General features: G+C 38.5%; 61 protein-coding genes and 15 pseudogenes (2 of these 76 running past the window's edge). 25 read left to right on the top strand and 51 right to left on the bottom strand.

Features of this window, described 5'->3' with window-relative positions:
* Together plsY and AC4CV5_RS10270 are read left to right on the top strand one after the other, a co-directional pair.
* Positions 1–263, top strand: partial view of a glycerol-3-phosphate 1-O-acyltransferase PlsY gene (plsY, locus tag AC4CV5_RS10275; protein ID WP_166852458.1) — the final stretch only. Its footprint begins 319 nt before the window's first position; 263 of the gene's 582 nt are visible here — the last part of the coding sequence; the start codon falls outside the window, past its left edge; its stop codon occupies positions 261–263.
* 79 nt (positions 264–342) lie between these two features.
* A complete protein-coding gene (locus AC4CV5_RS10270) occupies positions 343–630 on the top strand; it encodes a HesB/YadR/YfhF family protein (RefSeq protein ID WP_222142907.1) in 288 nt (95 codons plus the stop codon).
* Positions 631–661: 31 nt separating this feature from the next.
* Here the strand turns inward: AC4CV5_RS10270 and AC4CV5_RS10265 are convergent, their stop codons facing one another.
* The 7 genes from AC4CV5_RS10265 to acnA all read right to left on the bottom strand — a co-directional run bounded on the left by AC4CV5_RS10265 (position 662) and on the right by acnA (position 5,497).
* A complete protein-coding gene (locus AC4CV5_RS10265) occupies positions 662–961 on the bottom strand; it encodes a hypothetical protein (RefSeq protein ID WP_222142906.1) in 300 nt (99 codons plus the stop codon).
* Positions 962–976: 15 nt separating this feature from the next.
* Positions 977–1,393 carry a YbgC/FadM family acyl-CoA thioesterase gene (locus AC4CV5_RS10260; RefSeq protein WP_490922672.1) on the bottom strand — a complete coding sequence of 139 codons (417 nt, stop codon included), beginning with the start codon at positions 1,391–1,393 and terminating at the stop codon, positions 977–979.
* Between the two features lie 83 nt (positions 1,394–1,476).
* Positions 1,477–1,728 carry a small acid-soluble spore protein Tlp gene (gene tlp / locus AC4CV5_RS10255; protein ID WP_166852466.1) on the bottom strand — a complete coding sequence of 84 codons (252 nt, stop codon included), beginning with the start codon at positions 1,726–1,728 and terminating at the stop codon, positions 1,477–1,479.
* A gap of 39 nt (positions 1,729–1,767) precedes the next feature.
* Positions 1,768–1,914 carry an acid-soluble spore protein SspN gene (gene sspN / locus AC4CV5_RS10250; protein WP_003221249.1) on the bottom strand — a complete coding sequence of 49 codons (147 nt, stop codon included), beginning with the start codon at positions 1,912–1,914 and terminating at the stop codon, positions 1,768–1,770.
* A gap of 64 nt (positions 1,915–1,978) precedes the next feature.
* Entirely contained in the window at positions 1,979–2,104 is a 126-nt protein-coding gene (locus AC4CV5_RS10245) for an FbpB family small basic protein (RefSeq protein ID WP_003244964.1), read from the bottom strand.
* A 79-nt stretch (positions 2,105–2,183) separates the two neighbouring features.
* A complete protein-coding gene (locus AC4CV5_RS10240; RefSeq protein WP_166852468.1) occupies positions 2,184–2,696 on the bottom strand; it encodes a redoxin domain-containing protein in 513 nt (170 codons plus the stop codon).
* A 71-nt stretch (positions 2,697–2,767) separates the two neighbouring features.
* Positions 2,768–5,497 carry an aconitate hydratase AcnA gene (gene acnA, locus AC4CV5_RS10235; RefSeq protein ID WP_166852471.1) on the bottom strand — a complete coding sequence of 910 codons (2,730 nt, stop codon included), beginning with the start codon at positions 5,495–5,497 and terminating at the stop codon, positions 2,768–2,770.
* Between the two features lie 225 nt (positions 5,498–5,722).
* Between acnA and sspO the strand changes: the two genes are divergently transcribed.
* The 4 genes from sspO (at position 5,723) to AC4CV5_RS10215 (ending at position 7,180) form a co-directional block, all read left to right on the top strand.
* A complete protein-coding gene (gene sspO, locus AC4CV5_RS10230; protein ID WP_003221239.1) occupies positions 5,723–5,869 on the top strand; it encodes a small acid-soluble spore protein SspO in 147 nt (48 codons plus the stop codon).
* Between the two features lie 29 nt (positions 5,870–5,898).
* The gene (locus AC4CV5_RS10225) at positions 5,899–6,045 is read left to right on the top strand and encodes a small acid-soluble spore protein P (RefSeq protein ID WP_003221237.1); all 147 of its coding nucleotides are present in this window, start codon (positions 5,899–5,901) and stop codon (positions 6,043–6,045) included.
* Between the two features lie 82 nt (positions 6,046–6,127).
* The gene (gene cotM, locus AC4CV5_RS10220) at positions 6,128–6,520 is read left to right on the top strand and encodes an outer spore coat protein CotM (protein ID WP_079287803.1); all 393 of its coding nucleotides are present in this window, start codon (positions 6,128–6,130) and stop codon (positions 6,518–6,520) included.
* Positions 6,521–6,751: 231 nt separating this feature from the next.
* Positions 6,752–7,180, top strand: coding sequence for a DUF2621 domain-containing protein (locus AC4CV5_RS10215; protein ID WP_490922670.1), 429 nt, complete (start codon positions 6,752–6,754; stop codon positions 7,178–7,180).
* A 30-nt stretch (positions 7,181–7,210) separates the two neighbouring features.
* On the opposite strand, the gene AC4CV5_RS10210 is transcribed toward AC4CV5_RS10215, so the two are convergent.
* The 3 genes from AC4CV5_RS10210 to ccdA all read right to left on the bottom strand — a co-directional run bounded on the left by AC4CV5_RS10210 (position 7,211) and on the right by ccdA (position 8,939).
* Positions 7,211–7,702, bottom strand: a complete 492-nt coding sequence (locus tag AC4CV5_RS10210) for a CcdC family protein (RefSeq protein WP_072566335.1) — start codon at positions 7,700–7,702, stop codon at positions 7,211–7,213.
* A gap of 78 nt (positions 7,703–7,780) precedes the next feature.
* Positions 7,781–8,143, bottom strand: coding sequence for a response regulator (locus tag AC4CV5_RS10205; RefSeq protein WP_166852478.1), 363 nt, complete (start codon positions 8,141–8,143; stop codon positions 7,781–7,783).
* An 88-nt stretch (positions 8,144–8,231) separates the two neighbouring features.
* Positions 8,232–8,939: a cytochrome c-type biogenesis protein CcdA gene (ccdA, locus tag AC4CV5_RS10200; RefSeq protein ID WP_148961714.1), complete on the bottom strand. Its 708-nt coding sequence runs from the start codon at positions 8,937–8,939 to the stop codon at positions 8,232–8,234.
* A gap of 219 nt (positions 8,940–9,158) precedes the next feature.
* Here ccdA and ynzD point away from each other — a divergent pair, with 219 nt between their 5' ends.
* Complete coding sequence (gene ynzD / locus AC4CV5_RS10195; protein WP_024121579.1) at positions 9,159–9,332, top strand: aspartyl-phosphate phosphatase YnzD; 174 nt, start codon at positions 9,159–9,161, stop codon at positions 9,330–9,332.
* A 73-nt stretch (positions 9,333–9,405) separates the two neighbouring features.
* Here ynzD and AC4CV5_RS10190 read toward each other — a convergent pair whose 3' ends face one another.
* The 6 genes from AC4CV5_RS10190 to yneA form a co-directional block, all read right to left on the bottom strand.
* Positions 9,406–9,624 carry a YneF family protein gene (locus tag AC4CV5_RS10190; RefSeq protein ID WP_003221221.1) on the bottom strand — a complete coding sequence of 73 codons (219 nt, stop codon included), beginning with the start codon at positions 9,622–9,624 and terminating at the stop codon, positions 9,406–9,408.
* An 85-nt stretch (positions 9,625–9,709) separates the two neighbouring features.
* Complete coding sequence (sirA, locus tag AC4CV5_RS10185; protein ID WP_248602720.1) at positions 9,710–10,156, bottom strand: sporulation inhibitor of replication protein SirA; 447 nt, start codon at positions 10,154–10,156, stop codon at positions 9,710–9,712.
* A 154-nt stretch (positions 10,157–10,310) separates the two neighbouring features.
* Positions 10,311–12,314: a transketolase gene (tkt, locus tag AC4CV5_RS10180; protein ID WP_166852485.1), complete on the bottom strand. Its 2,004-nt coding sequence runs from the start codon at positions 12,312–12,314 to the stop codon at positions 10,311–10,313.
* 168 nt (positions 12,315–12,482) lie between these two features.
* Complete coding sequence (locus tag AC4CV5_RS10175; RefSeq protein ID WP_222142899.1) at positions 12,483–12,716, bottom strand: DUF896 domain-containing protein; 234 nt, start codon at positions 12,714–12,716, stop codon at positions 12,483–12,485.
* A gap of 63 nt (positions 12,717–12,779) precedes the next feature.
* Complete coding sequence (locus AC4CV5_RS10170; protein WP_490922669.1) at positions 12,780–13,433, bottom strand: YneB family resolvase-like protein; 654 nt, start codon at positions 13,431–13,433, stop codon at positions 12,780–12,782.
* 18 nt (positions 13,434–13,451) lie between these two features.
* Entirely contained in the window at positions 13,452–13,769 is a 318-nt protein-coding gene (yneA, locus tag AC4CV5_RS10165) for a cell division suppressor protein YneA (RefSeq protein WP_166852493.1), read from the bottom strand.
* 150 nt (positions 13,770–13,919) lie between these two features.
* On the opposite strand from yneA, the gene lexA reads away from it, so the two are divergent.
* Entirely contained in the window at positions 13,920–14,537 is a 618-nt protein-coding gene (lexA, locus tag AC4CV5_RS10160; protein WP_166852495.1) for a transcriptional repressor LexA, read from the top strand.
* Between the two features lie 395 nt (positions 14,538–14,932).
* Here the strand turns inward: lexA and AC4CV5_RS10155 are convergent, their stop codons facing one another.
* Complete coding sequence (locus AC4CV5_RS10155; RefSeq protein WP_490922668.1) at positions 14,933–15,325, bottom strand: hypothetical protein; 393 nt, start codon at positions 15,323–15,325, stop codon at positions 14,933–14,935.
* A gap of 110 nt (positions 15,326–15,435) precedes the next feature.
* The gene (fosM, locus tag AC4CV5_RS10150) at positions 15,436–15,858 is read right to left on the bottom strand and encodes a FosM family fosfomycin resistance protein (RefSeq protein WP_166852497.1); all 423 of its coding nucleotides are present in this window, start codon (positions 15,856–15,858) and stop codon (positions 15,436–15,438) included.
* A 205-nt stretch (positions 15,859–16,063) separates the two neighbouring features.
* Here fosM and AC4CV5_RS10145 point away from each other — a divergent pair, with 205 nt between their 5' ends.
* Entirely contained in the window at positions 16,064–16,516 is a 453-nt protein-coding gene (locus AC4CV5_RS10145; protein ID WP_490922667.1) for a YndM family protein, read from the top strand.
* A gap of 22 nt (positions 16,517–16,538) precedes the next feature.
* Here the strand turns inward: AC4CV5_RS10145 and pghL are convergent, their stop codons facing one another.
* The 11 genes and pseudogenes from pghL to AC4CV5_RS10090 all read right to left on the bottom strand — a co-directional run bounded on the left by pghL (position 16,539) and on the right by AC4CV5_RS10090 (position 27,094).
* Positions 16,539–17,297, bottom strand: coding sequence for a gamma-polyglutamate hydrolase PghL (gene pghL, locus AC4CV5_RS10140; protein WP_490922666.1), 759 nt, complete (start codon positions 17,295–17,297; stop codon positions 16,539–16,541).
* A gap of 231 nt (positions 17,298–17,528) precedes the next feature.
* Positions 17,529–17,843, bottom strand: coding sequence for a hypothetical protein (locus AC4CV5_RS10135; protein WP_166852504.1), 315 nt, complete (start codon positions 17,841–17,843; stop codon positions 17,529–17,531).
* 92 nt (positions 17,844–17,935) lie between these two features.
* Positions 17,936–19,574: pseudogene (locus AC4CV5_RS10130) on the bottom strand (YndJ family protein).
* Positions 19,571–20,191 (bottom strand): DUF4166 domain-containing protein, encoded by a 621-nt coding sequence (locus AC4CV5_RS10125; RefSeq protein ID WP_490922665.1) that lies wholly within the window; start codon positions 20,189–20,191, stop codon positions 19,571–19,573. The pseudogene AC4CV5_RS10130 and the gene AC4CV5_RS10125 overlap by 4 nt, the downstream one beginning before the upstream one ends.
* Positions 20,192–20,195: 4 nt before the next feature.
* Positions 20,196–21,002: a hypothetical protein gene (locus AC4CV5_RS10120; RefSeq protein ID WP_222142894.1), complete on the bottom strand. Its 807-nt coding sequence runs from the start codon at positions 21,000–21,002 to the stop codon at positions 20,196–20,198.
* A gap of 155 nt (positions 21,003–21,157) precedes the next feature.
* Positions 21,158–22,318: a Ger(x)C family spore germination protein gene (locus AC4CV5_RS10115; protein ID WP_217501552.1), complete on the bottom strand. Its 1,161-nt coding sequence runs from the start codon at positions 22,316–22,318 to the stop codon at positions 21,158–21,160.
* 43 nt (positions 22,319–22,361) lie between these two features.
* Positions 22,362–23,453: a spore germination protein gene (locus AC4CV5_RS10110; protein ID WP_166852514.1), complete on the bottom strand. Its 1,092-nt coding sequence runs from the start codon at positions 23,451–23,453 to the stop codon at positions 22,362–22,364.
* Positions 23,454–23,482: 29 nt separating this feature from the next.
* On the bottom strand, positions 23,483–25,048 hold the full coding sequence (locus AC4CV5_RS10105) for a spore germination protein (protein WP_166854667.1): 1,566 nt from the start codon (positions 25,046–25,048) through the stop codon (positions 23,483–23,485).
* A gap of 241 nt (positions 25,049–25,289) precedes the next feature.
* Positions 25,290–26,480: a chromate efflux transporter gene (gene chrA, locus AC4CV5_RS10100; RefSeq protein WP_166852517.1), complete on the bottom strand. Its 1,191-nt coding sequence runs from the start codon at positions 26,478–26,480 to the stop codon at positions 25,290–25,292.
* Between the two features lie 162 nt (positions 26,481–26,642).
* On the bottom strand, positions 26,643–26,831 hold the full coding sequence (locus AC4CV5_RS10095; protein ID WP_148961729.1) for a hypothetical protein: 189 nt from the start codon (positions 26,829–26,831) through the stop codon (positions 26,643–26,645).
* Between the two features lie 15 nt (positions 26,832–26,846).
* Positions 26,847–27,094 (bottom strand): annotated as a pseudogene (locus tag AC4CV5_RS10090) (hypothetical protein).
* Positions 27,095–27,244: 150 nt separating this feature from the next.
* On the opposite strand from AC4CV5_RS10090, the gene AC4CV5_RS10085 reads away from it, so the two are divergent.
* Positions 27,245–27,679: an SRPBCC family protein gene (locus tag AC4CV5_RS10085; RefSeq protein ID WP_490922663.1), complete on the top strand. Its 435-nt coding sequence runs from the start codon at positions 27,245–27,247 to the stop codon at positions 27,677–27,679.
* Between the two features lie 48 nt (positions 27,680–27,727).
* On the opposite strand, the gene AC4CV5_RS10080 is transcribed toward AC4CV5_RS10085, so the two are convergent.
* A complete protein-coding gene (locus AC4CV5_RS10080; RefSeq protein ID WP_456521008.1) occupies positions 27,728–28,126 on the bottom strand; it encodes a hypothetical protein in 399 nt (132 codons plus the stop codon).
* Between the two features lie 161 nt (positions 28,127–28,287).
* A complete protein-coding gene (locus AC4CV5_RS10075; protein WP_376768341.1) occupies positions 28,288–28,413 on the bottom strand; it encodes a hypothetical protein in 126 nt (41 codons plus the stop codon).
* A gap of 71 nt (positions 28,414–28,484) precedes the next feature.
* On the opposite strand from AC4CV5_RS10075, the pseudogene AC4CV5_RS10070 reads away from it, so the two are divergent.
* The 5 genes and pseudogenes from AC4CV5_RS10070 to AC4CV5_RS10050 form a co-directional block, all read left to right on the top strand.
* A pseudogene (locus AC4CV5_RS10070) lies at positions 28,485–28,613 on the top strand (twin-arginine translocase TatA/TatE family subunit); the annotation flags it as partial.
* Between the two features lie 235 nt (positions 28,614–28,848).
* On the top strand, positions 28,849–29,070 hold the full coding sequence (gene cotC, locus AC4CV5_RS10065) for a spore coat protein CotC (protein WP_166852527.1): 222 nt from the start codon (positions 28,849–28,851) through the stop codon (positions 29,068–29,070).
* A 227-nt stretch (positions 29,071–29,297) separates the two neighbouring features.
* Complete coding sequence (locus tag AC4CV5_RS10060) at positions 29,298–29,663, top strand: YoqO family protein (RefSeq protein WP_376768340.1); 366 nt, start codon at positions 29,298–29,300, stop codon at positions 29,661–29,663.
* Positions 29,664–29,845: 182 nt separating this feature from the next.
* Positions 29,846–30,568, top strand: coding sequence for a YrpD family protein (locus tag AC4CV5_RS10055; RefSeq protein WP_166852530.1), 723 nt, complete (start codon positions 29,846–29,848; stop codon positions 30,566–30,568).
* Positions 30,569–30,728: 160 nt separating this feature from the next.
* Positions 30,729–30,941: pseudogene (locus AC4CV5_RS10050) on the top strand (hypothetical protein); the annotation flags it as partial.
* 155 nt (positions 30,942–31,096) lie between these two features.
* On the opposite strand, the gene AC4CV5_RS10045 reads toward AC4CV5_RS10050, so the two are convergent.
* Together AC4CV5_RS10045 and AC4CV5_RS10040 are read right to left on the bottom strand one after the other, a co-directional pair.
* A complete protein-coding gene (locus AC4CV5_RS10045) occupies positions 31,097–31,936 on the bottom strand; it encodes a thymidylate synthase (protein WP_222142890.1) in 840 nt (279 codons plus the stop codon).
* A 272-nt stretch (positions 31,937–32,208) separates the two neighbouring features.
* Positions 32,209–32,321: pseudogene (locus tag AC4CV5_RS10040) on the bottom strand (hypothetical protein).
* Positions 32,322–32,718: 397 nt separating this feature from the next.
* Between AC4CV5_RS10040 and cotU the strand changes: the two are divergent.
* Positions 32,719–33,003, top strand: coding sequence for a spore coat protein CotU (gene cotU / locus AC4CV5_RS10035; protein WP_166852539.1), 285 nt, complete (start codon positions 32,719–32,721; stop codon positions 33,001–33,003).
* A gap of 647 nt (positions 33,004–33,650) precedes the next feature.
* On the opposite strand, the gene dutA is transcribed toward cotU, so the two are convergent.
* Positions 33,651–34,085 (bottom strand): dUTP diphosphatase DutA, encoded by a 435-nt coding sequence (gene dutA / locus AC4CV5_RS10030; protein ID WP_166852542.1) that lies wholly within the window; start codon positions 34,083–34,085, stop codon positions 33,651–33,653.
* Positions 34,086–34,115: 30 nt separating this feature from the next.
* Positions 34,116–34,577 carry a DUF2691 family protein gene (locus tag AC4CV5_RS10025; protein WP_166852545.1) on the bottom strand — a complete coding sequence of 154 codons (462 nt, stop codon included), beginning with the start codon at positions 34,575–34,577 and terminating at the stop codon, positions 34,116–34,118.
* 484 nt (positions 34,578–35,061) lie between these two features.
* Between AC4CV5_RS10025 and alr the strand changes: the two genes are divergently transcribed.
* The gene (gene alr / locus AC4CV5_RS10020) at positions 35,062–36,246 is read left to right on the top strand and encodes an alanine racemase (RefSeq protein ID WP_166852548.1); all 1,185 of its coding nucleotides are present in this window, start codon (positions 35,062–35,064) and stop codon (positions 36,244–36,246) included.
* A 156-nt stretch (positions 36,247–36,402) separates the two neighbouring features.
* On the opposite strand, the pseudogene AC4CV5_RS10015 reads toward alr, so the two are convergent.
* A pseudogene (locus AC4CV5_RS10015) lies at positions 36,403–37,502 on the bottom strand (sugar porter family MFS transporter); the annotation flags it as partial.
* Positions 37,503–37,805: 303 nt separating this feature from the next.
* On the opposite strand from AC4CV5_RS10015, the gene AC4CV5_RS10010 reads away from it, so the two are divergent.
* Entirely contained in the window at positions 37,806–38,450 is a 645-nt protein-coding gene (locus AC4CV5_RS10010; protein ID WP_166852551.1) for a thermonuclease family protein, read from the top strand.
* Positions 38,451–38,744: 294 nt separating this feature from the next.
* On the opposite strand, the pseudogene AC4CV5_RS10005 reads toward AC4CV5_RS10010, so the two are convergent.
* The 3 genes and pseudogenes from AC4CV5_RS10005 to xylA all read right to left on the bottom strand — a co-directional run.
* Positions 38,745–38,897 (bottom strand): annotated as a pseudogene (locus tag AC4CV5_RS10005) (glycoside hydrolase family 11 protein); the annotation flags it as partial.
* Positions 38,898–39,039: 142 nt separating this feature from the next.
* Positions 39,040–40,539: a xylulokinase gene (xylB, locus tag AC4CV5_RS10000; RefSeq protein WP_490922661.1), complete on the bottom strand. Its 1,500-nt coding sequence runs from the start codon at positions 40,537–40,539 to the stop codon at positions 39,040–39,042.
* A gap of 141 nt (positions 40,540–40,680) precedes the next feature.
* Positions 40,681–42,018, bottom strand: a complete 1,338-nt coding sequence (gene xylA / locus AC4CV5_RS09995) for a xylose isomerase (protein WP_166852557.1) — start codon at positions 42,016–42,018, stop codon at positions 40,681–40,683.
* 259 nt (positions 42,019–42,277) lie between these two features.
* Here xylA and xylR point away from each other — a divergent pair, with 259 nt between their 5' ends.
* Positions 42,278–43,432 carry a transcriptional repressor XylR gene (gene xylR, locus AC4CV5_RS09990; protein WP_166852560.1) on the top strand — a complete coding sequence of 385 codons (1,155 nt, stop codon included), beginning with the start codon at positions 42,278–42,280 and terminating at the stop codon, positions 43,430–43,432.
* A 123-nt stretch (positions 43,433–43,555) separates the two neighbouring features.
* Here xylR and xynB read toward each other — a convergent pair whose 3' ends face one another.
* The 4 genes and pseudogenes from xynB to xynA form a co-directional block, all read right to left on the bottom strand.
* Entirely contained in the window at positions 43,556–45,157 is a 1,602-nt protein-coding gene (gene xynB / locus AC4CV5_RS09985) for a xylan 1,4-beta-xylosidase (RefSeq protein ID WP_490922659.1), read from the bottom strand.
* A gap of 30 nt (positions 45,158–45,187) precedes the next feature.
* Positions 45,188–46,579 carry an MFS transporter gene (locus AC4CV5_RS09980; protein WP_248602715.1) on the bottom strand — a complete coding sequence of 464 codons (1,392 nt, stop codon included), beginning with the start codon at positions 46,577–46,579 and terminating at the stop codon, positions 45,188–45,190.
* Positions 46,580–47,152: 573 nt separating this feature from the next.
* A pseudogene (locus AC4CV5_RS09975) lies at positions 47,153–47,333 on the bottom strand (hypothetical protein); the annotation flags it as partial.
* Positions 47,334–47,576: 243 nt separating this feature from the next.
* A complete protein-coding gene (gene xynA, locus AC4CV5_RS09970; RefSeq protein ID WP_490922658.1) occupies positions 47,577–48,218 on the bottom strand; it encodes an endo-1,4-beta-xylanase XynA in 642 nt (213 codons plus the stop codon).
* A 317-nt stretch (positions 48,219–48,535) separates the two neighbouring features.
* On the opposite strand from xynA, the pseudogene AC4CV5_RS09965 reads away from it, so the two are divergent.
* The 3 genes and pseudogenes from AC4CV5_RS09965 to AC4CV5_RS09955 form a co-directional block, all read left to right on the top strand.
* Positions 48,536–48,787 (top strand): annotated as a pseudogene (locus tag AC4CV5_RS09965) (ATP-dependent DNA ligase); the annotation flags it as partial.
* Between the two features lie 278 nt (positions 48,788–49,065).
* Positions 49,066–49,317 (top strand): YoqO family protein, encoded by a 252-nt coding sequence (locus tag AC4CV5_RS09960; RefSeq protein ID WP_490922657.1) that lies wholly within the window; start codon positions 49,066–49,068, stop codon positions 49,315–49,317.
* A gap of 80 nt (positions 49,318–49,397) precedes the next feature.
* Positions 49,398–49,682 (top strand): aspartate phosphatase, encoded by a 285-nt coding sequence (locus AC4CV5_RS09955; RefSeq protein ID WP_246303106.1) that lies wholly within the window; start codon positions 49,398–49,400, stop codon positions 49,680–49,682.
* Between the two features lie 41 nt (positions 49,683–49,723).
* Here AC4CV5_RS09955 and AC4CV5_RS09950 read toward each other — a convergent pair.
* Positions 49,724–49,900, bottom strand: a pseudogene (locus AC4CV5_RS09950) (DNA polymerase); the annotation flags it as partial.
* Between the two features lie 89 nt (positions 49,901–49,989).
* Here AC4CV5_RS09950 and bglS point away from each other — a divergent pair.
* The gene (bglS, locus tag AC4CV5_RS09945; protein WP_490922656.1) at positions 49,990–50,709 is read left to right on the top strand and encodes a beta-glucanase; all 720 of its coding nucleotides are present in this window, start codon (positions 49,990–49,992) and stop codon (positions 50,707–50,709) included.
* A 187-nt stretch (positions 50,710–50,896) separates the two neighbouring features.
* Here bglS and AC4CV5_RS09940 read toward each other — a convergent pair.
* Both AC4CV5_RS09940 and AC4CV5_RS09935 read right to left on the bottom strand, forming a co-directional pair.
* Positions 50,897–51,151 (bottom strand): annotated as a pseudogene (locus AC4CV5_RS09940) (DNA polymerase); the annotation flags it as partial.
* A gap of 592 nt (positions 51,152–51,743) precedes the next feature.
* Positions 51,744–52,229, bottom strand: a complete 486-nt coding sequence (locus AC4CV5_RS09935; RefSeq protein WP_222142881.1) for a hypothetical protein — start codon at positions 52,227–52,229, stop codon at positions 51,744–51,746.
* A gap of 160 nt (positions 52,230–52,389) precedes the next feature.
* On the opposite strand from AC4CV5_RS09935, the pseudogene AC4CV5_RS09930 reads away from it, so the two are divergent.
* Positions 52,390–52,464 (top strand): annotated as a pseudogene (locus AC4CV5_RS09930) (hypothetical protein); the annotation flags it as partial.
* A 108-nt stretch (positions 52,465–52,572) separates the two neighbouring features.
* Here AC4CV5_RS09930 and AC4CV5_RS09925 read toward each other — a convergent pair.
* Both AC4CV5_RS09925 and AC4CV5_RS09920 read right to left on the bottom strand, forming a co-directional pair.
* Positions 52,573–53,043 carry a hypothetical protein gene (locus AC4CV5_RS09925; RefSeq protein WP_166852578.1) on the bottom strand — a complete coding sequence of 157 codons (471 nt, stop codon included), beginning with the start codon at positions 53,041–53,043 and terminating at the stop codon, positions 52,573–52,575.
* Between the two features lie 632 nt (positions 53,044–53,675).
* Positions 53,676–53,915: a YqcI/YcgG family protein gene (locus AC4CV5_RS09920; RefSeq protein ID WP_373923677.1), complete on the bottom strand. Its 240-nt coding sequence runs from the start codon at positions 53,913–53,915 to the stop codon at positions 53,676–53,678.
* Between the two features lie 174 nt (positions 53,916–54,089).
* Here AC4CV5_RS09920 and AC4CV5_RS09915 point away from each other — a divergent pair.
* Positions 54,090–54,302, top strand: a pseudogene (locus AC4CV5_RS09915) (hypothetical protein); the annotation flags it as partial.
* Positions 54,303–54,315: 13 nt separating this feature from the next.
* Here the strand turns inward: AC4CV5_RS09915 and AC4CV5_RS09910 are convergent.
* The 3 genes and pseudogenes from AC4CV5_RS09910 to AC4CV5_RS09900 form a co-directional block, all read right to left on the bottom strand.
* Positions 54,316–55,369 (bottom strand): annotated as a pseudogene (locus AC4CV5_RS09910) (Y-family DNA polymerase); the annotation flags it as partial.
* Positions 55,362–55,517: pseudogene (locus AC4CV5_RS09905) on the bottom strand (YolD-like family protein); the annotation flags it as partial. The pseudogenes AC4CV5_RS09910 and AC4CV5_RS09905, both read right to left, overlap by 8 nt.
* Before the next feature lie 122 nt (positions 55,518–55,639).
* On the bottom strand, positions 55,640–56,575 hold the 3' portion of the coding sequence (locus tag AC4CV5_RS09900) for a Na+/H+ antiporter NhaC family protein (RefSeq protein WP_490922655.1). Its footprint extends 354 nt past the window's final position; the window shows 936 of its 1,290 coding nt (coding positions 355–1,290); the start codon falls outside the window, past its right edge; it ends in the stop codon at positions 55,640–55,642.

The following is a 56,575-nucleotide window of genomic DNA, read 5'->3' as shown; positions in this document are numbered from 1 at the left end:
CGTCCGGAGGCGTTTTGCTATTTTACGCACCTTTGTTATTTATCACGATGGTCGCGGTATTTTTCATCTTTTTATACTTGACTAAATTTGTTTCTCTGTCATCGATGTTAACAGGGATCTATACTGTTATATATAGTCTCTTTGTCCATGATAAGTATTTATTGGTTGTCGTTACCCTGCTCACTATTTTTGTGATATACAGACACCGGGCGAACATTAAACGAATTATCAATAAAACAGAACCTAAAGTGAAATGGTTATAAACCTTCTCTTTTGACACAGAATAGCCTAATACGTTTATAATAGAGAAAATTCAAATGAAGAACAAAGGGGTGTTCTGTTATGAATATGACAATTAACAAAGACGCACTGAACTGGTATAAGGAAGAGCTCGATTTAGAAAGCGGAGACCAGGTTCGCTTTTTCGTCCGCTACGGCGGCTGCAGCAACGTTCAAAAGGGATTTTCCCTCGGAGTGGCGAAAGACGCCCCGCAAGAGGCTGGAGCCACTACAGAAGCCGGCGGCATCACCTTCTTTATTGAAGAAAGTGATCTATGGTACTTCGATAACCACGACCTTCTAGTCAGCTATTCAGCAGACGCTGATGAACCGGTTTTTGAATACCAATAAAAAAAGAACGCACGTTATGTGCGTTCTTTTTTTATAGATGAAATCGGGCAAGATGATCTGTCAGGTTTTCTTGTTCCAAAATATATTTTTGCGTCTCACCCAGCAGATCAAAGTGAGGAAATTCACTTTTTTTATGTATCCATTCTTTTTTTAAACCATACGCCGCTCCCCACTGAATCAGCTTATCAATATCTGCACAGCCTGCTTTTGTCACAGTTTTTGCTTCCGGAAACCGGTCATCCAGCCAGTAATGTGTTAAAAATGCGATTTCTCCTCTTTTTACTGCTTGTTTCCACCGGTTGAGTTCCTCACGTTTCACTCCAAACGCCATATCTCGTTCACTTCCCTATTTTTTGGCCTTTTCATATGCTGCGTGCCAATCAGGGAAAGCTTTACGGAACTGTATAGGCTTAAAGCTTTCTTTATCTACACAAATATGAGATGAGGTAGCTTCGATGGAAAGCTCACCGGCCGGATTATAAATGTGATAACCATAGACGGTTTTAAAGCCGTTGTATTGCTCTATCCATGTGTGCACAACCGCAGTTTCTCCGTAATGAAGCGGCTTTTTATAGGAAATATTGATATCAACGACTGGAGACAGAACGCCTTTCTTTTCCATATCACTGTATAAAAAGCCTAAGTCCTTAATGAGGGCGGTTCTGCCGACCTCCATCCACACAAGATAATTTGCGTGATAGACAATCCCCATTTGATCTGTTTCTGCATAACGCACTTCTATTTCTGTTTTTGATATATGCAAGATTACTCTGCTCCCTTAACGTCAATTTAGCCCCATTTTACCATAATCAAATCAGAAAGAAAAAAACCAGGTTTCCCTGGTTTTTATGAACGGTATCCGTTTTGTCTCGCTGCGGATTCGTCTTGAATTTCATTGCGAAACGCTTCGATACTCTGTTCGCGTCTTTCATTTTTTTCTTTGATACGCTGTTTATCTTCTCCTGAAGCAAACTCCATTGATGCTTCTGCTTCTTCTATGTTTTCAATTGTATTTTGAACCATATCCTGCAATTTTTCTACGTTATCAGAACGATCATCAGGATTAGGCTGTTGATATTGATTTTGATTCTTTGTCATTCGGATGTACCTCCTAGAAAAAATAAACTCGATTCGGCGTTACTCGCCTTTTGTCTGCATGATGATTGGCTGCTGTCCGGAAGTATCATGCATTTTTTCCCCTTTATTGGCTTTATATTTTACAGGCTTAGTACCCAAGTGGCTTGGAGCATATTGAGGCTGACCGTTTTTCTTGTTGTTTCCCATGTTTATCCCTCCTCAACAGATAGGATTCTCAAAAGGAGGGGTAAACATGAATACAAATTAAAGGTTATTTTTGCTTAAATCGCTGTTCAAGCTTTTCCTCAAGCTGATTTAAATACTCCGTATTGGTCATCAGCTCTTTTTTGTTTTCCATGACAAGCTCATGAAAAGAACGCTTTCTCATCTTCTTCACTCTTCTCACCTCCGCATATTCTTTTATTTTCTCCAATTCTGAAAACTTGTAAGCATATCTGAACATAAAAAAACTGAATCTAATCAAGATCCAGTTTTTGTTCCATTTCTTTTTTTGTCATGGTGCCAATGTGTATGTCTTGTATGACGCCTTTTTCATCTAAGATATACGTCGTTGGGTATGACAACACATTATAGTCAGCATTAATCCCTTTTTTATCAATCAGGATGGGAAACGTTAAGTCATACGTATCAGCAAACGCCTGAACCTGTTTTTCGCTTTTCTCTGCTGAAGTGAAATTAACCGCAACAACCGCAAGTTCGTCAGCGTGCTCTTTTTGCAGCTGTTCCATCGCAGGCATTTCCTGACGGCACGGTTTACACCAAGTTGCCCAAAAATTGAGCAGCACTTTTTTGCCTTTTGTGTCTTGTAAGGAACGTTCCTCTCTTGATAGCGTTTTCAAAGAAAAATCAGGTGCTTGCTGTCCCTCTTCAATCCCGATTTCTTTTTTGCTGTATGTTTGATACAAATTCCATCCCATATAACCGGCAAGCATGATAAGCAGGATCCCTGCGAGCCATTTTTTCAGCATATGCCACCTCCGCAGCACACTTTGTCATAAAAAGAAGAGAAAGCTTAATGCCTTCTCTTCCTATTGATTCATCAGGACTGCTTCATTTTATCGCGAAGCACCATTTGCAGGATGCCGCCATGGCGGTAGTAATCAATTTCAACTTCACTATCAAAGCGGACAAGTGCTTCAAATGTTTTTGCATTTCCGTCTTCATCAATTGCTCTTACTGTAACGATATCACGAGGGCGTACGCTTTCATCAACATCTACCTCGATGACTTCTTTACCAGTTAAGCCGAGTGTTTCCGCATTTTCACCTTGTTTAAATTGAAGCGGCAGCACACCCATGAATACAAGGTTGCTTCTGTGAATTCTTTCAAAGCTCTCAGCAATTACCGTTCTGATGCCAAGAAGGTTTGTTCCTTTTGCAGCCCAGTCACGTGAAGAACCCATACCATAGTCTTTTCCAGCTAATACGACAAGGCCTGTTTTATCTTCTTTGTATCTCATGCACGCATCATAGATGGACGTTACTTCACCAGTCGGCCAGTACGTTGTAAATCCGCCTTCTGTACCCGGTGCAATTTGGTTTTTGATGCGGATGTTTGCAAATGTTCCTCTCATCATAACTTCATGGTTTCCGCGGCGGGAACCGTAGGAGTTAAAGTCACGAGGAGAAACACCTTTCTCTTGCAAATACTTTCCGGCAGGCGTATCTTTCCCGATTGCTCCCGCAGGAGAAATATGGTCAGTTGTGACTGAATCGCCGAATTTACCGACAACACGCAGACCTTTTAACGGCTCAACCTTACCTGGCTCAACGGACATTTCTTCGAAGAATGGCGGGTTTTGAATGTAAGTTGACTCGTTATCCCATTTATATAACGCTTCGTCTGTTGTTTCAATCTCGTTCCAACGCTTGTTGTCATCAAATACTGTTTCATACTCTTTGCGGAAGAGCTCAGGCGTAACAGTTTGCTTAACAAGTGAATTGATTTCGTCCATTGAAGGCCAAATATCGTTAAAGTATACGTTTTTACCATCTTTGCCCACACCGATCGGATCGGTTTTCAGGTTAATGTTTACCGTTCCAGCCAGCGCATATGCCACAACTAGCGGCGGAGAAGCAAGATAGTTGCCCTTAACAAGCGGGTGAATACGCCCTTCAAAGTTACGGTTTCCGGAGAGAACAGACGTAATCAGAAGATCATTTTTTGCAACCGCTTCTTCGATTTCTGGGGAAAGCGGACCTGAGTTTCCGATACATGTTGTACATCCGTACCCAACGAGGTTAAAACCAAGTTCTTTCATGTATGGAAGAAGGCCTGAATTCACAAGATACCCTGTAACGACTTTAGAACCCGGTGCAAGTGACGTTTTTACGTAATTAGGCACTTTAAGCCCTAACTCAACCGCTTTTTTCGCTACAAGTCCGGCGCCGATCAGAACGTACGGGTTGGAAGTATTCGTACAGCTTGTAATCGCAGCAATGGCGATCGCACCCGTTTTCATAACTGTTTCTTCGCCGTTAAGGAGTTTAAACTTAATTTCTTTTTCTTCTTCATCAGCATTTAAACCGAATCCTTGGTTACCCGCAGGGCTGACCAAATGCTTTTTAAACGTTTCCTGCATAGCAGAAAGCGGAATCAAATCCTGAGGGCGTTTTGGACCTGATAAGTTTGCTTCAATTTGAGACAGGTCAATTTCAACCACATCAGTAAATTGAGGGTCTTCCGCATCTGGTGTGTAGAACAAGCCGTTGCTTCTGCAGTATGCTTCTACTACATCAATATGTTCAGGATCACGACCTGTCAGGCGCAGGTAGTTTAGCGCTTCTTCATCTACTGGGAAGAACCCGCATGTAGCACCGTATTCCGGAGCCATGTTCGCAATTGTTGCGCGATCTGCAAGCGGCAGTTCAGCAATTCCCGGTCCAAAGAACTCAACAAACTTGCCGACAACACCTTTTTCACGAAGCACCTGTGTCACTTTTAACGCCAAGTCAGTAGCGGTTGTTCCGTTTGGAAGCTTTCCGACAAGTTTCGCGCCGATTACCTCAGGAACCGGGAAGTAAGATGGCTGTCCAAGCATTCCCGCCTCAGCTTCAATTCCGCCGACACCCCAGCCGAGAACGCCAATACCGTTAATCATTGTGGTATGTGAGTCTGTTCCGACAAGCGTATCAGGATATGTTACAAGTTCGCCGTCTTCTTCAATGGCATGAACGACGCTCGCCAGGAACTCTAGGTTTACCTGGTGTACGATACCTGTTGCAGGCGGCACTGCCTGATAGTTATTAAACGCTTTCTTTGCCCAGCTTAAAAATTTGTAGCGCTCTGCATTTCTTTCGAATTCCAAGTCCATATTAATAGCTAACGCATCTTCTGTGCCCGCTTTATCAACCTGTACAGAGTGGTCGATAACGAGATCAACAGGAATTTCAGGGTTAATTTTATCAGGATCTCCGCCGACAGCTGCCATCGCTTTACGCAGTGAAGCAAGGTCTACTACTGCCGGAACCCCTGTGAAGTCTTGTAAAATAACACGAGACGGTTTAAATGGAACGTCGATTTCCTTTAATTCGGCAGTTCCCCATTTTGCCAAATTTTCCACGTGTTCTTTTTTGATAACGAATCCGTCAACTTGACGCAATACTGATTCTAAAAGAACTTTGATGGAATAAGGAAGTTTCGAAACCTTTCCGATACCTGAATCTTCTAACGCCTTTAAAGAGTAGTAATGATATGTTTTCCCATTAGTAGTAAACGTTTTTCTTGCTTGGAAAACGTCTTTTGCTGCAGTTTTTTGCTCGTTTGCCATTCTCCAAAATCCCCCTTCAGATCAGATCATTCTCAGATGAAGTAAATTCCATCACAATTTTCTCACAATTTCATATTAAAACAAAATCATACATAAGTAAATATCAATGTTTTTATTAAATACAATAAGTTCGGCTTATCGGACAAATGTACCGGTAATTATTACTGTTTAAGCTCTCTCATATAACGCAACAAAAGGAGCCATATTATGATTGAGGTGATAATGATGGTCAAAAGAAAAGCAAATCACGTAATTAACGGGATGAATGACGCGAAAAGCCAAGGCAAAGGCGCTGGCTACGTCGAAAACGACCAGCTTGTACTGACTGAAGCTGAACGCCAAAATAATAAAAAAAGAAAAACCAATCAATAACCGGACTCTTTTAAGGAGGTTCTCATTTTATGACCAATAAAAATACAAGTAAAGATATGCATAAAAACGCCCCTAAAGGACACAATCCGGGTCAGCCGGAGCCTCTCAGCGGAAGCAAAAAAGTGAAAAACCGAAACCACACAAGACAGAAGCACAACTCAAGCCATGATATGTAAAAAAAAAGCAGACCTTAGTGTCTGTTTTTTTATGCGTTCACCCATTTCTGATATTCCGCATATGATGTAAAGCAAGGTTGATATGTGGAGGAATGCTTCCATGACCCATTCAAAACGTAATGATGCTAATGATTTCGATAGTATGGATGAATGGCTTCGGCAATTTTTTGAAGACCCCTTCGCCTGGTACGACGAAACATTGCCTATTGATTTATATGAAACAAGTCAGCAGTATATTATAGAAGCAGATCTGACTTTTTTACAGCCGACACAAGTAACGGTTACCCTGTCTGGATGCGAGTTCATTTTAACAGTCAAATCGTCAGGGCAGACTTTTGAAAAACAAATGATGCTTCCTTTTTATTTTAATGACAAAACCATTCAAACCGAATGCGAAAATCAAATACTCACAGTTGCAGTAAATAAAGAAACAGAGGATGGTTCTTCTTTTTCTCTTCAATTCCCTCTTAGCTAACATAAAAAGTCACTTTCATCCCCTATTATGAAAGTGACTTTTTTTCCGTCCATTTATCGTCAAATACCCTCTAGTGACTCTCCCATGGCCAAATAGCAGATTCACTATACAATAGAATATGATCTACTATCTCTTTTGACTAGACGTCTATCACTTTTTCTATTCTTTTTTTACTGTGTTCTTCTAATCTTTCTTCGTATACAATATGGTTAGAATAAGGGGGAATGATTGATGCTGGAAGGCTGGTTTTTGTGGTTTATTCTGTTTTGGGTAATCATGATGGTTGTCTTATTATCAATCGGCGGTTTTTTTATGTTTCGAAAGTTTTTAAAGCGTTTACCGAAAGAAGACGGCAAGTCAGAGCTTGATTGGCAGGATTACTATATTGAAAACAGCAGGCATTTGTGGAGCAATGAAAACAAACAATTTCTTAATGAATTGGTATCGCCGGTTCCGGAGCTGTTCAGAGATGCAGCAAAAGCGAAAATCGCAGGCAAAATCGGTGAGCTTGCATTAGAAGAAAAGGTATCAAAGATTGATCAGCAACTGATGATCAGAGGCTACATTCTCGCAACTCCTAAAAGAGACCACACCTTCTTAAAAAGACATCTGCGGGACAAAAAAATTGATCTCGAGCCTTATCAGACTCTTCTTAAATAAAAAACCTTTCCTGATAGGAGGAAAGGTTTTTTAATTCATTTGAATATTAGCTGACTGCAGCTCGTTATGAAGTTTTCGATATGATAAATACATGGCGATTCTCCACGGGACGATCATACCGAATGCCAGAATCCAAAACATTCCACTCAGTGCGCCGTAGTCAATTGATGTGCTCAATATCGATTTCATCGCGATTCTGATCACCAAAAGGCCGACTAATATAAATACGAATGCTTTAGAGCGTTTCATGTAAATTTCATTATTTTTAATTTCAAACTTAGAAGTTTTGATGAGAAAAATTGAGAAAATCACGCCTAAAGTGATTGATTCTAAAAACTCTGCACCAGTGACCCAAAATACCGGAAATAAAAACATTAACGCTCCCGTACTCATAAAAATCGGCGGAAGAATGATTTTTTTCGGTGAAACGGGCTTGTCAGAGGACTTTATTCTGACCACCATCACAGCTACAGCCATTAACACAGCAATAATCGATGAAACTATAATCATCATACTTATCATTCCTTTGTTTCTAGGAGTGTTGATACTATATACTATACTCCAAAACAATAAAAAAAACCATTTTGAAAAGAAATGACGTTAATATCCCATAACGCGGCTGACAGCTTCCAACACTTTTGTTTCCTCGAACGGCTTGACAATAAAGTCCTTTGCCCCCAGCTCAATCGCTTCCGTTACAATTCTTTGCTGGCGCATGGCGGTGCACATGATGACCTTCGCTTTAGGATCAAAGGTTAAGATATCACGTAGCGCCTTAATGCCGTTTTTCACTGGCATTGTAATATCCATTGTCACGATGTCTGGCCGCAGTTTTTTATACAGTTCCGCTGCTTGCTCACCGTCTGCCGCTTCGCCTGCGATTATGTAATTTGCCTCTTCCAAGATCTCTCTGATTTTCACCCTCATGAACTTGGCGTCGTCTACAACTAAAACTCTTGTCATATTCCCCTCCAACAATCGATTTCCACATATAATAGTCTTATTGTACCAAAAACAAAAGGACTAATAGTAGTACGAAAGTAATTTACCGTCAAAAACCAGTAAATCCTCCAAAAAGATCTGACAGCAAAATAATAATCAGGCTCATCCAATTAAAGAATAACAACACACCGATCACAATCATCAAAACGCCGCCTGCTTTCATGATCAAAAGCTGGTTCTTTCTTATCCACTTCAGCTTTGTGATGAAGAAAGACAATAATAGAAACGGGACAGCAAAACCAAGTACATATAACATCATGTACGGCACCGCTGAGCCTGGATTTGTGCTTGCAAGTGTGATCACAGCAGCCAATATCGGACCTGTACATGGCGTCCATCCCGCCGCAAATGCCATTCCGATTAAGACGGAGCCTAAAAATCCGCTTGGTTTATGTTTAAAATGGATTCTCCGCTCTTTCATCATGGCCTCAGGCCGGAACACACCAAGCGTAATGAAACCGAACAAAATAATAAGCAATGCGCCAATTTGCCGAATCGCATCGTGATAATCCCTAAACAGGCTGCCAATAAAAGATGTTCCATAGCCTAAAGCGATAAAAATGACTGAAAAGCCAAGCAAAAAACATAAAGTATGAAACAAGCTTCTTTTCTGCAGCAACAGCTTTTCTGTTTTCACATCATCCATACTGACTCCTGTAATATATGACAAGAAAGCTGGGTAGAGCGGCAGGCAGCAAGGCGAAATAAAGGATAAAAATCCCGCCCCGAATGTCAAAAAGTAATTCACGTCTCCCATGTCATCATCCCTTCATGATTTGACATTCCTTCAAGTTATGACAAAATCATTTCATTTTTTTAACACTTTCACTTGAAGGATTTCTATTTTCAAAAAAAACTTATATAATTTAATTTGACATTGAGATATTGTACTCCTTCTCATTTGAAAATTAGTATAAATATGGATATAATATAAACATTCACTTTGAAGATCTAATGTATGAAAGGATACATCCCTGTGATTAGAGAGCATCTATTAAATGAAATTGAAAAAAAAAGAGCAGAGCTGCTGCAAATTGTCATGGCGAACGGAATGACATCTCATATTACGATAGAGCTCAGTCAGGAGCTTGACCATCTTCTCATACAATATCAAAAGCAGCGCCTTCGAGCAGTAGCGGGTGATGAATGATTGCAAAATAAAAAACCCGTATAAGGGTTTTTTATTTTATAACCATGTTTCTCTATATCATAATCTTTACGTATTATTTCGTTTGATTATTCATGGCTTTCATCATTTGATTGATTTTCTTTTGAGAAGGTTTCATTCCCATTTGCATCATCATCATGCGTAACATTTGTTCATTAATAGGCGGATTCTTTTTAAGATAGCTCATCATATATTTACGAGCAATAAAAAACCCGAGTGCAACACCTATGAGCAATGCAACAACGCCCACTAGGATGCCAACCCATAAAGTCATTTTATTTCCTCCTTCATGTTGTCTAGTTTAAAGTGTACTAAACCAAAAGCTATTATACAACATTTACATCTCTTTTTCTTCGGTTTTAGACAAAATTTCTTTCTTTCACCGGATTTAGCCATCCATAACGCTTCGAATTGAAATCCATAGCCAGAAAGCAAGGGCTTACTTTTCTCAATACTTCAAAGAAAATCGTTTCTGCCTCGTAATCCCCCGAAGCCACTATTTCTATCATATGCTCCTTCATCATAAGCGTAGCGTGGCCTTTTGCTTTCGGCAAAGCTAATCTATAAATATAATCCAGTTGTCTGTAATCCGTATTGTTTAAATTCATTTTTAATCGCTGATGCATATGTAAAATCGGGATTGGCTGTGTAATATATTGAATCTGTTTCTCTGTCATTTGATACTGCTGCTTTGTCAGGCTTGTCCAATGATAGTCTTGAAACAGCTCAAACATAACCGATTCCCGCCCGAAATAGTGATTAGCAAACTCCTCTTTTATCAGGTGCGTATAGTAGTGACGTTCCATCTTTTCATCCCCTTTTCCAGCAGCATTTCATTTGCTCTCTATTATACAAAAGAAGAAAAGAAAGAATTGTCTATTACTGTTAAACAGCCAATACTATTTTTGTCGGATAAACAAGAAAAAGAGGATGATTTGACTCATCCTCTTTAAAAGACTCTTACTTATTGATTAATGCTTTAACTCGGTTCACTACGTTTGGAACTGAGAAGCCGTATTCATTGATGACGGTTTCACCAGGAGCAGATGCACCGAATCGGTCTATGCCGAGCACGTCTCCTTCAAGCCCTGTGTATTTGCCCCATCCAAATGATGCGCCCATCTCAATCGCAAGACGTTTTTTCACCTCTGCAGGAAGAACAGAGTTTTTGTATTCATCAGATTGTTTATCGAAACGGTCCATTGAAGGCATGCTGACAACAGAAACATCAATATTTTCTTTAGCCAATTCAGCCTGTGCTTCAATCGCAAGACCTACTTCAGAGCCAGAAGCGATAAGAAGAGCGTCAGGTGTTTCGTTTTTAGATTTAGAAACGACATATGCACCTTTTTCTACTCCTGCCAATGCTTCTTCAGCTGTTTGATCGATCGTAGGAAGGTTTTGGCGTGTCAATACTAACGCTGTTGGCTGATCAGTGCTTTGCACTGCAAGCTTCCATGCTGCCGCTGTCTCATTGCCGTCTGCAGGACGCATCAAGGAAAGATTAGGCATCGCACGGAGTGAAGCAAGCTGCTCAACAGGCTCGTGAGTCGGGCCGTCTTCACCTACAGCAATACTGTCATGTGTGAAGACATAAGTGACAGGAAGACCCATTAATGCTGCAAGGCGAATCGCCGGACGCAGGTAATCAGAGAAGACAAAGAAAGTTCCGCCGAATACACGAAGTCCGCCATGAAGCGCCATACCATTTAAGGCTGCACCCATTGCAAATTCACGAACACCAAACCAGAAGTTTTTGCCTGAGTAATCAACCGCTGTAAAATCACCGGCATTTTTAATTGTCGTTTTGTTTGATCCCGCTAGGTCAGCAGATCCTCCGACAAAGAAAGGAATTTTTTTCGCAAGGCCGTTGAGAACTTCACCAGAAGATGCACGTGATGCCAGGCTGCTTCCTTTTTCATAAACAGGAACCTCTTGATCCCAGTCCTTCGGAAGCTCTCCTTTGATTGCAAGCTCAAGCTGTTCAGCAAGTTCAGGATAAACTTCTTTATATTTAGCGAATTGGGCTTTCCATTCCTGTTCCTTTTTCTCGCCTGATTCTTTAACCGCTGAAGCGAAATGCTCATATACTTCTGACGGAACGTAGAAATCTTCTTCATACGTCCACGCGTAAGCTTCTTTTGTTAACTTGCTTTCCTCTTTACCAAGCGGAGCACCGTGAACACCAGATGTGCCGGCACGGTTAGGTGAACCGAATCCGATTGTCGTTTTCACTTCAATTAATGTAGGTTTCTTTTCATTTTGGCGTGCTTTTTCGATAGCCGCTGTTAATTCTTCAATATTGTTTCCATCCTCAACATAAAGAACTTCCCAATTCATTGCTTCAAATCGCTGTTTCACGTTTTCAGAGAATGAACGGTCGAGATCTCCATCGAGAGAGATGTCATTAGAATCGTATAATACGATCAGACGGCCAAGCTGAAGATGGCCTGCGAGTGAAGCGGCTTCAGAAGAAATACCTTCCATTAAATCACCATCACCGCAAATACTGTATGTATAATGATCGACTACGTTAAATGAATCACGGTTGTAAGTTTCAGCTAAATGGCGTTCAGCGATAGCCATTCCGACTGCCATGGCAATTCCTTGGCCAAGCGGACCTGTTGTCGCATCAACACCGGCAGTATGTCCGAATTCCGGATGTCCAGGTGTTTTGCTGCCCCACTGGCGGAATCCCTTAAGATCTTCGATGCTAAGATCAAACCCGCTTAAATGAAGCATGCTGTATAAAAGTGCTGATCCGTGTCCAGCAGATAAAACAAAACGGTCACGGTTAAACCAGCCAGGGTTTGCTGGACTTACGTTCATAAATTTTGTCCACAGCGTGTATGCCATTGGAGCGGCCCCCATTGGCATCCCTGGGTGACCAGAATTTGCTTTTTCAATAGCGTCTATTGACAGTGTGCGAATGGTAGCAACTGATTTCTTTTCAATTGTATCCATAAAAATCCCCTTCCTTATGTGTTGTACCCTTACATCATAAATGTCTGACGACTTTTTCTCAACTGTTTCAGCTTAAATTTGAGAGAAACTTGTTGAATTTTGTCACATAAGAGTTTTGCTTATAGTATATGCAAAAGAGGAATACGATATTTCCGTATTCCTCTTATATTAGTGAAGTTTGTTATTTCTTTGTTCTTTTTTTAGCTTTTCTGGTGTTACATCATTGCCTTCAGGGTCAATGATTTTCACACTTTTTAATGTGTTTTTCATAGAAGAGCGAAAACCTTTCAGGTACTCTTGACGAAGCTTTTGCTGTTCGGCTTTTTCTTCTTCAGTCATAACGCCAGCTTTAGCTTTCGCAGCAAGTTCATTAATTCTGGCAATTTTTGCGTTTGAAATCATGTTAAACTCCTTTATTGCATTTTGTCTATATAGTACTAGATCAAAAAGAGTTTTACAACTGATTCACTCGGCTGTCTCGTCATTCTCTATGTATTCCTGAAACCGCCGGTGGACGGTCGCTTTAGACACATCATAGCCAAACCCTCTTAGCGTAGCCGCGATTTCTGCGAACGTCAGTTTATTCGCTCTTAGACGGACGATCTCTGAGATTGGGACCTCTATTCTATCCTTTCCGCTGTTTTCATGTTGATTTTTCAGGTTTTTTTGCGGTTTAAAACCATTTTTTACTGCACGCTTCATTCCCCGCTTGATTTTCATGTTGTGAATTTTCCGCTGGTATTCCTCCACAATGCTGACGATCTCCAGCACCATCGAGTCAGCCTCCGATAGCTCCAGCTCACCTCTGTGAGCCGTTGTATAGACCTTCACACCTTCTCTGTAGATACAATGAAGCAATGCGATTTTTGCATTTCCCCGCCCGAGCCTTGTCTCATCCTGAACCAAAATGACATCAATTCCAGAATTTTTGATCTCATCAAGCAGTTCAAATACACCGTCCCGATCCATTTCGTATCCGCTGGCTTTTTCAGAAATCACTTTGAGGACTTCCATGCCGTTCTCGGCTGCAATGGCCGTAAGCTCCTCCTCCTGCCGCTTTAATGAAGTCTCCTGCTGTTCTTTATTTGTGCTTACGCGGGCATAAATGAGTGCTTTCATTTTTTCTATCTTTCCTCTCTATCTTACAGTTGCCAATTCATATGCATCCTGATGCTTCTTTTTCAACGGAATCACCAACTCATCTCCCGGCTGGATATCAGACGTCTGAAGATGATTGTTATCAGCTACCCATTCAATAAAATCATTTTTGTTTATCTTTTTTGTATCTGCTACCTGATCAGCAATTGACCAAAGTGTGTCGCCCTGCTGGACTTCTATTTTAACATACTGATTAAGCTCCTGACCGCTGCTTGTATATGATAGCAAAAGGATAACCGCGCTCAAAATCACTGTGAACAGACCGACAAAAATAATAGATTCTTTACTCATGATCATAACCTCCAACAGGAATGTTTGTTCGCTTTTTTATAATTTCAGTATATACGAACAAATGTTTCTGTCAATTGTTTTTTTCGAACCTATGTTTGTACTGTAAGGAAAATCATGCTATAATCTACTTAAAATCGACGTTTTGAGGTGCGAAAAATGACGAAGCTATCAAAAAGGCAACTTGATATCCTCCGTTTTATTAAAGCAGAGGTTAAATCAAAAGGATATCCGCCTTCCGTGAGAGAAATCGGAGAGGCTGTCGGGCTTGCGTCCAGCTCAACTGTACACGGCCATTTGGCCCGTTTGGAAACAAAAGGGCTGATCAGACGGGATCCGACAAAACCTAGAGCAATAGAAATACTTGATGAAGAAGTAGACATTCCGCAAAGCCAGGTCGTAAATGTACCAGTCATTGGGAAAGTCACGGCGGGATCTCCTATTACAGCAGTAGAAAATATTGAAGAATATTTTCCTCTTCCTGACCGTATGGTTCCTCCTGACGAGCACGTGTTTATGCTGGAGATTATGGGAGACAGTATGATTGAAGCTGGTATTTTCGATAAGGATTATGTCATCGTTAAACAGCAAAATACAGCGAACAACGGGGAAATTGTAGTGGCGATGACAGAAGATGATGAAGCTACGGTAAAACGTTTCTATAAAGAGGATACTCACATTCGCTTACAGCCTGAAAACCCAACGATGGAACCTATCATCTTGCAGAATGTCAGCATTCTAGGGAAAGTGATTGGCGTGTTCAGAACCGTCCATTAACCTATTGATCTATCAGATGCATGAAAAACCCCCTCTTCCTTTACGGAGAGGGGGTTTATTGTACGAAAAAAGCAGGCTCGCCCTGACTTTTGGGTGCGAGCCTGAATAGGAGGAAAAAGAACATCATGTTTACACCATAATTATCCACTAAATAATTGTTGAAGTCAAGAAATTTTCTTTCCTTCAGGAAACTTTTATCATAATAATGTCCGTTTAAAACATTAGACGTTATCTCCTTAAAAATGTTTCATTTTCTTAGGTCGTGGAATGATGCTGCTTCATGTTTATGTAAGGAGCGCGGCAATTGAGTTTTAATGAAAATTTAGTACATTGTATAGTTGGTTCAACATTTTCCAAAAAAACAGCTCACTTCTCTTGATCAACGTGAGCTTCAATTAAAATGAAACATATTGTATACCATAACTGCCCTTTACCCGAACACTTGTGCAGTTTTCTGAATGTTCTTCTGCAAATATACGGTAACGGTGAAATGAATCGATAGCAACCTTATCCTGAGCACTAAAATCAAACCAGCTGCCGCTGAATTGCCTCGTACTCAGTGTTGTATATTCTCCCATAAGCCCCATCCACTGAAGTTTAACCTCAACTGAACAAGTATTGGCTCCCAATATCGTAAACTGATAGCCTAAAAAATAGTCGATCGCCGGAACATCACTGATATTTTCCAGAACAAACGTTTTTGTGCTGTCATTTAAAATAAAGTCTGTTGTGTAATCAAAATCTAAAGCTGACGCATGGGTACTGCTAATGCTAAAAAAACAAATCAAAACTGTTGTTAAGCCTAGGATTTATATTTTCAATCACATCCCTCCCTTTACCATATTTTAACCATACATGATTTTTATGTATGTGTTCTGTGTAGTAGCAAGAGGTCGTCTCAATCATAAAAATTCATATGCGTTTTTTGCTGTTTATAATACCGAAGCCTGTCTTGAAGGGTTCCGGTATGAAATTCAAATTTATGGCCGTCAGGGTCGGTAAAATAAATTGATTTTCGATCGCGTTCATCTCGTTCTCTGCCAGGCAGAATATTAACATGAAGCCTTTTTAATTTTGCTGACATTTCCGCAAACTCATGATCTTCAATAGTAAAAGCAATATGTGTATAAGACGCCTTAATGTCATTTCTCGGAATGTCAGGTTCTTCATTAAGCGCAAGCCAGATGCCATTTAAATCAAAATATGCTGTTGTTCTTCCCTTTACCAGAAGCTTTGCATCAAACACTTTTTGATAAAAATCAATTGATGTATCCAGATGAGAAACTGAAAATAACAAGTGATTGATTCCTTTTATCTTCACAAATCATCCCCTCCTTGAAAGCTGATCATTCATTTGTACGACTTTTTCCCAAGAAAGTTTCATCCAGCCAGAAAAAAATACCAGTGTAAACAAAATCGGATTGTTTAAAATAATGACTGTACAGCGATGGCCTTTTATGGATTCGATTTGAATAATTTGTTTACTGCCAAGGGTTTTCTTCAAAAATAACAATTTAGGTGGTCAAATGAAACATATCATTGCTCTTGCTTCAAAGGTTGCTTTTACTCTCGCCCTTTTATATGTGATTTTGGACAGATTCTATCACGCGCCCTTTTTAAGTGTGATGTTTATTGCACTTTTCTTAGGTTTTGTTTCCTATCTATCCGGTGACATACTCGTCCTTCCCAGAACAAACAATATTACAGCTTCATTGGCTGACTTTGGACTTTCATTCGTTATTCTTTGGGTCTTTGTTTTAACCCAAACAAGAAACGGTTTCTCACCATTTTCAGCTGCTCTGCTTTCCGCTGCCTGTCTAACTGTTTTTGAATACTTTTTTCATCGGTATTTGCTAAAAAATGTGCTGGATGAAACCTTCCGAAATGAACTGTCAGTCAGAGATAACATGCTGCAGTATCAAATAGAAGCCTCAGACGAGCTATTTCCTGACGTTACGAAAGAGCAGCATGAGGAATAGGAGGCTTAGTGCCTCCTATTTTTCAGTAGCTATTATTGATAAAACGGGACATTACCTCAGTAAAATCATAAAACCTTTCATTTTGAGTAACAGATCTGCTTTTTAAAGAAAAAATGCCGAACAAAGATCTTCTAAAACCTGTGCTCATTTCTAACTGGATGCTCAAACCTGTTTTTGATTTATTTGCAATGTTATTCGGACTTACACCTGCATGCGGATGGTCTGTACTGAGCAATACAGCTGGAAAACCCTCATTTTGCAGTTTTTCAACTAAATCTGCCGCTCTTATGCGATCTGTACCGCCGACTTCGATCTGCTGATCTTCTTCTGCATACCCATGCAATGAAATGACATATTCATGACTTCCTGTCATCTTCAGAGCCCAAGGCTCATCAAAATGCGTGCTTGTAATATGAAGCACTGAGTTTCCTGAAGATTTTAAGCCTTCAAATAAATACATTGAGTACTCTTTGCTGAGCTCTCTTGCTATTTCACTTGTCCCGCCTTCAATACCTCCTCCGTGAATCGCTAAAATAAGGACAGGGCTGCCGGCTTCCTTCGTAACAATGCCGTAATCAGAAGGGTCTTCATTGTTTTTTAATTCCTCAAAATTCTGATATACATCTTCAGCATATATTGAAGAAATCGGAGTAAATACCATAAAAACAAACAATAATTTTACAATATTAAGAGTTGATGGAAAACGTTTGGCTATGTTACAATCAACATGCTTCAAGGAATGGAGCAAACGGCGGAGCAGGGATACTTTGGCCGGTTTCATCTACTCCGCCTCTAAGTCCATATCAACAGGATGTCGGTTTCTTTGAGGCTTTAGCACGAATTTCTCGTCCTCCTTGTTAAATTTTTGTTAAATTCACAATATTATATACCATTAGCCCGGGCGCTGTTCTTCCCATTTCTGAATTTATGAAAAGTAAGTTGGAACCACCTTCCTTTTTCCCTATTCTCATATCAAACAAAAAAACGCACCTGCCCTTTGGCCTGTGCATTTTTATTTTCTTTTCATTCTTCTTTTCTTTTCTTTATTCAGTTTCATGATGTTTTTTTCAATTTTCCTTATTTTTTGCCTTTGCGGGATTGTTTTCACTTCATAATAAACAGCGATAAACCCGCTTAATGTCACTGCTGCGATGTAAAGGACACGCTGTTTGATCATCCGGTCAGCGCGCCCATGATTACCCGCTTCTTTTTCCAGTCTTTCGATCACGTCTTTATCGAACAGCTGATCGACATACACTTGTTTCATTCCCACTGTAAACCCCGCAGCTAGCCAAAGAATCAGAAAACAACTGATATAAAACATCATTAATCCTTCCTTTCCCTTCTAGATGCGGCGCAGAATTGGAATGTATCTGATCTACTCACTAAACAGCTGGATGACGAATCCTCTTCTTTATGTTAGGTTCTTTCATTTGGACGGACAATATGTAATGATGTAATGTACAGTTAGAAATTTAATTCCAAACAGCCACATGTGATGAACAGCAGTTAACTTGTTGTCATGCATAGCTTCTATCAGAAAGGTTTCAGATAAAGGCAGCGGACAAGTTCCCGCTATTGTTTGCAGATAAATCCCCTCATCCCCGGCTCCGCTTTTTCTCCGCCTGCTTGTCAAAACCAGCCTCTCCTGATGATGATAAGGCTTTAAAATGCCTGTCATGCTGCTGAATGGAAGCGGGAGGGAGATGTTCATATACCCTTCTCCATTTGAACGATACACTGAATATAAAGCTGTAAAAATGGTTTCGTCTTTTTCATTTGTTCTGATCCAGGCACGCACTTTTTTTCTTCCGTCTTTTTTCGAATTGACACCCTTTATAGTGCTGTACATCCTATACCAGTCTGGGTTCGTCGACAGATGTATTTGGCCGGTTCTTCTGCTGAACCATTCGTAAACAATTGCAAACGGCCGAAACCATGTGCTCCACGTCACTTTTGCCTTTACATTATAATCAATGGTTTGTTCATAAAACGATAGTATGAACGGCGCCAGATTTTCCGGTAAAAAATCTTTTGAACGAAGGCTTCCCATATCATTCACAAGCCCTCTGTACGGAACGTTATCTTCAGCTTGAATGTTAGCTAAAAAGTCTTTTCCAATCCTTCTTTTTCCGTAGATACGGCTGAATGCCTTTCCGCTGTCTGCATCAAAGGGCTTCGGATCTTCTATTCTCCATCCTATGAGAGCGGGCAATATAACAAAAAACGCGTTAACAAAACCGTGAATCCAAATCATCTGATTAATGGTTAGTGTAACGTCTTGCCGAAATACACCAAATGAATAAACCATCGAGAAAGTGATCGTTATCATTAGTACGGCAGAAGAAAGCCGAATAAGAAATTTCCCTGTCGTGCTTCGAAAAGCTGTGGTGAACACCAAAAATGTGTGAAGATAAAGCGCCGCCATATAGATGCCAACCGCAATGATATCAAGTGTTTTTGAATATGTGATGCCAAGCGCGATAAGAAGGGGCGAAATTAAAATCACCCATGTTATCCACCTGTACAATATCCGATTTTTTCTGGTGATTCTCCCGAGCAAGCCATTAAAGATCGGGATAAGAAAAGCTGAATAGTGAAAGTGGACAGCAGTCAGCAAAATGATGAGAGGGCCGAATTGCATGATCTGCAAATGTGCAGCATAAGCAAAAAACCAAAACCCTCCGCCCGCCAAATAGATAAGCCCGAACAGAACTGATGTCTCTTCGATTCTATGTATCTTTGTTTGCCGGAGGCGAAGAATCGCATATAACGCCATAAAAACTGTGTACATCCACCAGATCAGCGCGAAACCCCCGATGTCTGTCACAAGAGCCAGCACCGCAAAGATAGCTGCTGCCGGATAGCACTTCATTAACGCAGATTCTAGAGATTGAGCAGCCCGAAACTGAGGTTGATAAAAGACAAAAGGAAAAATTCCCGGTACGAAAATAAGAATGGATAACAAAACAAGTGCCTCTGCCACTGAAATATGGGGTGTTTCCGCTGCAAGAAATCCTATAAAGCAAAGCGCACTGACCATGCCATTTCGTTTCAGCATGATTCTCTCTCTTCTTCCTGAAACGTTCCTTTATAAAAGAAAAGAGTCCCGAGAATTGTATTTTGCACATGCACTTGAATGGTGAAGCAATTCTTGCTTTCGTCAAACGTTTCGCAAACAACGGATGTACCCGTCAGCCATTTTGGCAGCGGTATTCTTTTTCCGCATAGCAATAGCCATTGCTTTTCCGATGTAATCGTAAGAGAGCCATCAGGAGATGCCTCGAACGCTAAAACAGACAGCAGAAGATGAGGTTTGCCGAAGAAATCAAGTATTCTATCTTCTTTTTCGTCGTATACCATTATCGCGTCAAAGAAACGTTTATTGCCTTTAAAGTAAAATGTACGATTCCATTCTATCCCGATATGATCCCGATTCATAAGACAAGTTCTATTTTTTATCATAAATGGGATGTCTTTGCCTCTTTCTGAAAAGAAGCACCTGAAAAAAACACCCAGCTTTAACAGCATTCTGACCAGAAAAGAGCCTCCGCTTATTTCTGACATCGTTCCTGTCCCGCTGAATGTATGAGATTCGTCTAATTGATATCGTTTTTGCAGCTTGGGATGCAGCAAATGATAGTTCTTGATCGTTTTTTCGTATATCGAACTCACAATGTCACTTCTTTCTCTTTCGTTTTGTATGCCGGGCACTGGGGAGCTGCAGACTAAGAATGCCGCTTGCCGCAGAAAAAACACTTAACAGAATCCATAATAATATCTCAGAACCTAGAAAAGCGAATCCAGCAAAAATACAAGCCTGGACAACATGAATGATCCACTTTCTCTTTAATGGAATCAGCCACAAAATACCGCATCCTATCTCAGCTGTTCCTACTAAAATGCTTGTTTCAAAACCTGTAAAACCTTGATAAATCCAAAACAGACTGAAAAACAGACACATTAACACATAGACGATAGCAGATCGAATGGAGTGTTTCGGATGTTTATTTTGCTCAATCCAAAGTCTTAAAGCATCGAAACTCCATGCAGTCGCCCAGCCAAGAAGCGGCCGAAATAATAAGCAATCGATCCATCTTCCCGGCACTCCGTAGGCTGTTTTGTATTGGTACTGTGTTAAAAACGTCATTTTCCCGTTGTCTCGTTGTATATACTTCCAGTACCCGCTGCCATGCTGAATCAGAGATAACGGATGATCAGAGCTAAAAGCCAGTGAGGAAACTCTTTCAGATGAACATTTGTCGAATACACCGACTGTTTCTCCTGTACCCGATACCTTTAAACCAAAGCCTATCCTTGTTTCGTAAAGAAACTGCTGCCTTTCGCAAGGCTGCTTATGCAAATACGTGATGTTTGAAAACCGGAGGTCCCACTCTTTATGCAACGATGGGTTTTGTGTATATTCCCAGAGCTTATCCAGATCAGATCTCATTTTGATTTCTACATAAATCGGTTTCTGTCTCATAGCCCCTCCTCCCTTCTATTTGAAGCAATTCCTATATTAGCATATTGATCGTTTTTAAAAATACATCTTCCTAAAAAAAGTATTTTAATCCTGAAAAATGCATAGAAAAAGAAGAGATATTCCCCTCTCTTCTTTTTAAGCATCTATTTATTTCATCACTGAGTTTTAACCGTTCCATAATGATTAATTGTGGCGTTTACGCTGTAAGTGATGTCAGCCTTACTGAAGGTGTCATCCCAGTTATTTTTCATCTTTTTCCATAAGCCCGGATGCTCAAGTCTTAAAGATTCATCAAAACCCGCAACATCTACTTTATATTCATGCTGGATTTTTTTTAATACATTATCGACTATTTTCTTTACTTCATTTTCAGTATTGGTTTCAATACGTTCTAAAAACTGAGTGTCCAACGTCTCTTTTGTGTTCCAGTTTTCAACCAAATCTCCTTCTGATTTTATATCGACATGGAATGAAATATCTGTTCCTTTTACTATCGGCTTGATTTTGCTTTTTATGTTATTGATATCATAAGCAATCACCTGTTGGCTCTTTTTATCATAGCTTTTGACAACTCCGCCTTTTCCCTCCCCGGCAATCCATGTAATCCCCTCCGTTTCATATTCATTTAAAGTGCCGATCATTTTTTTAGACTTCCCGTTGATTACCGCTGCTCCGGAAAACTTGACCGCTCCATTTGCCGAGACCACATTTTGCAATAAAAAACTGCTGCCGGAATGCAATTTTCCGATTAGTTTCGCGAGTGTCACAGGGGGAAGAATTCGTGAAACTTTATGTTCATTTTCGCCTAATCCAATCAGCCGAAATGCAGGAATTTCACCGCTCTCTTTCAGCTGAAGGGCATCTCTCGCCTGCCCTTTTGCAGATAAAACAAGACAGCTCAGCCTGATTTCATTATCACGAAAAAATTGATCTAGCATTTTGTCGATAGGATATGTACGCAGCACATCTTCACTCATGACCACAACTTTTAAATGCGGGCTAAATACTTCACGGTCCCTTCTTAACGCAACCTCACTTCCAATCTGCTGTAACGAATCCCCCGTTTCACTAATATTAATATACGCTTTTTGCGCCCCTTGTGCGCCACCGCCTCCTCCGCTTGTACCCGCGCCTGCCGCTTTTTCATTAACAAATTGATAGGTCAGCGTAATGTTGTCTTTTTTCGGATAGCTCCCGCCCTCTTCTTGTAACTCTTTTTCAGTGTTTGTTTCTCTTCCTTTATCAATTGCGATAGCGAATGTGAGACCCAGCTCTTCTATTTCCCGGCTGCTCCAGCATCCTGTTACGCAAACCATCAGCAGACATACTATGACAATAGCGGACACTGGATGTTTTATGTTACTTTTCACCTCTTTTCCTCCATTTCGATATGACTAAAAGCAAAATCGGCAAAGCGCCAAATATATACAAAGCCAAATGACTGACCATATCGCCCAAAATAAACACGTCATTTTCATTTTTTGGCATGCAAGAGAAGATATAAATAACAGGAAGCAGCCCAAACATACAAGAAAGTGGTTTCTTTTTGAAAACTTGCGAGACTCCCAAAGAAGCTGCATAAAAAGTGATAATAAATGTCGCAAAAAGCTGCATAATCCAAATGACAAGCAGAAATGATTCAAACCGTTCAAATATTAAACCAGGTATTTCAAAACTTCTCATCAGGTCAAGTCCCGGCCATGTTCTCGTCACAACTCCATCAACTGATAGTGCACCGATAACCATAATCAGCGTAATGATATAAAAACAGCTCACAACACCTGTCCCGAACACAACAGCTTTCATTGCATTCTTTGGTTTTTTCATAAACGCCACTAAAATGAGCATAATTTCCGAACATGTAAACGAAAGGGTCGTTGTCTTTACTCCTTTGAGAATCGGCATTATTCCATCCCCAAATACAGGGCGTAAATTGTTGATCTCAAATATCCCTATGCTCATGAGGGCTATCGTTAAAAAGATGATGACCGTAATCGGAAAGATCATTTCAAAAAGCCGGGCAATCGGATCAAGCCCTTGTGTAATCGAATAAAGCCCAATCCAAAGAACTATCATAATAATGGCCCAAGACGGTGTCCCTTCAAGGAGAAAAAACTCCACGATTTCGGACATGACTCTGACTTCAAATGCACCGAGCACCAAAAAATAAGCAATGAAAACGATACTGATCAAACCGCCGATCCATTTCCCTACAATATGTCTGGAATATTCATAAAATGTTTCCTTAGGATACTGCTGGCTTAATTTAACTATGATGATCCCGGCTATTACGGCGATGACCCCGCCTAATAAAACTGAAATCCATCCATCAGGAGATTTCGTTTGTTCTGTTACTGTCCGAGGGAGCGTAAGAACTCCGGCAGCAAGCATATAATTAATGATGATAATCGTTGCTTGAGCGGTTGTAATTTTACTGGTTGGGCTGAACATGAGACTTTATCACCATCCTGTTTAGTTCATCACTTCACCCGTTTTGTATTATCTGTATTCATCATTTTAGGCCGGCGCTTCATGACTAAAAGAGGCATTCTGATGACGAAATCTTTCCAATCTTTCAGGTGATAAGGCACTGCCGGACTTGCGTATGGGACACCAAAACTCTTTAGCTTTACGACATGGCTGCTTAGCAGGAGATAATACATAATGACACCAAATAATCCAAACACCGCCGCGCAAAACATTGCACCAAACCGAAGCATTCGAAGTGCTATCCCTGTACTGTAATGCGGGATGGCAAATGAAGAGATTGCTGTGAGCGCAACGACAATGACCATGATAGGACTGACAATCCCCGCTTGCACTGCTGCTTCCCCGATAATTAATCCGCCAACTATTCCTATTGCAGGTCCGATCGGTTTTGGCAGACGAAGCCCCGCTTCCCGTAAAATTTCGATCGCAATTTCCATAAATAAGGCTTCAATGAGGGATGGAAATGGAACACCCTGACGCGTCCCAGAAATTGAAATAGCCAGTTTGGTCGGAATTAACCCCGGATGAAAAGAAATAAATGATATATATAAAGCCGGCGCAAATAACGTTATGATTGCCGCAATGAACCTCAGCAATCTGATGAGCGAGCTTGGGAACCATCGTTCATAATAATCTTCAGGCGATTGGAGCACCATGCTGAAAGTAACCGGAACAAGCAAGGCAAACGGCGTGCCGTCAAGCAGAATGGCTACTCTTCCTTCCATTAATCCGCTTATGACTCGATCAGGCCGTTCTGTACTCTGTACTTGCGGGAATGGGCTCAAATAATTATCCTCAATTAGCTGTTCAACGTAGCCTGATTCCGGCAAATGATCGATCTCAATCCCTCTTACTCTTTTTTTTACTTCCTCGACCACTTTGGGATCTGCAATGTCATTCATATAAGCAATGATTAAATCCTTTTTTAGCCGTGTCCCTACTTCAAATTTCTGCAATGTTAATTGATCATTTTTTCCTTGCTGTCTTAAAAGAGCTGTATTCGTACTCAACTCTTCTGTAAAACCCGTGCGCGGCCCTCTGACAAGTGCTTCTGAAAGCGGCTCTTCGATACTTCTATTTTGTTTTTTTACTGTTCCCAGAAGAAAGGCCTGCGGCATTCCGTCAATAAGAAGCGCTGTTGAACCCATAAAAACATTCAGCACGATTTCACTGATTTTCTCTGATTCTATGACATCACCGATTGATCCGATTTGATTCTTTATATACTGCGAAGTCAATATACCTTTACCGGATTGAGAAATTGCGTCGCTTACCTGATGAGGCTGATTCATGACTAACGCTGATAGTCCTTTATTGACCAAATCCTGATCAGACAGTCCATCAACAAAGATCAATGCTGCTTTCACATGTAAATGAGTGATCTCAAGTTCACGGAAATGAACGTCTCCGTTATGTCCGATTTTCCTTTTTAGATGCTCAATGTCATATCCGGCATTACCGGTTAACACATCATGATCCTGCTTTTCAGTTTTTGTATGATCTGATTCTTGATGCTGCTTCTGTGTTTTGTACTGATTGCTCCGCCACCTCATAATTGCACCTTCTTATATATGAATCCAAGTAAACACTTTATTGATTGCATATGGAATGAGAAATACAACTAACGCTTGAAACCACACAATCCAGTCAGTAAGTGTTGATATCATGTTATCCATCTGTCAATTCCCTTCTGTCTAATAGGATTATTTTTCCCGCACATCTACTTTTTATGTTCGTCTTTTTTTTCAATAAAAAAAGCATGATGAACGTCTTCATCACGCTTTAAAGGAATCAAATTTATAGAAGGTTCAGAAGAAAGCCGCCAATCACACCAGTGATTACAATCACCCAAGGAGGCAGCTTCCAATAAGCAAGCATACTGAACAATATGGCCGCAAATGCAAAATCAATCGGATTCAAAATCGCACTTGTCCAAATTGGAAAATAAAAAGCTGAAATTAAAATTCCGACTACCGCTGCATTCACTCCTGCAAGAGCTCCCTTTAGGTTAGGATTTCTCCGCAAAACATCCCAATAGGGCAACGCACCTAAAATCAGCAAAAACGCAGGCAGGAAAATGGCGATAGCAGCTAACATTCCGCCCTGCCAGCCGCCCATGACTGCACCCAGATAGGCGGCAAATGTAAATAACGGACCCGGCACAGCTTGTGCTGCACCATATCCTGCTAAAAATGCTTCTTTGCTGATCATTCCAGCTGGTACAAATTCCCGTTCCAATAACGGCAATACAACATGTCCCCCGCCAAAAACCAAGGAACCAGCCCTGTAAAAGCTGTCAAACATAGAAAGCCAGCGCAAATCCGCAGATTCTCGCAGAACAGGCAGAAGAACAAGCAAGACGAAGAATAATGAAAGACACACTGTTCCGAATGCCTTAGAAATAGGAAAATGGAATGCTGATTCTTTTTTGTCGATAGAGTCTTTAAACAGTAAAAAACCAATTGCTGCTGAGATGATTATAATACCTGCTTGGACAAACGCGGTTTGCCATAAAAGTGAAACAACCAATGCAAACAAAGCAATCGTTTTTCGCTTAACATCAGGCGTCAGTTTTTGAGCCATTCCTGTTATAGCATGTGCAACAACTGCAACCGCCACGATTTTCAAACCATGAATCCAGCCGGCTTGCTCTATATCGGTACTTTTTAACAAAAGGGCGAATATAATAAGTGCCAAAACAGAGGGTAGCGTAAAGCCAAGAAATGAAACGATACCGCCAAGTAACCCGCCACGCATAACACCAATCCCAATCCCAACTTGGCTGCTCGCCGGTCCAGGCAAAAATTGGCATAAAGCAACCAAATCAGCATAGCTTTTTTCATCCAGCCATTTTCTTTTGCGAATATATTCTTCATAAAAGTAGCCCAGATGAGCAATGGGACCTCCGAATGATGTAAACCCAAGCCTTGTTGAAACAATTAAAATTTCTATCAGAGTTTTAAAGCTGTTGCGCTTATGTTTGTGCATTGCTCCCTCCCATGTTCTCAGCATTTTTAAAAAGCAGAAACACTCCACTTAAGTATAAAAAACTGAAACATGTTTGCAAGCGCTAGTTTGAAATGATAACGAATCTTAACTTTATTATCATAAAAAGGCTCAAATCGAGCCTTTTTTACAGTCCTGAATAAACTAATATTCCAGTTTGAAGCTTTCTGCCTGATCTGACACTTCCACAGGTATTCCCATTATCGTTTTTGGTTTGGAAACGTAAACAAAGCGCATCTCTTTCTCTAGTTGCTGAAACGTTTTTTCACTAACTACGATTCTAGCCGGCTTTCCTGGACTGTTATCAATGGCTGCTTTGATTTTTCCAAGCATAAAAAACCTCCTGTTTTAGATTAATATAACCATTATGAAATTGATGACAGCTAAAACTCCTGAAACATAGCTATACGTTTATTCCTTCTCCAGAAAAACAGCACATTAGCTAATAAAACAAAACTGATGAACGCATCAAATCCGCGCAGAACGATTTGGCTGAACAGGATTTCCGGTTCAAAAATAACCATTGCCGCTGCACAAACAATCAGGAATGAAAAGACGAAGATGTACTCTCTCTCCGTATTTTCTTTCTCGTACACCCAGAACAACCCCTTTCACAGATCAAACTGGATGACTGATACAATGTTCACCAACAGGCTCCAGCATAAATCATGCAAGCTATGGACATGATCTTATTAGTTATTATATGATTTAATTGAAAAAACATCATATGCCAAGAGGTAAGCAGAATGAATCAAAAACACGAAAATAAATTACCGGATATTAAAAAAAATATGATCCTGGAGGCACCTATTCAGAAGGTCTGGGAAACAGTCTCCACTTCAGAAGGCATCGCCAAGTGGTTTATGCCCAATGACTTTCAGCTGAACGAAGGACAAGAATTCCACTTACAATCACCGTTTGGGCCGTCTCCTTGTAAAGTTTTGACTGTTCAAGTTCCCACTGAACTTTCATTTGAATGGGATACAGATGGATGGGTCGTTACCTTTCAATTAGAAGACTTGGGAGAAAAGACGAGGTTTACCCTTATTCACGGCGGCTGGAAGGAGCCAAATGAAGTGATCGGCAAAGCAAACGAGAAGAGCTCTATTATACGCGATAAGATGGATGGAGGCTGGACAGGTATTGTAAATGAACGACTTCGTAAGACTGTCGAAGAATAGACAAAGAGAGAGGTGTCTCTCTCTTTTGTTTTCAAAAGTCTAAGGCCATCAATCATAAAACGTAACGGTTTTTGATTTACCAGAGTAATCGGTAACAAAGAACTCGGCCTTGTTATTGCTCCCATCTACAAATTTTCCAATACTGCTAAAGGTATGGCATTCTCCGGGTGAAAAATAGTTTGACCCTACATAATCATCAGGATTGTCACCGGCATCATCCTCATATAAGTGCAGCGAAACAGAAAAAGGAGTGCTTCCTGAAAGGCATACTCTAAAATCTCCTCCGCTCGAATATACCGTCGGACTTGAATAAGTATATGTGTAAGTCCCCAGCTTATCCCACTCTCCAGCTCCTGCAGTCCCCGTTTGTTCTGCTTGTGCTGTTAATGGAAAAACCGCAGCGAATCCTAAAACAGACAGGAATCCAATTACCTTAGTAAATCGCATCATCCAAATCTCTCCTCTACTTCAATCATATCAAGTCACAGTACTATACGTATCATTTCTTTGAATTCGATTCTGATATGCCTTCCCGTATGGCCGATATGATCTCAATACTCCTTACCTTGTTCGTAAAACCTATAGATACTAGCCAGCGTCAACCACATTTAATCCAGCTCAACCCTCCCCGCTTTTTTTTGCAAATGGCATTGGACATTATATTCAGCTGCAGCAGTATTATGAATCCCGCATGTGATTTCGTTGCGCCAGCTGCCGGTTTTTAAAATGTTCAAAATAAACGCATTTTCATTTTAACCGTCATCTCTTATCATTTGTTTAGCTGGTTATTCTTCAGCAAGAGAGCATGGAATTAAACTGCACAAATTTACTCGTTATTTTATTTGTAAGGTTTTTCGTATTTGGACATGATAAACTGCCCGCGCTTGGCTGTTATGCAGGAAAAGCCTTATCAGAATGTAAACAAGTGACCAGCTGACTGACTAAGGATGTGAGAAAAAGTGATTTCAGAAAACAAAGAAGACAAACTAATATAAGATAAATGATTGGGCCGATGAAAAATCGGCTTTTATTTTGATTTGTTTCTGTGTCATCTGCCTCTTTTTCTATGATTTGGACAGCCCTTTTTTTCTTCTATGATTTTAACTGTCCAAGCCGCACAATCAATTCGCCATATAATAAAGCGTATCAACAATAAAGGAGGAGTAAATATGGGTTATTACAAAAAATATAAAGAAGAGTATTACACTGTCAAAAAAACGTATTATAAGAAGTATTACGAATATGATAAAAAATACGATCACCATGATAAAAAATATTACGACTGTGATTATGACAAAAAATATTATGACTATGATAAAAAATATTATGATCACGACAAAAAAGACTATGATTATGTTGTAGAGTATAAAAAGCGTAAGAAACATTACTAAACTCCATTAAACATCTCCTCGTTTTCACTTTTTCCCCGGCTAATGCCGGGTTTTTTTGTTTGACCTACTGTTGGTATAATCTGAAGTTTTCCTTAATGACTGAATCTAAATTCATGTTGAAAATTTAGTACATAGTTTAATTAGTTTATGTAAGTGCGATTTGTTCTGCTTCCAAGTATTGTTGTTATAAAGGAACTTTTGTAAGCTTTTTAAGGGTCATATATAAAATGAGAGATTCTTTGTCTAAAAACATAGCACTTTATCTCATGTTACTTTGCCTATTTATATCAATTGCCATGAAAAACTTTGATGTAATAAAAACGATTGCCAATGTTAGCTGCTTTGTATTCGTTTTGCTGTATGTTAAAGAGGAATTGAAAACATATACACGTAACTCGTTGGCGATCCTAAGTATTTGTTTTCTTTTTTTAGTCGGTATCTGTTCTTTTATGATTTTGCATGGACAAGCAGTTATTAAAGATCATCCCTTCTTTATCGGCTGGAAAACAATGGCGGTCATTCTTTTGATTATCATTTCTTTAAGCATTTGTGCTTTTATTTTGAGGAAGATTTCAAATCGGTTAAAACGATAGTGAGCTAATCATTTGATCTAATAAATGTATAAAGTTTCAGATTGGAAGAGCAGTTTCGCCATATATAAACAATCCAACATGAAATTTACTGGCAAATGAAATATTTTGTCGATTTATATACATAAACACAATTCCAAAATAAGGTATAATGAATAGCGAAACCACTATCAAAAGGGGGAATTTTGTTGAAAAAAGTATTGATTGCAGGTGCAGTAGGAACAGCAGTTCTTTTCGGAACACTTTCATCGGGTATTACAGGCTTGCCCGCGGCAGACACTCAAGTCGCAAAAGCAGCTTCTCAGCTGCCTAAAGGCATCGGCGGCCGCGCCTACCTGAACAGTACTGGCCAAGTTTTCACAGCTAAAATCAAGCTTCCGGACACGGTAAAACATGAAGACTCGGTCTCCACTCCTTATATTTATTCAGGATTTAGCGCAACTAATGGAACTGAGGCGGATATCGGGCTTCAGTACAGCAAACAATACAACGTCTGGAAGCCCCTCATGAAGGTGGGGTCCAAAAATGAAGAAACGTACATCGAAGGAAAGGACAAATTCACATACACTAAAGGCTTCCGTCCAGGAAGCACAGTCCAAATGACAATCTATAAAAATTTGAATGGCAATACACGCATGACCCTTTGGGGAACGAACAATGATGGTTATACCGGGCGGATTATCACAGAAATCCAAGGAACCAACATCGGCACGATTTCAAAATGGAAAACACTTGCTACCGCGGCGGTATCTTATGAAAGTCAGCGTAATTCCATCAAAACAACTTTTTCAACTGCTTTTAACAATATTACAATTGACAATAAAGCCGTCACACCTGTGGTAGATACACAGGATTCCGCAAAGGTTTCTGTTTCAGGAAATAACGTTACGATTTCTGTTAATAAATAAAGAAGCAGAAAAAGGCCGCCGGCATTGCCAGGCGGTATTATTAGGACAATTACACAAAAAATAGCATGCTGTTCATAGCTTGGTTTATTTTAGAAATAATCATCAGAATCTTCAGCTCATTTGTTTATTATATCATATTTTAATTTAGGGTGGAAATTGTATGAAATATGGAAAGACAGGTCCTATTGGAATGCTTTTGGTTATTATAGCGCTTCTAATATCAATGTATTTTATGTTTAATACAAAAGCGTTGATACCTGCTGGATATGATCTCGCCATTCATGGAATTGTAATATCCAGAACCTTAATGATCGCTTTCACTTTGTATTTAGTTTCAAAATTAGGATATTTTCTTCTAAATAAAAAAGATTAACTTTAAAAGTTAATCTTTTTTATATGAGTCTTTAAAATATATATGTATTAATCTTTTTAACTTCTTCGATAATCCAATTTAATTCATCTTCCTGATGTCTTAGAAATAAAATTAAGATCGCCTACTACAATACAGTGATCAATAAAGAGGCAGCATTAAACTGCTACCTCAAATAAAAGCTTGTCCCCATGCTTATAGTTAATTAACTTGAAATCATCAATCGTAAAGTCATAAAAATCTTTGACTTCAGGATTGATCCATAATTCAGGTGCTTCAAACTGTTCTCTTTCCATTTGAATTTTCAAATTGTCGATATGACGTGTGTACACATGGCAATCACCAATGTTAAAGATATATTCACCAAGCTCATAACCAGTCACTTGAGCAATTATGCGCTGCAAAACATTATACTGGAATACATTAAATGGATTCCCCAATGCCATATCATTACTCCGTGCTCTTACCTCGAGATGGAGCTTACCTTGCTTAACATACCATTGAGTTTCGTATACACATGGCGTTAAAGCCATTGCGTCTAATTCATCAGGATTCCACAGCATTGTAATGTGTCTGCGTGAAGATGGATTGTTCTTCAATTGATGAAGAAGATGATCAACCTGATCCACTTTTTCTCCATTTAGATTTCTGTTTTTCTTCCCCAGCTGAAATCCATATGCATTTCCGATAGTGCCGTTTTCTTGTTTCCACTGATCCCAAATATGTACGCCCATTTTGTTTAATTCAGTAACATCGTTAGATTTTAACTGCCAAATCCAAAGCAATTCTTTAATAGCTGTTTTCCAGGCTACCTTTTTTGTCGTTAAAATAGGCACTTCTGAGTTGTCAAACCTCATTTGCTTACTGATGACGCTAAGTGTATGAGCCGGTGTTCCATCAGAGTCCCACTTGGTTCTGACATTGAATTCTTCATCTGAGATTCCATTATTCATAATGTCCTTTATGATTGAATTGTATTGTTTATCGAATTGAGTCATGACTATTCATATCCTTCTTTCATTTTCAGTTCCTTGGCATAATGTATTACGAAAACAATATTAACGCAAATACTAAGCACGTGCAGTGCATATAAATCGAGATTTTTATTCCAATCACTGTAAAAGAGGAGTTAGCCCCCTCTTTTACACCTGTATATCCTCATAGCACAGTCTGCCACATAGCTCATAGTTACCGCCTGTTTGATACATACACCGTTGATAACATTGTTGAGGATTATAAGAAATGATTTGATATTGAGGCACATGAAAATTTAAATAGTAAGGTGTTTGTGTATACCAAATTGGATATTGTCTAAACACATTATATCCTCCAATCGCTCCCTCTGTTTAATGCATTGTATTTTACCTCCATATCAATTGTCATTTGTCCATGTGCAATTGGGCTTTCTTTAAAACAAATTCCCTATCATTTTATTCATTTGATCATTGACCTTTCTTTTATGATATTCTGACCGGTTCTGCTGTTTGTTGAGGTCTAACATTAAATCTTTTTAAAGGCAGCATCAAAATAACATCATAGAGCTCTTGAATTTTCGAGACGTTCAAATATCCCTCTTTATGAATCTTCTGCATACACTTTATGATTTTATACTTATTTACAGTTATTGAGTCCTTTCGCCTTTTAATAAGCAGTTAATCTGTTTTGTTTTTCAGAAAGTTTTTTTAAACAGCCTCTTTTTACTATTATTATTTCATTTGACCATACCATATTATTTAAACCTCATAAATTAATTTCGAATGAAATAAAAGGAGGAATTTAATTGGGTTATTATAAAAAATATAAAGAAGAGTATTACACTTGGAAAAAAACGTATTACAAAAAGTATTACGACCATGATAAAAAGCATTATGATTGCGACAAAAAATATTATGATCATGATAAAAAACATTATGATTACGACAAAAAGTATTACGACCATGATAAAAAACATGATGATTGCGACAAAAAGTATTATGATGATCACGATTATCATTACGAAAAAAAGTATTATGATGACGATGAGCATTATTATGATTTTGTCGAATCGTATAAAAAACATCACTAAATCGCTTAAACATCTATTTATCCCCGGCGACATACCGGGGGTTTTTTTATGCTATTTTTCGACGATCGCAGATTTTTTTGTGAAGACTTGTGTCTCATTTCATCTTATATTTTGAACTTGACCCATAGCTGCTCTAAATTCAATTATTAATCAAAACATGTTATTTAACCTGGCTAATAATTAGCGTCATTATTTGTTTTTAGTTGCCTTCCCCTACCTATAAAAATCTAGATAAAAGTATTCTGTTATTTAATATCCCCCCTGCAACCTCTCCTAATATGTGTTAAATTTAAAATGACTGTTTATATAAGGAGTGTTATTTTTTGCTTAAACTTATTAAGATCTGTTGTTGCCTCATTCTTTTAATGTTATTAATCTATTCATTTTTCAACTATAACCCTAAATTTTTTTCTTATGTTCAACTGATTTTTGTTGCACTTTTTATTTACTTTGGGATTGATTCTTTTAGGAAAAAACAAAGATATCATGGAGCTCTTTATTTTATTATTGCGGGATGCAATTTTTACTTAAATATTGGAAATATAGTCTGAGCATAACATTTCGATTTATGCGTATGATGATATGTACCCTGGCTGAAACCTCCATTGTTCAGATCACAGCATGAATACAGCCAAGGTTTTTATTATTTACTTCGTTCCAGTTGAACCGTGTCCGCCTCTATCTTCATTCCCTAAACGCCCAACTTCAATTAATTCAAGTGCAGGCATCTTTTTCATGATTCTGAACTGGCAGATCCGATCCCCTTTCTTAATCTCTGTGTCACGTAACGCATAAGCAGGAAAGAACCAGAAATCGTTGTCTCCCTTGTACGACTCATCGATAACACCCATTGAGTTTGTTTGAATAACGCCAAAGTTCTTATATGTACTTGAACGAGGAACGACATGAGCTTCGTAACCTTCAGGCAATTCCATTGCTACACCTAATGGGACAAGTTTAAATTCACCTTTTTTGATTGCTACATCTTCAGCAGCTCTAAGATCAATCCAATCCCCTTGCTCAATTTTGCTGATTCTTGTTTGTGTTTCATCTATATATTTGATTTTAATTTGCATTGTCATATGTATTACTCCTTTAACTTTATTGAATGATCATACGGTAAGGCCTGTTCTTGCGTCGTTTTCATCAGTTATAAATTGAACTTCCCCAAAATCATTCTTTATTGCATTGAAGTATAATTTTTCAATCGTATTTTTGTTTTTACAGTATATCGAAACATAACTGTTATCAGCTATCAATAGGACAAATTCGCAATCACTGTCAACAAACTCTTCATATGTCTTGACTAGATCAACTGTTTTTCCAAATGGAAATGCTTGCAGTTCAACAAAAATGGTATAGTACTGATTTGTTTTTAATCGATTCGCAAAGTCAGTCCCTTCTACAATGGCGTAATCATTAAAGAGCTCCTCATCACCTAGCTCTCCGTCTACAACAAAATAGGATTCTCCACTCGCTTGCCACAAATAATTAGCTATTTCAAATGGCTGCAGTATTCTCCATAGATAATTTCCATATTCATTCGGTATTTGAAAACTTACTCCCCTTTTCATGTATATCCCTCATTTAAATGATTCTCAATATGAATTTAATTATATACTCATATGTTCGATTTGTGGAACAGGACGTTTGATACCGATCTTCTTTTACGAATTTTCTCAGTCCTTCTTATTTAAAAAGTTCTTCCAATATTCAGTAACATAGGCATTCCCCTTTCTTTATCAAGAAGAATTAGCCCGGCCAGCACCTTCATATAAATGTCCTGCTTATTTTTCCCGAGCACTTCTACGCGGAAGATTTCCGGTTAATGGAATCTTTCCGGAAGACAGAACCGTTTCATGTTTGGGTTATAGATCACTGAAAGCAAGTTATTTATGTACAACTTCGGCATCGGTAACATCTTGTTTACCATAGATTGGCTGTTGAATGATTTCAAATGAAGTTGAATAAAATAAGATGGAAAGTATCCAACAATTAACATTTATGTTTGCGGCTAAATGCGGTTTTTACTATTCCATAAGAAGGAAGGAAGCGTTAATGACAAAGCTTTGCCGAGAAGTTTGGATCGAAGTCAATCTTGATGCCATAAAAAAAAATTTACGAGCGATTCGCCGTCATATTCCAAATAAGAGCAAAATTATGGCTGTCGTAAAAGCGAACGGTTATGGTCATGGGTCTGTAGAAGTGGCGCGTCATGCACTGGAACACGGGGCGAGTGAGCTCGCTGTTGCCAGCGTGGAGGAAGGAATCGTTTTACGAAAAGCGGGGATTACAGCACCTATCCTTGTGCTTGGTTTTACCTCCCTTAGTTGTGTGAAAAAGTCAGCAGCTTGGAACATAACATTATCAGCATTTCAGGTTGATTGGATAAAAGAAGCTAACGAGATATTGGAAAAAGAAGCGAGTACTGACCGGCTGGCTATTCATATTAACGTGGATACTGGCATGGGGCGATTAGGTGTACGCACAAAGGAAGAGCTATTAGCAGTAGTGAAAGCACTAAATGCAAGCAAATCCCTCAGGTGGGCAGGGATATTTACACATTTTTCAACCGCCGACGAAGCAGACACTACACTAACCAAGCTGCAGCACGAAAAGTTTATTAGTTTTCTCATCTTTTTAAAACATCAGGGCATTGAACTGCCCACCGTGCACATGAACAACACGGCGGCAGCTATCGCTTTTCCGGAATTTAGTGCTGATATGATTCGTTTAGGCATAGGCTTATATGGTTTATATCCTTCAGCCTATATCAAACAACTAAACCTCGTGAAACTTGAACCTGCATTAAGTTTAAAGGCGCGTATCGCTTATGTGAAAACGATGCGGACAGAACCTCGAACCATTAGCTATGGTGCTACATACATTGCAGAACCCGACGAAGTAATTGCTACACTCCCGATCGGATATGCTGACGGTTATTCTCGCGCGCTTTCCAACCGCGGGTTTGTTCTTCATCGAGGGAAACGAGTGCCAGTGGCGGGAAGAGTGACTATGGATATGATTATGGTTAGTTTAGGAGAAGACGGTGAAGGTAAACAAGGAGAGGAAGTCGTGATTTACGGTCAGCAAAAAGGAGCTGAGATTTCAGTTGATGAAATTGCTGAAATGCTCAATACGATTAACTATGAAGTGGTGTCTACATTAAGCCGCCGCATCCCTCGTTTTTATATAAGAGATGGCGAATTTTTCAAGGTATCAACTCCAGTACTATACGTGTAGGTTTGTACTTGCAGTTTTTTATAAATACATTAAAATTCCTCTTTTATGCTGAATCAAAATTCCTCTACCGGAGGGATTTTGATTTTGTTTAAAAAGTTTATGATTTTCTCAATCAAACAAAAAAGCCTTCCTATAAGCAGAGAGAGATATAGATAATTAAACCTCAATAACTGATTTTTCAGGGGTATCTTTATCGTGCTGAGATCGGAAGTGCTCTTCTAGTTCTTCAAGTGTACGCCCCTTTGTTTCCGGCATGAATTTATACACAAAACCGATTGCCAATACACCCAACGCGACGAATATAAAGAATGTAAAAGATAAACCTACAGAACTAAGCAATATCGGAAAAGCAAAGCCGATCATAAAGTTTAAAATCCACAGAAAAAAACACTTATTCCGGAACCAAGTCCTCTTAATCTTTGAGGGAATATTTCCGCAATGACCAGCCAAGTCACAGGCCCTACGCATCCTTGCATAAAGGCAAGAAATAAAACGGTCAAAGAAAGTACAACATAAGGGAGTGCTGCAGATCCATCAAGCACGATTGAGAAAGTTGCTATTAATAAAAGTGCTGTAGTCGTTCCCGCCAAACCAATCAATAATATTGGACGCCGGCTCACTTTTCCGACCAGCCAAATCCCAAATATAACTGCTATAACCGATATCAACCCATTCCCAATATTAGCGATTAAAGCCGGTTTTGTACCAAAGCCAGATTCTTTAAGGATTTGAGTGCCATAATACATAATTGAATTAACACCTGTAATTTGATTCACGATAGCAATACCGATTCCAAGCAGTCAAAGACGGCGCAGCCATGGTGTAGAAAAGTACTTGAGTGATGCTTTCTCTAGGTCTGTATCTTTTTCTACCGCTGCTTTAATTTCCCTAAATTCAGCTTCTGCCCGTTTATCTTCTCGAATTTGTTTAAGAACACGCAGCGCCTCACTTTTTTTGCCTTTGGAGGTTAGCCATCTTGGGCTTTCTGGTACCATGAGCATGCTCGCAAATAACATTAATGCCGGAACAGCACAAAGGACAAGCATGTATCTCCAAACATGTCCGGTATTTGCCATTGTAACACCAAGAACCGCATTAAAAACATATGCTAAAAATTGCCCGCCGACAATCATTAGCTCATTTTGGGTTATCATACGCCCTCTCTTCTCATGCGGTGCCATTTCTGCCAAAAAGGCCGGTACCATCGCTGAAGCTCCCCCAACAGCCAGCCCGAGCAAAAAACGAAAAACCGCCATCGGTGCACATAAGCTATTGTTATGTTGTAGTGATATTTTTGTCACATTATTGCCATTTCTGATATTATCATAATTCCAAAAGCATTTTCAGTCAAAATCATTTTCATAATCCTTTGTTTTCGTTATGTCATAAGTATATTTTAGTCACTTCAATGTGAAGTTTGCAATCTTACTGTAAGTATTTTCAGTGTATTTATCCTCCTTAGTGTAATGGACATTTTTCATTCACAAAAAATGTCCATATCGTTATAATGATGATGTTCAACCGAGCATCATGAACTTACATTCTAAAGAGGGAATCCAATGAAAAAAGTATTGGCCAGTATGATTGCAGTTTTGAGTATTACTTTATCAGCTTGCGGATCAAATCACGCAGAGAAAAGCCATTCAGATTCTAATAAGACAGAGCAAGCCTCTCATGATACTTTATCTAATGAAAATAACCAGCCAGAGCAAAAGGATGGCAAATCTCATTTAAAAGATCACAAGAAATTGGTCGATGTTACATTAGATAAAGTAGTTGATGGGGATACGATTAAGGTTAGGTACAACGGAAATATAGACACAGTGCGCTACTTGCTCATAGACACACCTGAGACGAAGAAACCAGATTCATGTGTTCAACCATATGGCGAAGATGCATCTAAGCGTAACAAGGAGTTGGTTAGCAGCGGTAAGCTGCAGCTGGAATTTGATAAAGGCGATCGCAGAGATAAGTATGGAAGACTGTTAGGTTACGTTTATGCAGATGGCAAATCTGTTCAAGAGACATTATTGAAAGAAGGACTGGCCAGAGTCGCGTTTGTATATGAGCCAAACACAAAATACATAGACCAATTTACGAAAGATGAGCAAGTAGCAAAATCAGAAAAACTTTTAATTTGGAGCAGGAATGGTTATGTGACTAACAGAGGATTCAAGGGTTGTGTGAAACAGACAAACATTTAGGTTGAAAAAGCATCAACGTATCTGAATGCACCCCCAAAGAATTGAGTGAAACTTCCAATGCAAATGAAAATGAAACCTCTTCTGCCCCTGCGTCAATTGGAGGATCTGGTTTCCATTCTGCTTATCAATCTAAAATAGATAGGGAAAAAAACGCCCCGTCACGTTAATGTGAGGGGTACTTTGCATGTAAACATTTATCGTAAATCAAGAGTTTGGACTGATACCAAATCAGGATTTAACTCAAAAAAGGGTTATTTACTTTTCCCTCCAATAGTCAGTACATTTGTTGGCGGCCCCATGATCCTTCCACAATTCATAGTCATAGCCACTCTGGGAGCCAATTTGATTTGAGGTGATAGTCGTTATCGCCTGTGCTGACCATGTTGGTAATGTTAGCACTAAACTAAATAAAACGGCTAAGAAAAACTTCATTCTTTTTTGTTTCAACTGGCATTCCTTCTGTTTGATTGGAATGTATTTGGTCCTTACCGTACTGTCGTGATGTCATCAAAGGCCTTTGATGCCTCGTCGTTAATGTTTCTTTCGTTGATCTCCTGACAAAAAACACACTCCTTACAAGCACTTATCATTAGTAATTTCGAAAGCTCTTCAACGCTGTATTTAAATCCTTTGTGTGAGTGTAAATTTTCTTATACAAATCAAATAGTGTTTTATATTTTTGAGCATTTTCTTCCTTTGGATAATATGCAGCAGTCTCACGAATGAACTGCTCTGCACATTCTTCAAGGGATTCAAACCACCTGCTTCCAAAAGCAGCCAGCATAGCAGCCCCCATGGCTGGGCCTTGTTCATTTTTCAACTTAATGATCTTCGCATTGAAAATATCAGCTTGCATTTGAAGCCACGGTTCATTTTTAGCTCCCCCACCAATAGAAACAACAGTATGAACTGATTTTCCCGCATCGCGGAATAGCTCAATTGATTCATGTAAAGAGAATGTGATGCCTTCCATTACTGCCCGCAAAACATGCTCTCTTTTGTGGGCTCCATCCATTCCGATCAAACTTCCCCGAATAGAAGAATCAGTATGCGGCGTTCTTTCACCAACCAAATAAGGAGTGTATAGCAGTCCATTTGCTCCTATCGGAATAGATTCCACCCCCTGCAATAATTGCTCAAACGATTCGTTTGGTGCAAACATTCTCCTAAACCAGTTTAGGCTGTATCCCGCAGCAAGCGTGACTCCCATCGTATAAAAAGAATCCTGTTTTCCATGATTAAAAAAGTGAACTTTCCCTTTAAAATCTCTTTCTTTTTCTTCTTCGTGGGAAAGTATGACCCCTGACGTCCCAATACTGCATAATGTTTTTTCGGAAGAAAGAATACCAGCTCCAATAGCACCGCAAGCATTATCCGCTCCCCCAGCGTACACTTTTGTTTTTTCCAACAGCCCTGTCTCCGCCGCAACGTTCGGAAGCAGCGATCCTGCACAATCATGAGATTCAACAAGCGGAGGACAAATATCTACAGGAATGCCAAATTGATTGCAAATCTCATCGCTCCACTCCTTGCGGGTAATATGTAAAAGTAAAGTTCCTGCTGCATCGGAGTATTCGGTGTGAATCGCACCAGTCATACGGAATCTCAAATAGTCTTTCGGAAGCAAAAAAACAGCAGTTTTTTTAAAAAGTTCAGGCTCATGTTCCTTCACCCATAACATTTTAGGTAGTGTAAACCCTTCCAGAACACGGTTTTTTGTGATATCAAGCAGATGATCGCCATATGTCTCGGTCATCCTGATACATTGAGGTGTCGTTCTGGTATCATTCCAAAGAATGGCATGACGTAACACCTGATGATCTTGGTCAAGCAGTACTAACCCGTGCATTTGGCCCGAATAGCTTATCCCGTCAATATCTTTGGCTTGCACATCGGAGATAGAAACCAATTCAGCCAATGCTTTAATTGTTTGCTGCACCCAATCTTCAGGATTTTGCTCACTATATCCCGCCTTCTTTTGAATGAGCGGATAACTTTTGGACGTCTCTGCACAAACCTTGCCGTTTTGGTTAACTAAAATGGTTTTAACAGCACTTGTTCCAAGATCTATTCCAATGACATACTTCATTTTTCCACTCCTCACCATCTAAATAAATCCCAATTCCCGTCATAACAACAAAGAAAAGGAATCATGACGGGTAATTCGGGAGAGAGACCTGGCTTTCCTGATATACTATTTTATAGCAGCATCTGGAGCTTCTTTCATCTGTTATACTTCTAAAATGTATTGATTCAATATAGCTTTTAATTGCTCCTGTCTTCCAGATTCATTTTTAATTTGTTTATTATTAAGCGCATATTGCTCAAGTGTTCTGAAATTAGCTCTTCCTTCTATAATTTCAAGACCAATCCCTTCAGTAAAGCTGCGATAACGATGTTGAATCACATCTTCAAACACACGGTCCTCGATTAATTTGTGGGCGACTTTCAATCCTCTTGCAAATGCATCCATCCCTGCAATATGGGCATATACTAAATCATCAGGCTCAAAAGAAGATCTTCTGACCTTCGCATCGAAGTTTAATCCCCCGCTTCCAAGGCCGCCATTTTGCAGGATTTCATACATTGCTAATGTCGTAGAATATAAATCTGTCGGAAATTCATCGGTATCCCAGCCTAAAAGGGGATGACCCTGATTTGCGTCAACAGAGCCAAGAAGGCCATGTACTCTTGCAACCCGTAATTCATGTTCAAATGTATGACCGGCTAATGTGGCATGATTGGCTTCGAGATTTAATTTAAAATGATTGTCTAAACCATATTGCTTCAAAAAGGCAATGGTTGTTGCTGCATCTGTATCATATTGATGAGTGGTCGGCTCTTTTGGTTTTGGTTCAATTAAAAACTGTCCTGTATACCCGATTTCCTTCGCATAATCCACTGCCATATGCAAAAATCTCGCTAAATTATCAAGCTCCAATTTTAAATCGGTATTTAACAATGTTTCGTATCCTTCACGGCCGCCCCAAAATACATAGTTCTCGGCGCCAAGCTCTTTTGCTGTTTCTAAGCCTTTTTTCACTTGTGCTGCAGCATACGCAAACACATCTGCATTGCAAGAAGTCGCAGCACCATGGACGAAACGGGGGTTCGTAAACATGTTTGCGGTATTCCATAATAGCTTAACGTTGCTATTTCTCATGTAATCTTTAATCATGCCAATGATCATATCTAAATTCTGATTTGTCTCTTTTAACGTACTTCCTTCTGGTGCAATATCTCGGTCATGGAAAGCGAAGAATGGTACATCTAGTTTTTCAAACATCTCAAATGCTGCTTCTACTCTCACCCTCGCGAGGTCCATGCCTTTATAATGATCCCATGGTCTTTGCATCGTAGCTGCTCCAAAAACGTCTGTGCCATCAGCGGTAAATGTATGCCAATAGGCAATAGAAAATCGCAAATGCTCTTTCATCGTTTTTCCGCTGATTACTTCTTGGGAATTATAATATTTAAATGCTAAAGGATTCGTGGAATCTTTCCCTTCGTAAACCACTTTGTTTACGCTTCCAAAATAGTTAACTGAATTAGAATGAGATTGAGCCATGTGATTTCCCCCCTTAAAAATAAATTAAAAACATAATCCTTCAAAAGCAGGTGCATTTTTTGTAAGCTGATAAGTTAGTTTATTGTCCAAACAAACTAACTCATTTTCATCTTATATAACCTCATCAGTATTTTCAATATTTTTTTAGTTTTTCATAAACACATTAGATATAATAAAGGTAAGATTAGCTATATACTATGTCATATCTAAAAACAAAAAATAAACTTAATCTAAAGATGATACAAATGGAGTGGATGAAGTGGATAGCGCTGATCAAACCTTTGTCAAAAAAGTAAATCAAAAGTTGTTATTAAAAGAAATACTTAAGAATTCACCTATTTCTAGAGCAAAATTATCTGAAATGACTGGATTAAATAAATCAACTGTTTCATCACAGGTAAACACGTTAATGAAAGAAAATCTTGTATTTGAAATAGGTCAGGGACAATCAAGCGGCGGACGAAGACCTGTCATGCTTGTTTTTAATAAAAAGGCCGGATATTCCGTAGGAATAGATGTTGGTGTAGATTATATTAATGGCATTTTAACAGACCTTGAAGGCACGATCATTCTTGATCAACACCACCATTTGGAATGCAATTCTCCCGAAAGAACCAAAGACATTTTAATTGATATGATTCATCACTTTATTTCACATATGCCACAATCTCCGTATGGGCTTATAGGTATAGGCATATGCGTGCCTGGGCTTATTGATAAAAATCAAAAAATTGTTTTTACACCGAACTCCAACTGGAGAGATATTGACTTAAAATCATCCATACAAGAAAAGTTCGCTGTGACCGTTTTTATTGAAAATGAGGCAAATGCTGGCGCATATGGTGAAAAAGTATTTGGTGCGGCAAAAAATTACGATAACATTATTTATGCTAGTATCAGCACAGGGATAGGGATCGGCGTTATTATCAATAATCATTTATATAGAGGAGTAAGCGGCTTCTCTGGAGAAATGGGACATATGACAATTGACTTTAATGGCCCTAAATGCAGCTGCGGAAACCGAGGCTGCTGGGAATTGTATGCTTCAGAGAAGGCTTTATTAAAATCTCTTGAGACGAAAGATAAAAATGTGACCTATCAAGATATCATAGACCTTGCCCACCTGAATGATATCGGCACCTTAAATGCATTACAGAATTTTGGATTCTATTTAGGAATAGGCCTTACCAATATTCTAAATACTTTCAATCCACAAGCCGTCATTTTAAGAAACAACATAATTGAAGCGCATCCTATGGTTTTAAATTCAATTAGAAGTGAAGTGTCTTCCAGGGTCTATCCTCAATTAGGCAATAGCTATGAATTATTGCCTTCTTTCTTAGGAAAGAAGGCACCGGCATTAGGAATGTCCTCTATTGTTATTGAACAATTTCTGGACATGGTTACAATGTAATTTTTATTAAATGCACAACTCATCTTTAAAGATGAGTTTTTTGTTTTAGAAGTATGCACATAGGGCATCTTGTAATAGGAAAAAGGAGTTCCAAAAAAAGAATTCTCCTTTTTCATGTGCACATTATTTTTCTTTATAACGAAAATATTTAAAGTCGGCCGGAATATGATTTCCACTAGTATCTTGACATTGCATCCCTACAAAGGCTCCCGTGAAGAACCCTCCACCACGTATGTAATCATCAGATAATTTTTTCGATTCCAATGTAATGTCAATTTTGTGCCAATTTTCCTTGTTAAAAGAATAAAAATAATAATACTTCTCCTGTTCAATATTTGCTCTTAAATATACATACTTTACTTCACGAGGAATAACAATTTTATTTTTTAATGGTTGTGAAAAAGCAAAGTTATCACATATTGTTAAATAAAGAATACGGCCAAGTTCTTCATCATACGTGACTTGAAGAGCCGTCCAGTTCTCTGTATTGTAATAATTCACCAATCCAGCGGCTTGTTGAAAATTTTCCGGATAAAACTCAACAGCAGTTTCGGCTTCAAAATGGAGACTTTGCCAGCGTCTGGCTACAAATGCCTGAGTAAATGTCGAGGTTAATGATTCATGACCGAATAATCGTAAATGATTTGGCGCTTGAGTCAATGAACCTAATTCATTCGTGAATGGAATCCTTAAAGTTTGAAAATTTATATTTAATTTTGAATCCTCAAATTCATCAACTTCCGGGTACGTTGCTTCAAACATGGTTTCGGGTATAGAAGGTGCTTCTACCTCCAAGCTTCCTTCTTTTCCACCTTCTACATAGGGCCATTCATCTTTCCAGTAAAGTTTTTGAATAGCTGTTTCTCTGCCCAAAGGACAATATCCTCTCTGCTGAAAAATTGAATCATCGTCAGGGTGAATAGGACGTCCCGTTAAATGAGCTAAATACCACTCATCTGTATGTGTTTGAACAATGGATGCATGTCCACATTTTTGCAATGGATTTCCTGGGTCATGCCATGACGTTAAGATTGGATTATCGGGATGAACTTCATATGGTCCCTCAATATTTGTAGAACGGGCAATTGTAGCAGCATGTTCGAACCGTGTTCCTCCTTCTGCAGTTAATAAATAATAATAGTTCCCGATATGATAAAGGTGCGGAGCTTCTGTCAGTTTTCTATCAGTTCCTTCAAATATAACTTTTGGTTTACCGATTAATTTTTGCTCTTTATCAGAATATTCCTGTATAACAATTCCTCCAAATGAGTGCCGATCAATACGGTGATCCCATAACATATTTAATAAATATTTTTTTCCATCCGTATCATGGAACAAAGAAGCATCAAACCCCGAGCTATTTAATGTAATCGGCTCCCCCCAATCACCATTAATCGTTTCACAAGTAACTAAATAATTGTGACAATCTTTCCATGCGCCATCTACTACCTTAACATCCGTATAGATCAGCCAAAACTTCCCATCACTATAGCTTAAACATGGTGCCCAAACCCCGCCTGAATTTGGATTTCCTTTCATGTCTAATTGTGAAACTCTCTGTAATGGATGTGCAACTAAGTGCCAATTTACTAAATCTTTTGAGTGGTGTATCTGGACTCCCGGAAACCACTCAAATGTAGATACAGCGATATAATAATCCTCTCCTACCCTACAAATACTTGGATCGGGATTGAATCCTTTAAGTACTGGATTGGAAATCTTCATTTGGGACTCCTCCTCAGTTTATTTTCTTTTTTAAGCTTTGAAATCATCAATATGATCCAAATAAACTTTGTCTCTTTTCTCTAATTCTCTAACCATGTTTCTATATTTTTGCTCATCTAAGTTATAAAAGTGAATATCAATTAAAGCTAGAGCCAGCAAGAACACGGGAATAATGGTTGTTGTAATTAAGATTCCAGTTAATGCCTCCGGAGTTTGTGCCTGATTTGCCACATATCCAAACTTATCTAGAACCAACCCCGGGACAATCCCTCCCAAGGCCATGCCAAATTTAAAGAAAAATCCGATAATAGCATATATGAGCCCACCCATTCTTTTCCCAGTCCTGTACTCCCCATATTCTATTGTTTCAGGAATGAGCGCCCACATATATCCGCCGGCAGTGAGACTTCCAGCAGCAGCGATTAACCGAAAGAAAAGTATGAGGTATACATGATTTGGCGGAACAAACAGTAAAGCTAAGAGGCCGATCATATTCAGTAATAATGCGTAGTTTAGTAATTTCTTCTTCCCCAATAATTGATGAAGCCTCGGAATAAACGGTAAAATGACCAAAGCGGGCAAACTTCCTATCAAACCGTACCACTTCACCAAATCCTCTCTTTCTAAATTATACGTTACGTAATAAATGCCCACCGAATTACTGATTGAATTCACTCCAAAAATAATAATAAAGAATATACTTAATACAACAAGTGGACGATTAACACGAAATTGCTCAAATATATCCGAAAATTTAATTTTCTCTTCAGATTTTTGAAGAGTGACACGCTCTTTTGTGCTTTTAAAACAAAAGATTAAAAGGCACCCGCCTATCATTCCCAAAATACCCATGGTTAGTTGCCAGCCAAGAGATTCGTTGCCGGAAGTATCGCTTAAATAAGCAGCCAGTAAGGGAACAAAAAATGCAACGACAAGTCCCCCAAGATTGGCAAATAACATACGCACAGATGTTATACTAACAACTTCTTGATTATTTCTGGTCATTGCAGAAGTTAACGCGCCATATGGAACGTTTATCGTTGTGTATGTAAGTGACAAGCCAACATAGGTCAAATAGGCATATATTAATTTCCCCATATCCGAAAAATCCGGGGTTGTAAAACAGAGTATTGCCAGTACGACAAATGGAAATGCTCCGAATAAGAGATACGGTCTAAAGCGCCCAAACCTGCTATTCGTTCTGTCAACTATTGTTCCAATAAAAGGATCAGCGAGAGCATCGATTATTCTAACCACTAAAAACATAGTACCAGCTGTTGCTGCCGGTAAACCAAATATATCTGTATAGAAGAACAAAAGATAAGTAGACACTGTTGCATAAATTAAATTGCATGCAAAATCTCCAGACGCATATCCAACTTTTTCAACCATGCTAATCTTCTTTACATTTTCACCGAGCATGATTTCTCCCCTTTTCAATCCTTTAATATGGAACAATGGGAAACGATATGAAAATTTCCTCAAACGCACAGGAAGAAAACGCTTTCAAAAAAGCGTAAAAGATTATAGTGGTTTACTTCCAAAGAGTATTTTCATCATTTAAATGATAATCAGCAAGCAGGAAATTCATCTTTTTTCGCCATACCTTATATGTCTGGAAAAATCAAGCCTCTCATCCCCCCTTTATTCATATTTGTTTAAGCCTAAATCTTATGGACAATAAAAGTTCATCCCTTTAGTTTGTTGCTTAGACAAACTAACTTGACTTAATATTATATAATTCTTTTGACTATTTCAATACAAGGGGTAAAATAAATATTGATTTTTGACTTCTTTCTGTATACTCAGTGTGTCAATATTTAAGAATCAGTAATGACGCCCACTCCTTTTAATTTAGAGTAAAAATGGTGTGACTGATGAGAATTTAATAACTGTGATATTTATCTTTATAATAAATTAGAATCCAAGCAAATTCCATGTTGTTATTTTCTTACACTTTGTTTTAAAAATGAACAAAAGAGAATACAGAAATTCATTCTGTATTAGTTTATTCAATATGCTAATTTTACTTTGATCTTTATGATTCTTCTTTATTCTTCTATAACCATCTAATAAAGACTATTATAAACTTAAGATAATCATCAATAGTTAGCAAATGATATTTCGCTCCATCATCCTCAATAGTCTACAATGCAAATGGCTTTAAATCTTCAAGCATTCTCATTTTAATACGACTCCATTAAATTTATAGGGAAAGTTATAAACCTGAGGGAGAATACCCTACCTCCAGCAATGCCAAGGCCGTTCGCCTAGTAGAAAACAACCTTTAACCATCACTAAGGCATATATTGGAATTTCAACTAAGAGACCGTCACCTCTTACTAACTCACAATTACAATGATTATTGATTTCTCAAGGATCAGCAACCCGTTAGCTACCCCTGATTAAAGATGATCTGTTACCACACTGTTACGTTAGAACTTCCACTACTTTGATATCCCTCTGTCGCTAAGACTTGGTAAGACCAATTACTACCCAGATTCATTCCATATCTCTTCCATGCGTTAACGTGATTACTGAAAGTGATTGTAGCGTTGCTTCCAGTTGGTCTCTTCGACTGGCGAACACTCCAGTACTGCGTAAAAGTAGTTTTATCGCCATCAATGGAAGGTGCATTATAACGTGTAGTTGTATATACGTCATATGTACCCCCATCACTGTAAACCGTACCTTTATACGTTCCAGTAGGTCTATAAGTCCCCCATGAATCCACTACATAATATTCTATGAGAGGTGATCGCGTCCAACCATATAAAGTCAAATATCCATTGCCATTCGGCGCCCAAACTCCGGCATTATAGTTTATTGTCCTGAATGGGGAACCTATAGTCCAACCTTTACCAACAACGAAATTTCCGGTATTAGACCAATTCACACTGTAATTCCCGCCAGACCCATTAACAGCGTTTACTGTTCCGCCTCCATCCGTCCAATTTTGCCAGTAGTCTGTGCTAGCTGCAGAGGCGGTTGCGGAAAACAAGCTAATACTCATTAAAGCTGCTGTTAACCCAACTAAGATATTCTTTCTAAACTTAAACATTTGTTACCTCCTATAATATTTTTTCTGACTTTGACATGAGGTAGCACTCGTATATATTTAAAACATTCTTAATTACTACCCCCCAAAGCTTTTGATCGTCCCCTTCAATATAATACCATGAGTTCACGAGTGAATATTACATATATTTGTAATTTAATTACAAGGACCCAAAAATTACATTATAGGTAATCTTGTTTCACTAACCTAATCCTTTTTTCGTAGAATCGCAATTCTTGTTTCTAAATCTGATGGAGTAATATCTGCGTTAATCCCCATTTGAACCATTCCATATAAAGGAGATATACATTAGAGAGTGTGAAGTCATTTTAGCTGCCCCAGGTGGCGCTCCTGACTTTGAAGCTGTAATGGAACGTTTCGTGTCCATAAAATCAGCTCATAAGGTTGTTTACTGTGTCTTCAAATGTTATCTATAAAGACAGTCAGTCAATAGCAGCTAAGCCGCTCGCTGAGCGTAAGACAGTTTTGAATTTCACTTGAACTGAATCATCCAAATGTCTTTGTTATCGAAGGATTCAAGGAAACGAACACTAGCTTACTTTGCCTTGGCCAGCACAGTTTTAAGACTAAGCACGGTAAAAATCGCATGCCTTCCTTTGCATCCTGGAGAGTATAATCTCTCCGTTACATCACTCCTTAGTGCCAAGCAATTTAAACCAAATGAAAATTTAGTTCATGGATCAATTTGTTGCTCCCTGTTGAATCAATGTTTTATTTTGACAAATCTCATTTCACCTTTGTTAATGAAAGCAGCCATATGAATGTCATATAAAAGAGAGTTCATTTTTCAGCTCCTTGAAATCTAAATAACATCACGATTTTAAGTTAAGTGAGTATCATCTTGAGAAACTCCCCTTTAATTGTGCAAGGGTTTTCAGTAAGTCGTTGGTTGACTCACGAGATTGCTATGGCTTGTCTATTTATATTTCTAATAATTTATAATTTTGAACATGCTAAGGATTTCTCTAAAAAATCTCTAATAGCATTAGGAGCAATCTTTATAACTCTAATGCTAGGCATTTATCAACTCCTTTCCTTGACCGGTGATTACTTTGATAGCCACAGCGTAAATAGTAAATAACGACAAAGGAAAATTAAATTCGATTCTAAATTATTTAGAATTAAAGTCAATGTTTTCAGACGCGGAGGATTTAGCAGCAGATGCAGCGAAGTATTACAATGAAAAAGAAGACCATAAAGTGGCTGTTGCTTATTATGAGAAAGTGCTTTATGCCCGCAACCAAATTCAGAGAGGGGATTGTCTTTATAAAACTTAAACATGCATCTGTCTTTATTTTAGCCATTGTTTTAATTGGATTTGTAAGCATTTATTTAACTAACACTCAAAAAGATGTCCAAGAAGCACGCAGAGGACATACAGCAAGTGTTGGTTATTTCACTGATGGACATTCATTTGAAGTTGCTAGTAGAGGTCATACTTCTTAAATCTGTATCATTTCCCCTTCAAATTTTGAAGGGGGTTATTTTTATGATTTATGTCTCCCAGTAAGTCCGGCTCTGTGAAGCGCAGTTCCTGCAGGAGTATAAGAAACTGCTCTCAGAAGCGCTGTCGATTCGTATTTACTTCTAATTCCAACCATAACGAATCCAAGCTTTCTTTTTTCAAACAGGCTTATTTTCTGACTAGAGTCATCTTCAATAGAATCGTTATTATCATTATTTTGACCGATGTTCCCTTTTTAAAGAATCATGTATGATCGTTAAAGAATGCACTTTCAAAGGAGGGTATCGTATGAAACGAGTGTTGTTGCTTCTTGTCACTATATTGTTTATGAGTTTGTCTGCAGTCACTTCTACTGCCTCGGCTCAAACAGGTGGATCGTTTTTTGACCCTTATAACAGCTTTAACTCCGGATTATGGCAAAAAGCAAATGGTTATTCTAATGGAAATATGTTTAACTGTACTTGGCGTGCGAATAACGTATCAATGACGTCATTAGGTGAAATGCGTTTGGCGCTAACAAGTCCATCTTATAATAAGTTTGACTGCGGAGAAAACCGCTCTGTTCAAACATATCACTATGGACTTTATGAGGTCAGAATGAAACCAGCTAAAAACATAGGCATCGTTTCATCGTTCTTCACTTATACAGGTCCAACGGATGGAACTCCTTGGGATGAGATTGATATCGAATTTTTAGGAAAAGACACAACAAAGGTTCAATTTAACTATTATACAAATGGTGTAGGAAACCATGAGAAGATTGTGGATCTCGGATTTGATGCAGCCAATACCTATCATACGTATGCGTTCGATTGGCAGCCAAACTCTATTAAATGGTATGTCGATGGGCAATTAAAACATACTGCTACAAGCCAAATTCCGACAACACCAGGAAAAATCATGATGAACTTGTGGAATGGTACGGGTGTAGATGAATGGCTCGGTTCCTACAATGGTGTAACACCGCTATACACTCATTACGACTGGGTGCGTTATACAAAAAAATAATGTCAGATGTTAAGAGCCTGCTACCCCCGATATAGCCTGGCTCTTATGATTGTAATGTGAAGTTGTTGGCATTCCCTATAGTAAAACTGAAGAGCAAATTAAAGAAACAATTCTATTTTTAAATTTATTGAATTGGTTTCTTAACTAAATAATAACAAAAAACGATTATATTTTTAGTCGCTTTTTGTTATGACTTATTTTCACCAGTAAGGCCAGCTCTATATATTGCCGTCCCTGCAGGCGTATAAAAAGCAGCCCTTAATATCGCCTTTGAACCGTACTTATTTCTCATCCCGCCCATTACAAATCTAAGCTTTCTCTTTTTTTCATTGTCTTTTTCATACAGGCTTAACTGCTGATTAACATCCTCCTCAATATTGGATAAAGTAACTGAAATACTTCTCGCTGTTTTGTCTGTATAGAACTTATCAAACAGTATCAAGTAAAGTAATATTGATAAATATCCCAGATTCAGACACACCATCAAAGCCATTTAAAATAGGCATTATAAATCTTTCTATAGCCGAAGTTGATATTCTGTAATTCAGCCAAATGACGATGCATAATCACTTGACTCTAATAAGCAGGATGACGTTCACGCTGTTGTACTCAATATGAGCTCTAAAGATGTACCGTTTAATCCTAATCGGGCTGTTATTATTACAGATACAAAGGAACATCTAGTATCACAAATGTGAAACTAGGCCGGAGACTTTTTGGGAAAGGTTAATAGATTTTCTGGTTACTTAAATACAGCAAATATTAGTAGCATTCAGGTGATCATCCCCACCTTCTCGCTAAATTAAGGATTGAGAAAAGATTTGATCTAAAAATAATGAGTTTGAGTTTTAATAAAACTAAGAAAAAATACATGTACTAACCCAGGCTCTCTTCGGGCTTTCCTATTCACTAAAAACAGAACTTACATTGTATTTTCGTCATTTAAGATATCTCATCCAAATAAAAAAATCAGTAGTAGCAGTGTAAGGACAAAAGCTGTAACAGTAATTTTAAATCCCTTTGAAGCTTTCTTTTTATTTTTCAGATTGTTTGTCATATAGTAAATATATTAGCATCTCTTCAATTTCTTTCTCTAGATCATTGTTCTTTACATCAAATAATGTTCCCCTACCGGTTCCTTTAAATCCACCGTAGTAATACCATAAATCAATTGTAAAAGTGTCTAAATCTTCATCATAGGCTGTCACAGTTCCATAATTAATTGTTATTTGGGAACGGTATTCTTTTTCCAAGCACCTCTCAGCTGTTAAATCACTTAACACATCTCCATCTATGTCTCTACAAATTTTGATGCTTAGGTTACGTTTGCCCTGACTTCCAAAAACATCTGTGTATTTACGTTGCAGTTTTTCTGCTACTACTTCTCCTAAGCCTTCCAAGGCATATATGTTTTGTTTTAATTCTAGATTTATATCCTTCTCTAGAATATGCAAATAGCCATCAGCGATTGGTCTTTGATTTTTCTGTTTCTTGAATATAAGTCTTAAAGCTTTCCACACATGTTGTCCTCCTTACAGTTTAAAGCGAAACTAAACGCCAGAAAGAATGAACTCTCTGTCCTATGCTGGCTGTTATACCAACTATGTTATGTACAGGATATTTTATATTCGGGATGTATTCAAAACTGCTTAGAAAGCGAGTTTTCAGGAATGCCAATACATAAAATCATTTTATGAAGATTAGGCTGGCATTGCTGACCAATCGATTGTTAAAATTGATTTTTTAACGAGTGTATTCCTGGTATCTCAGAGAAGGGCGACTTCTAAGATGCCTACATGGAAGCATCTTAGAACATTGCTACAAACATAAGTTTATTGTTGGAACAAAAGAGAATATTAGAAATTAATTCTGTATTAGTTTTTTCAATATGTTAATTTTACTTTGGTCTTTATGATTCTTCTTTGTTCTTCTATAGCCATCTAAAAAAGACTTATTATAAACCTTGAGGTAATCCTCAATAGTTAACAAATGATATTTCGCTCCACCATCTTCAAAAACCTCTAGGCTATTATAGTCTACATCTGCAAATGGTTTTAAATCCTCTATATAAGCTATGCCTAACTTAGTATTCGCTTTCCTAAATTCATGCTCGTGTAAATTAACCATTTTGTATCCTTGCAGTTCCATAAGTTTTTTTAGTTTTTCCCACTTTTCCCCTAAAAAGATTAAAGGAATAAGGATATCAATATCTTCTGGGGAAAAGTCCAAGCCAGTTACCTTTTCCAGACCTAAAGATCCATATAACAATGGAATAATGTCTAACTCTTTATTAAGAGTTTTAGCTATATTTATAAATTCATTATACAATTTCATTTTTGACATCCCCCATTATTGGTCAATAATGATTTAAGAATCAACTGCTCCTTGACGTTTCTTAATTTCTCAAATTCACCTTATAGTAAATATACCCCTACCCCTTTTTTCAATTATAATACGAATTGGAATTTAGAGGGTAGTTGTTTATTTAATAAGGGGAAGATGTTATGATGCTCATTTTACTTAAATTCAATTGCTGTCATTGCCTTGTCGAGAAAAACTGAGTCCCGGACCCAAAAGATTAAAGCAAACGAAATGCCAAATAAGTAAATTTCATATCCCATTACAAAGTTTAAGGTGTTCTTTGGAACAATAATTACAGCGAAGAATAGTCATACGAATAACTGAACAGATGCAAAGGCCGTACTGATACGTTCATGTCACTATGACCAAGAAAGCTAGTTATATTTAAAACCCATCTATTTATATCTTCGTTCAATTTATACCTACTGGACTTTATCATCTATCTAACATTAATTCTTCCATTTAAATTTGTCTTCATTGTGTGTAAAATGGTTGTTTTTTAGATGACTAAGATGCCTCATCAAAAAAGCGCGCTGCTTTTTGCTACAGGTGCGCATTTTGGATGAGGGTATAGGTATTTATGACGAATTGAATGATTTATTAAACTATTTTCTATTTTCTTTGTCAGTTAAGCTTCTTAAGAATGGACAATTAGGTAGTTCAGTATCACTATCTCTTAGAAAATACTGTTTCCATTCGTGATTATCTACATTCCCGTAACTGTTTAAAGCAGGATGAATGGAAATGGTATCATATTTATTAATTCTTTTTCTTACTTGTTCTTTAATCTTTTTAGCGTATTTTTCGTTCTTATTAAATTCTTGAAGAACCCAACGTGAGGCTATCGTATGACAAACTTAATTAAAGGAATTGAAGCAGCTGCCCAAGCATGTCTTTTACCTTGGCAAAAGGATGCACTGAATGCTTTTAGTAACAAAATGAAAGATAAAGAACATCTTTTTCCATGTATTCCAGCTACTCAATCTTTTTCACTTGGGCACCTCAGGTATGGATTTGTAGATGTTAATCAGCAGTTGAGTTTATTTGAAGTGGATAATGAAAAGAGAAGGAAACTCGGATTTGTGATGGATGGGATTAGAAGTAAATATGGATCAAAAGCGATTCTGAGAGCAGTTTCTTATACATCTGCTGGTACTGCGCTTCACAGAAGTGTTACGGAACAGTGCCTAATTATTAACAGGACAAACACCTATACAACACTTTTGCGATAGTCTAATGATGCAAGTCCTCAATATTTGATAACGTGACTGAAATACTTCTCACAGTCTTACCCGAGTAATTAAAAAGCATCAAACAGCATCTATAAATATCCATCGTGATATTTGTAGGAAGATCAATTGTTTTGGATCGATAAAATCCGCCACCAAGCTCATCAACCAATTCCCAGGTTGATTGTCCGACCAACTTTATTATGTGTACGTGCTCTTCTTGCGACTTCCTCACAAATCTCCAGAAGAACAGGCTTAATCTCTTCTCTCCTTGTATAATTCCTCAGTAAAATCTGACTCTTACCAAAACTAATCTGCCCTTGCATCAACGGAGCTCCTATTTCTGATAAATCAATTCCATGCGCATGATAGTACAACTGGTTTCCCATTATTCCGAACTTATTTTCAATCAGCTCTAAAGGAAATTTAGCTAACTGACCTACAGTTGATATCCCCATTCGTTTCAGGTTTCTTTCCATCCTCCATCCTATCCCCCACATTTTAGACAAAGGGTAAATCTTCCAGAGTTTATTTGACACATCTTCATATCTCCAACGTGCAATACACTTTTCGTTATCTTACTCTCCAGGTCAAGTGCAAGCTTACTTAACAACATATTGTCTCCAATACCTACTGTGCACATCAAACCAATCTCTCCACATGCTGCTTTGAATTGCTTTGGACATTTCTTCAGGATTTTCTTTTCCTGCATCTAAAAAAGATTCATCAATTGAATACGTATGAATACATTTTCCAGGAACAAATCTGTAAAACAGCTTTGTAATCTCAGTCGAAACTCTGATGAAAAGCTTCATTTGTGGATTTGCAATGTGTATTCTTGGATCTTCAGGTATCTCAAATAGTCCCGACCCTGTTTTGATTCCAAAATCTTTTTTAAGTGCAGGAGATGCAGCTAACACTACACTTCCCTGTCTCTCCGTATTTCCTACAACAGCAAGATAGCATGTTAAAGGATTAAGCCCCATTGTTACAGCTGATACAGAAGCATAAAAGGATTTCATATCGACACAAAGTATATTCTTACATGGAAATTGTAAGTAATCAATCATTGTATGTAACTCCTATGATGTAATTCATGTTGATATAAACTGTATTGTTGTTCTGGTCTTTTATGTGAAGCTTTTGTTGTTCAAAATTAATGTAATGGACTCTGCCGGCGATATTTTTCACGAATTCATTGTTAAAGAGTTTGGATTGTTGCGGCCGAGAGGACTTGAATCTCACGTTATACACCCACTAGGCCCTCAACATTGTAAATGTGTATCATAATTATGAAAGACATTAATAAATAGGTACCATATGGTACCTATTTATTAACTTTATTCTGAATTTCTTGTGAATTTTGGCAGACCGAATATAATTGCTATGATGCCGCAGATCCCGATTAAAACAGGATAGTAAGAGTAATGCACGATGCTGACAGGTGATATTTGTCCAAACTTCCCTGCCGATAACATCTGCGCGCCATAAGGAATTAAGCCTTGTATTACGCAGGAAAAGATATCTAAGATACTTGCTGACTTTCTATTGTCGATTTTAAATTCATCAGAGATATTTTTGGCAATTGGCCCAGCTGCTATAATAGCAATTGTATTATTGGCAGTAGCTAGGTTAGTAACGCTGACCAATCCGGCAATACCGGCTTCAGCACCCTTTTTCGAATGGATCCTTTTGGAAATGAATCTCATTAAAAAGTCAATCCCTCCGTTATGTTTCATGACGCCGACCATTCCGCCAATTAACATTGAAAGGATGATAAGTTCAGACATTCCTGCGATCCCATCCGTAATTGCTTTAAAATAAGAATCAAGCGTCAAGCTTCCGCTTGCAAACCCTATTATTCCTGTTAAGATCAATCCGCAGAAAATAACAGCCACTACATTAAAACCAATTAACGCAAAGACTAACACGGCAACATAAGGAAGTACTTTAAACCAGCTGTAAGATTCAGCTCCGGTATGTCCTACGTGTCCTGTCGGTATTAAAAATAATAAAATGACAGTTATGATAGCAGCGGGCAAAACAATCAAAAAATTTGTTTTAAATTTATCTATCATTTGTGTTTTTTGTGACCGTACTGCCGCGATGGTGGTGTCCGAAATAAAAGAAAGATTATCTCCAAACATAGCTCCGCCCACAACAGCTGCAATAGTAATTGCAGTGGGCAAGCCAATTTCTCCGCTCAAACTGGCGCTAATTGGAGTAACTGCCGCGATAGTTCCCGTTGATGTTCCCATCGAAACAGAAATAAAACA

Source organism: Bacillus sp. NS1 (genome assembly GCF_058248265.1).
Note: the sequence above shows the minus strand (reverse complement) of the source record. Positions and strands in the feature narration are given on the sequence as shown.

Coding starts and splice junctions, on each gene's coding strand:
- xylB (WP_490922661.1), bottom strand. CDS start 40,539: ATGAAGTATGTCATTGGAATAGATCTTGGAACAAGTGCTGTTAAAACC.
- xynA (WP_490922658.1), bottom strand. CDS start 48,218: ATGTTTAAGTTTAGAAAGAATATCTTAGTTGGGTTAACAGCAGCTTTA.
- lexA (WP_166852495.1), top strand. CDS start 13,920: ATGACGAAGCTATCAAAAAGGCAACTTGATATCCTCCGTTTTATTAAA.
- sirA (WP_248602720.1), bottom strand. CDS start 10,156: ATGGAACGTCACTACTATACGCACCTGATAAAAGAGGAGTTTGCTAAT.
- xylA (WP_166852557.1), bottom strand. CDS start 42,018: ATGGCTCAATCTCATTCTAATTCAGTTAACTATTTTGGAAGCGTAAAC.
- ccdA (WP_148961714.1), bottom strand. CDS start 8,939: ATGGGAGACGTGAATTACTTTTTGACATTCGGGGCGGGATTTTTATCC.
- AC4CV5_RS09955 (WP_246303106.1), top strand. CDS start 49,398: ATGCAGCGAAGTATTACAATGAAAAAGAAGACCATAAAGTGGCTGTTG.
- AC4CV5_RS10210 (WP_072566335.1), bottom strand. CDS start 7,702: ATGATAAGTATGATGATTATAGTTTCATCGATTATTGCTGTGTTAATG.
- AC4CV5_RS10045 (WP_222142890.1), bottom strand. CDS start 31,936: ATGACTCAATTCGATAAACAATACAATTCAATCATAAAGGACATTATG.
- AC4CV5_RS10225 (WP_003221237.1), top strand. CDS start 5,899: ATGACCAATAAAAATACAAGTAAAGATATGCATAAAAACGCCCCTAAA.
- bglS (WP_490922656.1), top strand. CDS start 49,990: ATGAAACGAGTGTTGTTGCTTCTTGTCACTATATTGTTTATGAGTTTG.
- yneA (WP_166852493.1), bottom strand. CDS start 13,769: ATGATCATGAGTAAAGAATCTATTATTTTTGTCGGTCTGTTCACAGTG.
- AC4CV5_RS10060 (WP_376768340.1), top strand. CDS start 29,298: ATGAGAGATTCTTTGTCTAAAAACATAGCACTTTATCTCATGTTACTT.
- AC4CV5_RS10205 (WP_166852478.1), bottom strand. CDS start 8,143: ATGACAAGAGTTTTAGTTGTAGACGACGCCAAGTTCATGAGGGTGAAA.
- AC4CV5_RS10240 (WP_166852468.1), bottom strand. CDS start 2,696: ATGCTGAAAAAATGGCTCGCAGGGATCCTGCTTATCATGCTTGCCGGT.
- AC4CV5_RS10135 (WP_166852504.1), bottom strand. CDS start 17,843: ATGATGTTTTATATCAGTTGTTTTCTGATTCTTTGGCTAGCTGCGGGG.
- AC4CV5_RS10145 (WP_490922667.1), top strand. CDS start 16,064: ATGAAACATATCATTGCTCTTGCTTCAAAGGTTGCTTTTACTCTCGCC.
- sspO (WP_003221239.1), top strand. CDS start 5,723: ATGGTCAAAAGAAAAGCAAATCACGTAATTAACGGGATGAATGACGCG.
- AC4CV5_RS10085 (WP_490922663.1), top strand. CDS start 27,245: ATGAATCAAAAACACGAAAATAAATTACCGGATATTAAAAAAAATATG.
- chrA (WP_166852517.1), bottom strand. CDS start 26,480: ATGCACAAACATAAGCGCAACAGCTTTAAAACTCTGATAGAAATTTTA.
- AC4CV5_RS10215 (WP_490922670.1), top strand. CDS start 6,752: ATGCTGGAAGGCTGGTTTTTGTGGTTTATTCTGTTTTGGGTAATCATG.
- AC4CV5_RS10175 (WP_222142899.1), bottom strand. CDS start 12,716: ATGATTTCAAACGCAAAAATTGCCAGAATTAATGAACTTGCTGCGAAA.
- tkt (WP_166852485.1), bottom strand. CDS start 12,314: ATGGATACAATTGAAAAGAAATCAGTTGCTACCATTCGCACACTGTCA.
- AC4CV5_RS10110 (WP_166852514.1), bottom strand. CDS start 23,453: ATGTTCAGCCCAACCAGTAAAATTACAACCGCTCAAGCAACGATTATC.
- AC4CV5_RS10080 (WP_456521008.1), bottom strand. CDS start 28,126: ATGCGATTTACTAAGGTAATTGGATTCCTGTCTGTTTTAGGATTCGCT.
- AC4CV5_RS10095 (WP_148961729.1), bottom strand. CDS start 26,831: ATGCTTGGAAAAATCAAAGCAGCCATTGATAACAGTCCAGGAAAGCCG.
- cotC (WP_166852527.1), top strand. CDS start 28,849: ATGGGTTATTACAAAAAATATAAAGAAGAGTATTACACTGTCAAAAAA.
- AC4CV5_RS09980 (WP_248602715.1), bottom strand. CDS start 46,579: ATGCTCGGTGAAAATGTAAAGAAGATTAGCATGGTTGAAAAAGTTGGA.
- AC4CV5_RS10190 (WP_003221221.1), bottom strand. CDS start 9,624: ATGACTTTATGGGTTGGCATCCTAGTGGGCGTTGTTGCATTGCTCATA.
- AC4CV5_RS10170 (WP_490922669.1), bottom strand. CDS start 13,433: ATGAAAGCACTCATTTATGCCCGCGTAAGCACAAATAAAGAACAGCAG.
- AC4CV5_RS09925 (WP_166852578.1), bottom strand. CDS start 53,043: ATGAAATTGTATAATGAATTTATAAATATAGCTAAAACTCTTAATAAA.
- acnA (WP_166852471.1), bottom strand. CDS start 5,497: ATGGCAAACGAGCAAAAAACTGCAGCAAAAGACGTTTTCCAAGCAAGA.
- sspN (WP_003221249.1), bottom strand. CDS start 1,914: ATGGGAAACAACAAGAAAAACGGTCAGCCTCAATATGCTCCAAGCCAC.
- AC4CV5_RS10010 (WP_166852551.1), top strand. CDS start 37,806: ATGAAAAAAGTATTGGCCAGTATGATTGCAGTTTTGAGTATTACTTTA.
- cotM (WP_079287803.1), top strand. CDS start 6,128: ATGTGGAGGAATGCTTCCATGACCCATTCAAAACGTAATGATGCTAAT.
- pghL (WP_490922666.1), bottom strand. CDS start 17,297: ATGAAACCGGCCAAAGTATCCCTGCTCCGCCGTTTGCTCCATTCCTTG.
- dutA (WP_166852542.1), bottom strand. CDS start 34,085: ATGACAATGCAAATTAAAATCAAATATATAGATGAAACACAAACAAGA.
- alr (WP_166852548.1), top strand. CDS start 35,062: ATGACAAAGCTTTGCCGAGAAGTTTGGATCGAAGTCAATCTTGATGCC.
- AC4CV5_RS10025 (WP_166852545.1), bottom strand. CDS start 34,577: ATGAAAAGGGGAGTAAGTTTTCAAATACCGAATGAATATGGAAATTAT.
- xynB (WP_490922659.1), bottom strand. CDS start 45,157: ATGAAGATTTCCAATCCAGTACTTAAAGGATTCAATCCCGATCCAAGT.
- AC4CV5_RS10115 (WP_217501552.1), bottom strand. CDS start 22,318: ATGGTTTGCGTAACAGGATGCTGGAGCAGCCGGGAAATAGAAGAGCTG.
- tlp (WP_166852466.1), bottom strand. CDS start 1,728: ATGACAAAGAATCAAAATCAATATCAACAGCCTAATCCTGATGATCGT.
- AC4CV5_RS10120 (WP_222142894.1), bottom strand. CDS start 21,002: ATGAGACAGAAACCGATTTATGTAGAAATCAAAATGAGATCTGATCTG.
- AC4CV5_RS10265 (WP_222142906.1), bottom strand. CDS start 961: ATGGCGTTTGGAGTGAAACGTGAGGAACTCAACCGGTGGAAACAAGCA.
- AC4CV5_RS10270 (WP_222142907.1), top strand. CDS start 343: ATGAATATGACAATTAACAAAGACGCACTGAACTGGTATAAGGAAGAG.